The following is a 57,671-nucleotide window of genomic DNA, read 5'->3' as shown; positions in this document are numbered from 1 at the left end:
AGCCTCTTCCACCTAAGCTTCCGGATGGCAGACAACGCGCCTTCCCCACGGCCGAAGGCTTCGGTGCCGGCTCTCTCGGCGGGCGAGGGGGCAAAGTGCTCTATGTCGTCAACACCGATGAGTCAGGCCCGGGTTCCCTGCGCGCGTGCATCGAAGCCTCAGGACCGCGCGTCTGTGTCTTCCGAACGGGCGGCACCATCGTTCTGCGCGAGAGGTCCTTGGTCGTTCGAAATCCATTTCTGACGATAGCCGGAGAGACCGCGCCAGGTGGTGGCATCGCGATCCGCAACGGCGACAAGCAAATTCGCCCTTCAATCGAGATCGTGACAAACGACGTGATCATCAGGCACATTCGCCTTCGCCCCGGCCCACATGCCGTTAGGGCCTGTTGTTCGGGCGGGCTCGGAATGTATTCCGCGGCCGCCAAGGACATCATGCTTGATCATATCTCCGCCAGTTGGGGTTCTGACGAGACTGTCGATTCGGAAGATGCGAGCAAATTTACCTGGCAGTGGGGAATTGCGAGCGAACCGCTGCTGCGGGGCGGACCGGGAAAAAAGAACCGTGCACGCAACATGCTGTTTACGAAGGGTGGAAACATCTCCGTCCACCACTCGCTCTTTGCTTTCGGCCAGTTCAGGAATCCTTTGATAAAGATGAAGATTCCCGGAGCAGTAGCCGACGTCGTGAACAATGTTTTTTTCTCGCCAAAGTGGCAGTACGTCCTCAGTTTCGGCGATGAATGGGGCCATATTCGTGCCAACGTGGTCGGCAACTACAAGATCGCTGGAGAGAACCTTCGAAACGACCATATGGTCCATCTCTTCGATGAGCGCGGCGGCGGCCACGCGATCTATGTGAAGGACAACTACGACGAACCCTATCGCACGCAGCCCGGGCAGGATGACAGCTTGGTTCTGACCGAAAGGCAAAGAGGGTCTGTTTCGCCACAGGCGTTCAACGCAGAGGCAGTCCGAGCTTCCGGGCCTGAAATCGCTTACGACGACGTTCTGGCACACGCCGGTGCCACAAAGCCGCAACGGGACGCGATCGATCGCCGTATCGTCGAGGACGTCAAGAACCGCCGTGGGCGTTTGCTCGCGAACGATCCCAACGACGTTGGCGGTTGGCCGGAGCTCGATGCCGGTATTCCATATCAGGACAGCGACATGGACGGCATTTCAGATGACTGGGAGGTTGCCAACGGCACCGACCCGAAAAATGCCGACGACGCGAAATCCGACCAGGATGGTGACGGTTGGACCAATCTCGAGGGTTTCCTCCACTTCATGGCCGGCGATACCGCTGACGCTGCCAGCCACGAGTGACGGAGATTGTTTAAGCGACGTTCGACGGGCGGGTGATCGAAGGTCTCGCCGAGGGAGCGGTCAAAGTGTTTACCTCCGCGTCCGGCCGTTCTTGCAGTGCCCCTTTGCCGCGATCGCGATGCCAGCGTCCAGCCGGAATGCGCTTGGACGTTATGACGAAGCCACCATAGTGGTGGCGCCGATGGATCTCGGGGTTGACCTGATTGATCACGGTGCCGATCAAATGCGCATGGTTCATCCTGAGTTGGGCAGCTGCTTCCAATAGCTGCTCTTCCGTCGTTTTCCCCCAATTGGCAAGGAGGACCACGCCGTCGACAAAGGGCGCCAGCCAAGTTGCATCGCCCGACGCGAGCACCGGGGGAGCGTGCAGCACGATGAAGTCATACCCGCTTTGCTTCAGGTCCATAATGAGTTCACAGAGCCTGTCAGAGTCCAGCGATCTGAACGGCTCCGTCATGACATGCGTCGCGTCGATGAAGCCAAAGCCGGGCAAGTTCGGGATGGACTGCACGATCTCCGTCAAAGCGGCGCGATTTCGGAGATAGCGTTCGATCAGTTCCGGCGAACGTTCCATGTTCTTCAGATAAGATATGTTGTGACGGTTGAAATCCAGGTTCACGAAGGCCGTGGGACGACCATCTGCCGCCGCGGCCGTTGCAATCCCCCAAGCCGTTGAAGCGTTGGCGACGTCGTGGAGGCAGGATGTCGTCATGACGACTCGGCGTAACTGCCTCGCATCCGAATAGCGGCAGGCCATGTAAACCGCCCGCTCTGCTTCCGCGGACGTAACGTTGCTCCAATCCGGAATACATGAGGAGCGCCTGGCGCCTGGCGCCATCAGATGCTTCGGGACTTTCGGCACATAGCCGAGATTGGGTATCCGCACGAGCTGGGTGGTGCGCTGTCCGCTTCGGACACGGGTATCGGTGGTTTCCAGCAGGAGCGCCAATACGCTGGCGAGCAGCGTGGAACCGGCGAAGGCCGCTGGAATGATGAGGCCCGGTTTGGGGAAAGAGGGTGAATTGGGAAGCTCCGCTGTCGATACGATCCGTGCGCTGGGCTTCAGGGACTCGGCCTCGAGATCGGAGAGAATACGCTGGACCTCGTCTTCGATCATGCTGCGGATGCCGGCTATCTGGGAATCCGCATCGATCATCTGAGGATGATTTTTGCCGTACTTGGCAGCAAGCTCGGCCCTGCTCTGCAGCAGACGGGCCTCTTCGTTGCGCAAGGTTATCAGGAGCGGCTGTGTCATGCTCTGCCGAAGGAAAGCCACCGCACCACCGGTATTGAGTGCGCGTTGCTTGTCCGCGACCCGCTCGTCCTGCTTGAATTCGAGCGACGCCTCGACGTACAGGCTGGCGATCGTATTCGCGATCTGCTGTGCGAGTTTCGGGTTCTGATTGGTTACGATAAGCCTCACCGCCAGGCTCTCGCCGGTCCTGCTCACCTCGAACTGAGACAGCAGCGCGGAGATTGCGTGATCCCGTTGCGTCTTTATATCAGGTATGACGCGCGCGGATGTAGAGGCCCGGCGGACGCCGATGAGGTCCTGGACATATCGCAGGAGACCTTGGTCGCTCGATTTGTCGCCGCCCGGTGCGTAAGGGTTGAAGGTTGGATCATTGACGAGCTCCAACCGGTCCACGATGCGGCCGGCGAATTTTCGCGACTGCAAGACGTCCATCTCGGTTTCCGCAGCCGATCGGTCGCGATCGATGGACGTCAAAGCCGCATCGGTTGCAAACGGACGGACATCCTTTCGCTCCAGCACCACTTCGGAGCTGGCCGTGTAGGATTTAGGGATCGAGAAAGATGCAATTGCGGACAGCAATGTGCAGACGAAAATAATCGAAGCGAGAAACCAGAACCGTCGCTTGACTATGGCCCAGAGATCGAAAAGTCCGACCGTGGCCCCGCCCTGCTGAGCGGCGAAATCGACAGTTTCTCGGTGGTGAGCGCGGGCAGATAGGCTGCCATCGGGAACGAATGTCGTCATGGAAACCTGCAAAATATCAAAAAATTTTCTGTATTCTGTTACATTAGTAAAATGTGTAGTAAGGCGCAATAAATTTAGCTTGGTGCCGCGATAAAATACTGCGGCCGCAGAAATATGTGAACTCTATCGGGCCATGGGCAAGCAGTGGCACAGATGGTTGCTCGAGACGCCCGATTAAAACAAAGGACGTTGTTAAATCTACAATACTCCGGATTTCCCAGCGCGGCCAGCTAAAATCGCGCCGTGGATGTTCTCAAGTGCTGAAAACGCCACCTTTTTCGGCGGGATTTCTAGTGCGGCCGGTCGCGCCGGAGATTGCGCACGCCCGTGTTGCCGCCGTGTTTCACGACGATACGCCAGTTGGAGGTTCAACCACGCCCAGGTGCGGTGCCCCGCAATTGTGTAAGCCCCAGTCCAAAACACAAAAGAACCGGCATGGTCCAGTATCTCGCATACATATGCGGATTGAAGAGAGCGATCACGAGGAAGACCAGGATTGTTGTAATCACCGCCGCTAAGGCACGTTTGTCTCCGCGGACCCTTAGGATCGCGAGGCTCAGCAGCACGCCGACACCGGAAAACAGCAGCCAACCGATAAGGGCGAGCAATCCGCCCTCAACCCAGAGAAGAAGGTAGAGGTTGTGAACCGGAGCGCTTTGAACACTTCTTTCACGGAACTGATCAGCGCCAAGCCCAATGATCTTGATCTGCTCTTCTGAAATTATATGGAGCGCTTCCTCCATCAGTGCTGCTCTCGAAAGGAAGGTTCCCGCTTCGGAGATGTCACCGGAGGAGAGCGCGCCCAGAACGCGCGTCTGAAAGGTCTTGGGCAGCATCTCCTTGCTGCCGAACAGTGCGGCGCCGCCAACGACGATGCTCAAGCCGAGCGCCAGGCGTAACAGCAGCCGAGGCGTCGAGACGAGGGCAATGAAGACTGAGAGGCAAAGCGCCGTCGAAAATAGCCCGCTGTTGGAACTGGTCAGGACGACCGTGACGATGATTATCGCCAGGGCGGGCATGGCAAGATAGGATTTTGCGCGTCCCGTCGACCAGAAGAACAGCAGGATCGGGAGTGTCAGGGCATTCATCGCCGCTGCGAGGTTCGGGTTGCGCAGCACTGTGGCGAGCCGCTTCCCGCCGGTGACAATGCCCTTTCCTTCTCCAGGCACATATCCGACCGTATAAAACGTGATGATACCGTGAATATCGATGAGAATGACGCTGACCAGGAATATGCCCGCGAGCCGATAGGCTTCTCTCTGATCGTCACGGATGAGAATGACCATCAAAATCATGTATGCGAAGAGATATTGCCCCATGACGATCAGCCCGCGCTGAGGGCTGCCGTTAAAGAGGCTGCCGAGCATGATGCCGAGGAAGAGCAGGATGAATGCAACGAGCCAGACGGACGTTGCACCTTCGAGAGGCCTGCTCCTGATGCGGCCGGTGATCAAGAGAAGGAAAAGGCTCAGGCAAAAGAAGAAATCGCTGAACGTGAAGAAGAGCTCGGAAAATCGCAGAGTTGCGTAAGGGGCCAGAAAAACAGCGGTATAAACGACGGCACGTTCGATCGCCGCCAGGTGAAGGTTCGTTCTGCTGGGTTGGCCACCAAAATGTAGCTGGTGTGCCGTTCTCATTCCGGTCTCTGACACGATCGCCTCACGCCGATTATCAATTGCCCCGGTCACGGGCCTGCACTTGCAGAGCGCCGCATTCCGGTTCCACCGATCAGCTTTTCGTAGACCGATGTAATTGCGTGCACGTGGCGCTCGAAACTGAAACGGGAGCGGACCTCGCTACGCGCCGTTTCCACGAGGTGGTCGCGAAGTTCGGAATTGTTGAACAGTGCCAGGCAAGCCTTGGCGAATTCATCCGGGTCGTCTGCGGGAACGAGCATTCCGGTTCTGCCATCTTCGACCACCTCCGGATTCCCACCGGAGTCGGCCGCGATAACCGGTGTGCGGAGCAACATCGCTTCGACGAGTGTTCTTCCGAGAGGTTCATTCACAGCCGTTACCAGCAGGGCATCCAGTCCGGCGATCCAGGCTTCGCCCGGATAACGGAAGCCCATGAAGTGAATGCAATCGCCTACCCCGAGTGCCTCGGCGCGGGATCTCGCCGCTTCGTCCAGCCCATTGAGCGCATCGCCGAAAAACAGGCCAGCAACTTTGGTCTCAGGCGATAGCCGCTTCAAGGCGGCTATCGCTTCAACGAAGAGGATCGGCCGTTTGCGCGCAACCAGCGTTCCGACATAGCCGAGGAGCTTGGTATCGGGCGAACATCCGATCGCGGCCAGCACGTTGTTGCGAGCTTCCACTCGATCGAACCCGTCCATTTTCATGACATCAAAGGGGCTGTGAACGACGCTGCATTTGCCCGCGGCCGAGAAAAATCCCGGCCGGGGCGAGGCGAATTTCGACACGGCAACCAGCCGGTTGGGCAGCCAGGGGGCGACATGGCGCAGACCGAACGACGTTGCGTCGCCCCGATGGTGCCAAAGGTGCTTCGACCCGGCAATTCGCGCAGCAAGACCCCAGATAAGATGCGTGCGGCCATCATTCGTGTGTACGATCGAGGCATTTCTTGCACGCAGAAACTTTACCAGCCCCGGAACCGTGCGCACGACATTGACCACTGCGGCGCCGTTGCGCGGAGCCGCCCGCTGGAGGCGGTTCAGAACGGGAGCCTCGACGAAGCCGATGCCTTCCCGGCGGAACAATTCCGCGACCGGTCCATCGGTATGGTGCAGCACGACCAATGGCACAAAGCGATCCCGGGGGAGATTTCGTATCAGACCAAGCGAGGACATGTGGCTTCCGCCAACGAGGTCCCCGATGAAGGGAAAGCACACGACCGCCTGATGGCCGCCAACGCTTACGCCGGGCGCTTCTGATTGGCGAAGATCAACTGCTGCAGACGATACCATACCGTGGTTCCCAAAAAACTGCTGAGCGCTCGACAGCCGCGGCCGCGCCGGACGTCATTTCTCGAGGCTTCTGTTTCTCAGCCAGCTTGTCAGATCGCGTCCGACAAGAGCGCCGAGTTTTTCCGTTTCAAGTGCGAAGTAATCGGTCATCCGCTCGCGCAGGTCACGGCTGAGCGGTGCGTATTGAAGCTCCCCGGCGATCAGCGAGCGCAGTTTCTTGAAGCCGGTATTCTGCCGGAATGGAGCAGCGACGGGCTTCAAGGGGCGCAGGAGCCGGCGCAGCGTCGGATTGACGACCGGTTCTGATTTGTCCTTCACCTTCTTTGCAAGCGGCTTTAGCGGGACATCGGCTTCAAGCTTGAGGAAGCCGCGGACGCGGGCGACCTGGGCGCCGGCATCGACCTTCAGGTCCTCGTACAGGAGCACCAGAAGCTGCTCCAAAGGGAAGCGGTCGAGATACGCCTGCAGCTGCTGGAAATAGAGGCCGCCATTCAGGAAGCGCCCGCCTGCCCCTTGTCGTGGATCGAGATACTGGGCGATGTCCCGCCCGACTTCGGCGCGGCGATAAAGCATGCAGTAGTCGGAATAGGCCCGGTCGACTGGGTTGCGAAGCTGCGCTATCAGGTGGGCCTGGGGCAGCTTTTCCTTTATTCTTTGTGCCGCCTCCGGCACGTCCATGTAGGAATTGGATTTCTCGCCGCGCAGCCGTCGGTGCTCCTGCGCTGCGAAGTGCTCCAGATACCATTCGTCGCCGCGGTCGTAGTAACGGCTGAAATAGTGCAGTTCGGGATCGGGCATGAATATGCCGGGATCCTGCTGCAGAGATTGCTGAAGCCACGTCGTTGCGCTTTTCGTCGCGCCGATGATCAAAAAATCGATGTCCCGCATTTGCATCTTTGGCCCTTTCGTCTACCGCCACGCAAGGCGATTACACCGAAAACAACAGGTGCGCCGCCGCCTTCCAATGGGCGTGGATCCTGGGGTCAAACACTGCTTCCGAAAATGCTGCGCGAAAGGATGTGCCGTTACGTCTCGGCTATACGAGTAAATGTATCGGTTGATGTTTCCTGGCGAAGCAGCAGAATTTGCGCGAAAAAATCCGGAAAAGCGACCTCAGGTTAAGTGATAATCTGGCAATTTGAAATGAATGAAATCTATCGAGGGAATTTCACAGAAAAACGTCGTGGAGGCAAGATGCTTCTTTGCATTTGGCGATCAAGGCCCTGGCGCCGGGGTGCGACGGTAGCTCAGCATCATCGTTGACAACCAGATCGAAGCCATGACGATATGAGCGACATTCGCTCCCATGGCGCCCATGGTCGGAATGAGAGCGAATGCAGTCGCATGAAAACCGATCGCGGCGATCGTGACGCTGCGCAATATCTCGTTCTCACGTCCCATTGCCAGAAGCGCCGACCGGATGACGGCGCCGCACAGGGTCATCGTGACGGCGATCGACTGCACGATCACGAGTGGGCCGGCGGCCGCGAACTCCGGGCCGGCGGCCCAGGAGAGGAGAGGGCCGATAAGGAGATAGAGGCCGCCGATCAGAAAGAGGCCGCAGGCGAGGAGAAGCGCCTGCATCTGTGCGACTGCCCGATGAAAGGCGCCGAGCGCCTTGGCGGCCCATGCCCGGGCAAGTTCCGGATAAAGGACGGCCTGTACCTGCACCCCGGCCTGCTGCGCGATGCGGCCGATGCGTTTAGCGATGTGATAGAGTCCGGCGGAAGTCGGATCGGCGAGATAGCCGACGAGCAGCGTGTCGAGCTCGTTGGCGCTCGAACGGATGGTGAGCGACAGGTTCGCCGAGATCGCAAACTTCCAAAGCCCCGGAAACCGGGCGGTAATGCCGCGAAGCGGGGCGCTCAGCAGGCCCGAGAGGATACCTTGCCGGCGCAGTTCGGCCAGCGCGAAAAGCACGAGAACGAGGGTGCCGATGATCTGCGCCGACATCCAGATGAGCGTGAATTCGAACAGGCCGGCGCCCGTGGCGACGCCGATGGCGCAAAGAGCCACCCTAAGGACGCTTGTGGCGACCTGGCCGTAGGCGATCGCCATGAAGCGCCCGTAAAGGCGCAAAACGGCCGTCGGCATGCCGGATACCTGGAATGGCAGCACCGTGCAGTAGAGTATGGCAAGGCTCGCTCCGTCCTCCGAGATCCCGAGCCAGGGTGAGGCCAACAGGATGAACAGGACGGCGATCAGCCATCCGGCGAGCGCCGCAGAAACATCGAGCAGCAGCCCGAATTTGAGCAAGGACTGCATTTCTTTGAAGTCATCGGCGTTATCCGAGAGCGAGTGCGCGCCGTATTTGATCAGCGGTTGCCAGGACTGGAAGCTTACGATCCTCTCGACCGCGCGCGTATAGGAGAAACACAGCGCGAGAATGCCATAGCCCGCCGGGCCGAGGGCCCTCGCCGTGAGGGCAAAGCCGATGAGGCCGATCACCGAGCTCAGAATGTTTCCGGTGAGCAGATGCGCAATGCTCTGCAGGCGCTCGAGCAGCGTTCTCTCTCGACTGAGAATTTGTCGCAAGCCGCCGATTTTCTTGAAAAGCTTTTTTCGGAACGCCACTGGAACCGCCTGTGATTTAAAAGACAATGTAATAAGCAAAGGTCATGTGCCAAGCCCACTGTCGCAAACCGCTCCCGGCGGTCGTCCACAAGGACTTCTCGTTGGCTAAATGGATATGTCAGAGGAAGAGCTGGCGAAATCATGCCGACCACTTTGCGAGGCCGCCTTGTGCACGGTGAGCCGATCTTTCCCGCCAACGCTCCTCTAAAAACGCAATAAGTTTATACAACAGTTTGAAATATTAAGCGATTTTCACCATAATACGGGGAGGCTCAAGGATCAAATTCAACAAGAAGGCCGCGATTAGTTAAAAACCTTTGACGTGATAGCGCGTGGAAGAATATAGTCGCCCAATATTTTTTGGTAGCGTTTTCTTTATTCCTTTTTGGAGGCTGTGAGATGGGGATTTCACCGGCCGTTTTCGGAACGATTTTGCCCCGCTTAATGAATGGGGCGTTCCTGCTGCTGATGGTTCTATGGGTGCTCGCCTGTGCGATGATAGGAGCAATGCCGGCTCGAGCCAGTGATTACCGGCTTAACACTGGAGATGTTCTGACCTTCGACTTCCTTGATGATACAGAGTTGCCGGTCACCGCGACCGTTTCGGGCGAAGGCGAAGCGCAATTTCCGCTCATTGGCGCCGTGGGCGTCGTCGGGCTCACGGTGCCGGAGGCGCTGGAGAGGCTTCGCGGCGAGTACCGCAAGCGCGAAATTCTCGTCGATCCGAAGATCTCTCTCGATATATCCACCTTCCGGCCGATCTTCGTTCTCGGAGAAGTCAAGACGCCGGGCTCGTTTCCCTTCTACAGCGGGTTGACGGTCGAGCAGGCCGTCGGTCTGGCGGGAGGCATGCAGGTGGTTGCGGCAAACGCCTCAGACAGGATCATCGCACGGGCGCGTTTGCGCGGGGACATCGAGGGTGCTCGCGCCGAGATCGTGCACGAAGCCATCTATGCCGCGAGGCTCGTGGCGCAATTGAAGTCCTCTGACAAAATCGACCTCGCCGACGTCCCCGAGGTCGCGCGCGACTATGTGACCAGCGTGCCGCTCGATGGTGTCGTCGAGCTCGAAGAAAAGATCCTGAAAGCCGACCTTGCGGCCAACAAGTCGCAGGCGCAGATCCTGACCGAAGGTATCGCTCAGGCCGAGGGTGGAATAGATATTCTGAACCAACTGGTTCTGCAGCAAAAGGACGTGGTGCAGAACAGCAAGGAGGATGTGGACCGTACCGCTACCTTGCGCAAGCGCGGCCTGAATACAGAGAGCGACCTGTCGCGCGCCGAGAACAATGCCTCGGCCGAACAGGCGCAGCTTCTCGAGACTTTCGCCACCCTTGCACGGTCGCGTCAGGAAATGAGTGAATTGAAGCTGCAACTGGCGAAGCTTGCGGCCGACCGGGAGAAGGATATCCTGACCCAACTCCAGGCGCGTGAGATCGCGATCAAAAAGCTGATTTCCCAACAGCACTCCGCCGAAGAACAAATTCTCCTCATGACCGCTGTGGCCGAAGACGAGTCGAAGAAGAAGCAGATTTCCTATACCTACGAGATCCGTCGAAACCCGGTTGGCGGCACGCCGGCCAGCATAAAGGCGTCGCCCTTGACTGAACTCGTTCCTGGCGACGTGCTGACGGTGGCTATTGCCGGAATGTAAGACCTTATTTCAGAACTTTTTGAAGACACGCTCTACGCCATCGTGCGCCAAGGGAATATTGAGTTGAAAACCTTTAGAGAACCTGCGGCTGTCAGCTTGGGCCTGCCTGCCTCCTTGGGATATTATCGTCTCAAGCGTCTCCTCGATTGTCTGCTTGCCGGAACCGTTTTCGTCCTGTGCCTGCCGCTGATGGCGGCAACCGCGGTCGTGGTTTGGGCAACGCTCGGCTTGCCGCTGTTTTTCTCCCAGGCGCGGGCCGGTGTGGAAATGCGCGTCTTCACCGTTGCCAAGTTCCGAACAATGACGGATGCGCGCGCCCCCGACGGTACGCTTCTGCCGGACGATATGCGGCAGACCGCGTCTACCGCGCTGTTGCGGCGGCTGCGCTTCGATGAGTTGCCGCAACTTATTGCGGTCCTTTGCGGCCATATGTCGATGGTGGGCCCGCGCCCTCTTCCCTTGGCGACGGTCGCAGGCTTCGGCGAGCTCGGCCGCATGCGCTGCCGCGTCGCTCCGGGCATGACCGGCTGGGCGCAGGTGAACGGCAACACGCGGCTTTCGGACGACGAGAAGATCGCTCTCGACCTCTGGTACGTTGCTCATGCCAATCTCTGGCTCGATGCGCGAATTCTTCTGCTGACCGTCAAGACGCTGGTAACAGGCGAAAGCGTCCACGCAGGACACCTGCAGGAGGCCAGGGAATTTCTTTCGCGTCGCCTTGGCGCAGAGCCGCCAAAGGCGTGATGCGGTGGATGGGCATGCGCCGAAGGCGCCAGGATTTTCGATGAGGAGGTTTCATGGGTAGCGGACAGGTTTCTTTCGGGCGTACTCTTGTCGTCGCACCGCATCCCGATGACGAGGTGCTGGGCGCAGGCGGTACGATCGCAAGGCTCGCGGCCGAGGGCGAAGAGGTCTTCGTCGCCGTCGTGACGGAGGGAAAGCCCCCGGCCTTCGACCCGGAGGCAACGGCCCGGATCCAGGCCGAAGCAAGGAAAGCGCATGGCGTCCTGGGCGTGAAGGAGACCATATGGCTCCGGCTGCCGGCGGCACAGCTTTCAGAAACGTCGCATGCGACCGTCAATGCCGCCTTGCTCGAGCTTGTCAGCCGGCTGTCGCCGCAAACCGTGTTGCTGCCCTTCGTCGGCGACATGCACATGGACCATCAGTTGACATTCATTTCCGCGCTGGTCGCCTGCCGGCCGCATCAGGCAGAGTTTCCGAAGCTCGTTCTCGCCTACGAGACGCTGTCGGAAACCAACTGGAACGCACCCTATCTGTCTCCGCCCTTCGTGCCGAACGTCTTCGTCGACATCAGCGATCATCTCGAGGCCAAGCTCAACGCGATGGAAATGTTTGCTTCACAGGTCCGCCAGCCGCCGCATGAGCGCTCGATCGCAACGCTCAAAGCGCTGGCGACGTTGCGCGGTGCAACCGTGATGCGGAAAGCAGCGGAAGCCTTCGTGCTGATCCGTCACGTCGTTTAGCCGATACGGCAACACACGGGGATTACTCAGCTTGTTGCGATAGAACCAATCCGAATTGGAGGGACATATGGGACGCTGGCCGGTTTACGATGAGGAGCAAATCGAGGATGTCGTGTCGATCCTTAGATCGGGCGAAGTGAATGCCTGGACGGGCCCGCACGTACGCAACTTCGAGGCTGCCTATGAGCGCTTTCTCGGCGTCAAACATGCGGTGGCGCTCGCCAACGGAACGGTTGCGCTGGACCTCGCGCTGTTTGCCCTTGGGCTCGCGTCCGGTGACGAGGTCATCGTAACGCCGCGCAGTTTCATTGCCTCGGCCTCCACGGTGCCGATGGCGGGCGGCGTCGCTATTTTCGCCGATGTCGATCCGGACAGTCAGAACATCACTGCTGAAAGCATCAGGGCGAAGCTGACACCGAAGACCAGGGGCGTCATCGTCGTGCATTTGGCCGGCTGGCCCTGCGACATGCCTGCCATCATGGCACTTGCCCGCGAGAAGGGTCTTTGGGTTATAGAGGATTGCGCTCAGGCGCACGGGGCCGAAATCGATGGCCGTCCGGTCGGCAGTTTCGGCGACATCGCGGCCTTTTCCTTTTGTCAGGACAAGATCATCACCACCGGAGGCGAGGGTGGGCTCGTGGCGATGAACGATGAGGAACTCTGGAAAAAGGCCTGGAGCCGCAAGGATCACGGCAAGTCATATGACGCCGTTTACAACAGAGAGCACCCGCCCGGTTTCCGCTGGCTGCACGAGTCAATCGGAACCAATTGGCGCATGACGTCGATCCAGGCCGTCATGGGATCGCGTCAATTGCAGCGCCTTGCGGAGTGGCGCAGCATAAGGGCGCACAATGCCGCTATTCTCGCCAGAGCGGCGGAGGAGATCGAAGCCTTGCGCACGCCCCTGCCGCCTCGGGGGACCCAGCATGCCTGGTACCGGTTCTATACCTTCCTCCGACCGGAACGCTTGCGGCCCGACTGGACCCGCGACCGGATCATCGCCGAGATGAATGGTGCCGGCGTGGCATGCTTCAGTGGCAGTTGCTCGGAAATCTACCTGGAAAAGGCCTTCACGGACGCCGGCATGGCACCGCCGCAGAGATTGCCGAATGCGCGGGAACTCGGAGAGACGAGCCTGGCCTTTCTGGTCGACCCCGCGCACGATACGGCGGCAATGGAGAAGGCCGCGCATGTCCTGCGGGAGGTGCTTGCCAGGGCGAGCATTGCCATGCCATCCCGCAAGCGTGGCTAGACTTAGACTCGATCACGTTCATGTCTTTAGGGCGGGTCGGTCTAAAGACATGGACGGTACGATTCGAATAAGTTGAGACGCGGAATGCGCGCGGAAAACCGCATACATGCACGATTCAGACTGCGGGTCACCGCAGTCTGAACGAGGCGGACAGCGAAGGGTTCTGTCGGCCGACCGGAATCGCGGAAACTGGAATGCCCCGGAGCAATCCGGGTGGAACGGTTCGGACGTGCGTGCTGTGGCGTATCAGACGTTCAGTCCGGTATGGCCGACGAGACGTTTGGCGGCCGCCGTGAGATCGACTGCGCACAGGCGTTCGACTTCTGCGACCTGTGCCTCGTCCAGATAGTCCCGGAATCCGCCGGCCTTGCCGCGGCGCATGCGAAGACTTTCCACGTCGCTTCGATCGTAGTCATGTGCCGGAATGCCTTCTACCCGTTCCCTGTCCTGCATGGCCTCGAACCGGCCGGCCGCCACCGCTGACCGCAGTGCCGTTCGATCGATCGGGCAGCCCAGGAAGCCGAGCACCGCTTCGGTTCGTGCTTCCGTATCGGCGGATAGGCCCTCATAGCTCAGGACGAAGTGCGGACGGCTGGATAAACCGGCTGCCCAGCGATTGAGATAATCGATCATAGCGGGCATGCCCTGATCCTGGTCCTTTATGAACTCGGTAATGCTTCCTGCGAAACGGTGCTTGTGCCGGGTCGCATGGAAATAAGCCGAGACGATAACATCGCGCGGGTCCCTTACCATCATGATCACCGGGCGCCGGAGGAACAGACTAGCCCTGTAGTCCAGATGGCTGACAAGGATAGTCGGGATGGTTTTTTTCGTCTCGCGGAAGCGGTAGCCTGGCATTCCCCGCACCGGGTCGAGATCGAAATTCGGCACGATCGAGAACATGTTGTGAAGATCTATCCCTTCGGGCACGCCGGAAACCGCCCCGAGATAATGGGAAAGAACGTACCGGAACCATGTGCGGCCCGATTTCGGATAGGAGATCAGGAAGCAATCGGATTTGGCGGCGTAAGTCGTGAGCCGTACTCGCTTCTCCACTCGACGCCATATCCGCCTGAGAATGCTAGCCATTGTCGTTCCCTCGAAATTGAGATCACCGGCGCGCAAATGACGCGCGGTCAAATTTAGTTTTGAAGCTTTACCGGTGCGATAAAGACTTTCAGAATGAAATCTACTCGCCGTTTCTCAACGGGATTTTTGATGCAAATAGAAAACTCTTTCCGTCGGCAGCGGTCGCGCGTTTAATGCGCTATTGATTCTTGAAAACAATTAAATAAACTTGTCGTGCGGATCGTTCCGCGGCTGGCAATTTCATGCATTCGTTTTAGCAAATTGAATATGAAATGAAAAACACGCACTCTGTCAATGACGTGCTTGCTTAGGGCGTTATGCGCACCCGTAAACATTCCTATCAGTAGTGGTAGAAATTGTGATGGTTGGCATCACGAATGGCGGAATGGAGGCACCAGATGACGTCCCTTGGGCGAAGAGAAATCGTTGCTGCAAAGGCAGCCATCATGCCTGTCGGTGCCACGCGCGGGCCCGCAGGGGAGGGATATTTCGAAATGAGTGAAAATTCGAACTCCCCGGCTGTCGTGGCTGGAAACATGTCCGGGGCCCGTGTGACGATTATCCTGCCGAGCCTTGGGGCCGGCGGCACCGAACATGTGGTAAAGCTGGTCGCCAACCATTGGGCCCAGCTCGGTTGCAAGGTGACGCTGATCACGCTCGAACTGCCTCATGCCAGACCTTACTACGAATTCGATCCGAGGATCGCGATCGAACGTCTCGGTTTGCCGCCGCAGCAAGGCGGGAAGATTCGGGCGGGCCTGCTCGTGCTCAGGAGAATCTACCGCCTGCGCTCTGCAATTCGCCACTCGCAGCCCGATTTCGTCTTGAGCTTCCTGACCCGGACCAATGTACTGACGCTTCTTGCAACGATCGGACTGCCGGTGCCTGTGGTTGTTTCCGAGCGCAATAATCCGGCGCTGCAGCCTTTCGGTGTGTTCTGGAAATGGATTCAGCGCCGTTTGTATCCGCGCGCATTCGGGCTCGTGACTATGACGAGGGGCGCTCTCGACTATTTTCCGCAGAAGATGCGTAGCCGAGGGTGGGTTATCGCCAATGCCGTCGATCTCCCCGGCGAATGGCAGAAGAGACGCGGCAACAATATCCTGACCGCCGTCGGCCGGCTGACGCGACAGAAAGGCTTCGATCTCCTGATCGAGGCCTTTGCGAGGATTGCCTGGAGGCACCCCGAATGGAAGCTCGTCATCTGGGGCGAGGGCGACGACAGGAAATCGCTCGAGGCCCTGCGGGATGCGTTGGATATGACCGACAGGGTGGAGATGCCGGGCGTGACGCAAAGGCCCGGACTGTGGGTTGAGACGGCTGACGTGTTCGTATTGTCGTCGCGCTACGAGGGATGGGGCATCGTTCTGCTCGAGGCCATGGCTGCAGGGCTTCCCGTGGTCTCCTTTGCATGCGAGTGGGGCCCCTCGGACATGGTGGAGCATGGGGAGGATGGACTTCTCGTTCCCAGCAATGACGTGGATGCTCTTGCCGAGGCGCTCTCCAGGGTCCTTGCCGACGGCGAGCTCAGAAGCCGTCTGGCTGCAAATGCAGAGGCGAGCGCCAAGAGATACTTGCCGGATCGCATACTTTCGCAATGGGACGCAGTCGCCTTATCGGCCTTGAAGCACACGGCTCGCGACCATGCCGCAGCGGCTTCGGTCGTCGGAGCCGGCTCGGCTTGAGCTCGGAAAAGCCCCGGAGTGCTGCACCGGAATAGCGTTCACGCCCCCGGCGGCATTGCAGGGTGACGCGTAGGTGTTGATATGCCACTATCGCCGCCGAGTGGACTGGCGATGAGAGGGGCTATCGCATGGGTACAGGTCTGGGGCGTGTCGTAGCAGGCTTTTTTCTCCTGCTGATCTTTGCTTGTGCGACGCCCACGATGGCTCAAGAGCCGGCGACGACGCCACCGGTCAAGGTTCAGCAACTCATGCAGTTGCTGGACGACCCCGAGGTTCGTGGATGGATCGAGACGAAAAAGACCGCTCCGGAGCAAGCCGTCAAGCCATCCCAAGGTTTCGCTGCAAACTGGATCGCCGCCATCAGGGGGCACCTTTCCGGGCTTGTGGCCGCGGCGCCGCGGGTGATGCCCGAATGGCGGGCGGCGCGGGAACGCGTGTCGGGCGACATGCAGCGCCAGGGAAGCTTGCCGGTCATCTGGGCGTTTGCGGTGGTCCTGCTGATCGGTTACGGCGCCGAGTTCCTTCTTCGCTATCTCCTGCGGCGTAGCGCCAGCCGCAACAATGCGCAAGGGACCGGAGGATTCGCGGCTTTCGTTCGCATCGCACCCCTTGTCGCTTTCGCAGTCGCTGCCGTCGCCGCTTTTGTGTTCGCCGATTGGCCGCGTAGCCTTGAGGCGGCGGTCGCGCCGCTCCTGATCGCCTGGATCGTCGCCCGCCTGCTGATTGCCATCGCTTGGGCCGTGTTGTCGCCGGCGATCGGAGGTGCCGCGGCCGCGGACGCAGCAAGGTCGCATGTGTCGCTTGCTCCGCACGTCGCCCGTTACTGGCTCAGAAGGTCCGTGCTGTTCATCTGCACCATCGCGATCCTATGGGCTATCCTCGATATGATGCGGGCGCTTGCCTTCCCCGCAGACGTCCGCGAACTCACCTCCGCGGTCCTGGGGCTTATTGTTCTTGGACTGGCTGTCGATACGGCATGGCGGCGGCCGGTTTCCGAAATGGCCCCCGCGCGCAGCGTTCTGCGCAACGCCTCGATCGTCGGTTTCCTGATCTTGCTCTGGTTTTTCTGGATCGCGGGCATGGAGGTGTTGTTCTGGCTTGGCGTCTATGTCCTCGGTCTGCCGCCATTGCTGCGCTTCGTCAGCGCCGCGACACGGACGATGCTGGATGCCGCCGCCGCGGAGGACTTCCGTGTGCTGCGCAATGTCTTGATCGAACGGGGGGCGAGGCTCGTCATCATAGCTCTCGCCGCCGTGTGGCTAGCCATGACCTTCCGCATAAGCGGCGCGCAGATGATGCAGGACGACGCCTTCAATCGCATTTTCCGCGGCGTGCTGGCGGGTATAGTGATACTGCTCGCGGCCGATCTCATCTGGCAGTTGGCCAAGGAATCCATCAACGTGCGCATCGCGCGCGCCAGCCTGACGGTGGAGGACCCGGGCGAGCTCGCACGCAACACGCGCCTGCGCACGCTGCTGCCGATTTTGCGCAATTTCCTCGCGGCCTTCATCGCAGTCGTTGCCGGTATGATGGTGCTGTCGGGTCTCGGCGTCGAGGTCGGTCCACTGATCGCCGGCGCTGGCGTTTTCGGGGTTGCCATCGGCTTCGGTTCCCAAACGCTCGTCAAGGACGTCATCAGCGGCATCTTCTACATGATGGACGATGCCTTTCGTGTAGGCGAATATATCCAGAGCGGCAGCTACAAAGGGACAGTGGAATCCTTCAGTATCCGTTCGGTCAAATTGCGGCATCACCGGGGGCCGGTGTTTACCGTGCCCTTTGGCTCGCTCGGCGCGGTGCAGAACATGAGTCGCGACTGGGTCATCGACAAGTTCCTGATCAATGTTTCCTACGATGCGGACGTTGCCAAGGTGAAGAAGGTGGTGAAAGGGGTCGGGGCCACATTGCTCGAGGACCCCGAGCTGGCGCCGATGATCATCGAAACAGTAAAGATGAAGGGTGTCGAGCAATTCGGCGATTACGGCATATCCCTGAGCTTCGCCATGAAGACCAAGCCGGGACACCAGACGCAAGTCCGCCGTCGTGCGCAGGCGATGATCAAGGACGCCTTCAAGAACAATGGCATCCAGTTCGCCTCGCCGACTGTTCAGGTCGCCGGCGACGACGCGCAATCCGGGCCTGCGGCGGCGGCCGCGACGCGTGATGCGATCGCCAAAAAGAATGCGGCCCTGGCTCAGGGTGGGGAGGAAGCGGCGGAATAGCGGCCGCGGTGATCGTTGTAATCCTCTACGCCTGCGAAGCCGGATGTGGCAGGCTTCTGTTGACATCGGGACGGGCTGCGGGATAGCTCGGCCGAATGAAGATCGCCTTTCACGCGCCGCTGAAATCGCCTGATCATCCTGTCCCTTCCGGCGACAGGCAGATGGCGCGCATGCTGATCGAAGCGCTCCGGCTGGCCGGGCACGATGTCGCCGTCGTCTCTCAGTTGCGCAGCTTCTTGCGTGAAGCCTCGCACTCGGCATTTTCAGCCTTGCGCGACGAATCCCAACGGGAAATCGACCGGATTAGGCGGCTTTGGCGGTCGGAAGGTCCGCCCGACGTGTGGTTTTGCTACCACCCTTACTATAAGGCTCCGGATCTCATCGGTCCTTCACTCTCGACGGAGTTCTCGATTCCCTACGTGACCGCTGAAAGTTCCTATTCGTATCGGCGCAACATCGGCGCCTGGAAGCTTGCACAGGATGAGGTTGCCGCGGGTGCACGGCGGGCCGCGGTCAACGTCTGTTTCACCCAGCGCGATCGGCACGGCCTCGATGAGGCGATACCCGGAGCGCGCACGGCGCTGCTCGCCCCTTTCATCGATGTGTCGCCGTTTCGGGACCTGCGAAGGACGAAACAAGGCGAGACCCGTCTGCTTGCGGTTGCGATGATGCGAGCCGGCGACAAGATGGATAGCTTCCGCATGCTTGCCCGCTCCCTCGCTCTCGTCGCGGACCTGCCTTGGAAGCTGACGGTCATAGGCGACGGTCCCGCCCGCGCCGAGGTGTTGGAGACCTTCGCGGCCTTTCCCTCAGAGCGGCTGGAGTGGCTGGGCGAAAAAGCGCCGCAGGCGGTTCCCGCGCTTCTTGCCGCCGGCGATCTTTATATTTGGCCGGGCTGCGGAGAGGCCTACGGATTGGCCTATCTGGAGGCGCAGGCTGCAGGCCTCCCGGTCGTTGCGCAACGCACGGCCGGTGTGCCTGAGGTCGTCAGAGACGGCGAAACGGGATGTCTGACGACGCCCGGCAACATCGAGCCCTTCGCCGCGGCGGTTCGGCAATTGCTGGTGGACGAAGCCTCGCGCAAGCAGATGGCCGAGCGCGCGCGGCAATTCGTTTTCGAGCAGCGCTCGCTTCCCGCCGCCGCCGCGCGTCTCTCTGGCATATTCGCCGAGTTTGTGGAGTGTGCGAAATGAAGATGGGATCCGCCTGGCAAAGGTGCGTGGACAGGCTCGACGCGCTGCAGGATGGAGGCGAATGTATCGACTTCTGGCTGCGGGACGACGATGCCGTGGAACCGTCTCCCGCCCTTGACCGGTTGCTTGATCTCACCGGCCGCTTCTCGGTACCTGTGACCCTGGCCGTCATACCGGCAAGTACCGACGAGCGCCTTTCGCGATCTCTCTCCAGTCGCATGCATATCGATGTCGCCGTCCACGGATGGTCGCATCGAAACCATGCCCCGGCCATTGAAAAACGGCAGGAGCTGGGTGCTCACAGACCGCGGGAGACCGTTGCTGCCGACCTGCGCGCCGGATGGGCCCGTCTGTCCGCGCTTTATCCGGCCGCTTTGGCGCCCCTGCTTGTTCCGCCCTGGAACCGGATCGATCCTGGGCTGGTCTCCGAATTGCAAGATATCGGTTTCGAAGCGCTTTCAGTTTTCGGACCGGAGGATGGCGAGAAGTGCGCCGCGTTCCGGGATACCGGGCTACAGCTCATAAATACCCATGTGGACGTGATGGACTGGCACGGCACCCGCGGCTGTCGTCCGCATGGCGATATCCTCCGCGACATCGATCGCCGGCTGGATGAGGTCGAAAACAGCGGCAGGTCGGTGGGTATTCTCACCCATCATCTCGTTCACGACGAGAGCGTGTGGGAGTTCCTTTCAAAGCTTTTCGAGATCACCACCTCGCACCCGGCCTGCCGCTGGCGCAGGATCACCGAGCTTATAGATCGATGACCTGGCGGTCGCAGGCAGCGAAGGCGCCGGGGAAGAAAGCCTGAACTTCCTGCTCCATGGCAGCGAGTGCCGCGTCGGTGCGCGACGGGTCATGGTGGAACATGGCGAGGCGGGCGACGCCGGCAGCCTTCGCGAGCAATGATCCGTGCATTCCCGTCGAGTGTCCGTAGCCGCGAAAGGCAGACATTTCGCTCTCCAGATAGGTGCAGTCATAGATCATGAGATCGGCTCCGGCGATGAAATCGAGGAGTACGGGGTCAAGGATGCCGGGTTCGTGTTCGGTGTCGTAGATGAGTGCGACCGCACGTCCACCCCATTCGACACGGTAACCGATGCATCCGCCGGGATGCACGAGGCTCATGGTGCGGATGGAAACGTCCTTTCGCAGGGACAACGTTTCACCCGGGCGGAAATCGACGGTGTCGAGGCTCGCCTGGCAGATGCCCGTACCAACGGGGAACCATGGCGGTCTCATGAACTCGTTGATCATCTCCGCCGTGGTCATCTTGCCATGGAGGTGGCCAGACCAGAAGCGGACGGCCGAACTGCAGCGATAGATCGGCTTGAAATAAGGCAGGCCGATGATGTGATCGTAATGGGTGTGGGTGAAGAAGACGTCGAAGGCGGACACGCCTTCGGACATGAGCGACAGCCCGGCTTCGCGCAAGCCTGATCCCGCATCGAAGATCATCACCTCTTTGCCGCAGCGGATTTCGATGCAGGGCGTGTTTCCTCCGTAGTGAAGGAATTGCTCGCCGGATACCGGCAAGCTGCCTCTAACGCCCCAGAATTTCACTCGAAAAGTATCGTCCTGCATTCCGTTCCGGCTTTATCCTGCCCTACCGTAGCACATTGCCCGGGCCTGGTGATTAGACAAGCACAAATCATAAGGGTCCTGCAATGCCATTGGCTGCGTCACGCACGCTTTGCCTGGTTCAAAGAGAAAACTATTCTTTGTCATGAAGGTGCTTTATCCATCAGACGGGGTGAATTATCTGGTGAATTTCGAGTTTTGAAACGACGACAAACGTCAGATTCGGGAGTTTGGCTACATGGTGCAGCCGGCCGACAGGGAATTTTACGCGAACCTTCCGCTTTTCGAGGCGTTCGAAGGTGTCGCAGACGAGGCCAATTACCGGCCCCTGCCCGAAGGCTGGTGGCTTGCCGTTGCCGACATCGTGGATTCGACGGGAGCCATCGCGGAAGGGCGATACAAGAGCGTGAACATGGCCGGCGCGAGCGTCATCTCCGCGCTCATGAATGCGCTTGACGAGAAAAATCTCGCCTTCGTTTTCGGTGGCGACGGTGCGCTCGCCGTCGTGCCCGGCGGGCTGGCGGCAAAGGCAAAACACGCGCTCGCTGCGGCGAAAACATGGGTTGCGGAAGAGCTTGGACTGGAGCTTCGCGCTGCGATCGTCCCGGTCTCGGACGTGCGCGCCAATGGCTTCGACATGCGCGTTGCGCGCTTCAAGGCGAGCGAGGTGGTCTCCTATGCCATGTTCTCCGGCGGCGGCGCCAGCTGGGCGGAAGCTGAAATGAAGGCAGGCCGCTATCAGATTGCGGCCGCCCCGACCGGCACACGGCCCGACCTGACCGGATTGTCCTGCCGCTGGAACCCGATCGTCTCACATCACGGGGCGATCGTATCCATCATCGCAGTGCCGGGAGAGCGCGGCATCGGACCTGAATTCCAGGATTTGATCGGCGACATCGTGGAACTGGCCGAAGGGGAGGAGAGGGGTGGGCACCCCGTACCGGAAAACGGTCCCGAGCCCCATCTGTCGGTGCGCGGCATCACGGTGGAATCGCGCGCCGTCGCGCCGAGAGGCCGCCGCTCAATGGCCTGGTTCTTCGTCGCCGCGCAGAGCCTTGCTCTCTTTCTCTGCTTCAGGCTCGGCATCAATTTCGGCCCCTTCGACGTCAAGCGATATGCGCGCGACCTTGCCAGCAATTCGGACTTCCGCAAGTTTGATGACGCTCTGAAGATGACGATCGACGTCAGTCTCGATCGGCTACGCAGAATCGAGGAGCGGCTGAAGCAAGGGGTCGCGGCGGGCATATGCCGCTACGGACTGCACCGGCAGGATGCGGCACTGATGACGTGTATCGTTCCGACGCCGATGAGCCGCGACCACATGCACTTCATCGACGGGGCGGCCGGCGGGTACGCGGTGGCCGCCCGGAACCTGAAGGCCACCCTTGCCGGCAACGTTTCACAGGCGGGAAGCCTACCTTCGATGATCAAGCCTTGACGATGTGCCCGGCGGCAAGGCCCCGACGTGCAAAGACATTGCGCGTATCTACGATCAGCGGCGACCAGCCGGCAAGCCCGGTATAATCGACGGCGTCATGATCGGTCGCAATCAGAACAGCGTCGAAGCTGCGTACCGTCGCTTCGTCGAAGACGACCGAACGTCGGCCCTTCAAGGCCATATATTCGCGCGTGGCGGGAATCTCTTCCACATGCGGGTCATAGAAGGCGGCCTTCCCGCCGCGCTCCTCGATGAGTTCTATCAGCTTAAGGGAGGGGCTTTCGCGAATGTCCGGCACGTTTTTCTTGTAGGCGAGCCCGACGACGAGGACGCTCGAGCGGCTGAGCGCCTTGCCCTCTCGCTTGTCGAGCGCCTCTGCCAGCCTGGCGACGACATGGCGAGGCATTGCCGAATTGATTTCACCCGCGAGTTCTATGAAGCGCGTAGGCAGCTCGTATTCCCTGGACTTCCAGGTCAGATAAAAGGGGTCGATGGGAATGCAATGGCCGCCAAGCCCGGGCCCCGGATAGAAGGGCATATAGCCGAACGGCTTCGTCTTCGCCGCTTCGATGACCTCCCAGATGTCGATACCCATCGCGTCGTAGACGATCTTGAGTTCGTTGACGAGCGCGATATTGACGGCCCGGAAGATGTTCTCGGTCAGCTTCACGGCCTCCGCCGTGGCGTTTGACGAGACCGGAACCACTGTCGTGACCACGGCGGCGTAGAATCGTTCCATCAGCGCTGCGGCCAGCGGTCCGTCTCCCGCCACGACCTTTGGGATGCTGGTCGTCTTGAACGAGCGGTTACCCGGGTCTTCCCGCTCGGGCGAGAAGCCGATGAAAAAATCCGTGCCTGATCTGAGCCCCGTTTCCTCCAGGATCGAGCGAACGATGCCGTCGGTGGTACCGGGATAGGTGGTGGACTCCAGCACGACGAGTTGACCCGGCCGCAGGCTCGCCGCGATCGAGCGCGAGGTGTTTTCGACGAAGGAGAGGTCGGGGTCGCGGTGCCTGGTAAGCGGCGTCGGCACGCAGATGATGATCACATCGCAAAGGCCGAGGTCAGAAAAATCGGTGGTGGAGCGGAATCGTCCAGCTTCGGATTCGCGGGCAAGCGCCTCGTCCTCGACCGCCTCGATATACGAACGGCCGGCATCCAGCGCGACGATCTTGCCAGGATCGACGTCGAAACCGGTGACCTGGAAGCCGGAGCGTGCAGTTGCGACGGCGAGCGGCAGGCCGACATAGCCGAGCCCGATTACGCCGACGCGGGCGGTGCGGCGAGAGATCGATTCGAGCAGCCTGTCATGGTGCGGGGATGTCGAGATTGGCTTCCAGTTCTGTTGCCGGTGGTGCGGTTCCGGCGGTCCGGCCGCGGGGACCATTACCGTTTGTTGGCGGGAAAGACATCGCAAGTCAAGCGCCGCTCGTTTGCCGGCGGAGCCCGCGCGCTTCCTTCCCCGCGTCGTCTTGTCCGCTCGGGCGACCACACGGTCGTGAGGGACCCCGGCAGTTTTGAGGGTGCAATGCCAAGGGCGGTTGCGTGTACGATCCGGCGACGATCAAAAATCGCTCGTGGTCACTGGAAATTGTACTCGGCCGTGAATATCTGCAGGAGCGCAGCGGTGACCCGATCGCTGTATGACGACCGCGGGAGGCGGCGGGAGCTTTCTTTCACCGACGGGTGCCGGATTCGGTTTTTTGCCGCGAGCGAGCGATCGCTGCTTTGCGGCCTGCGCCGATGGCAACCGTTGCCGCGACATGAGGATTATGGCATGAGCCCGAACAACGACAACGTTTCCGAAATCCTCCTGGACAAGGTCGCTGACTGGCTCATGCGAACTTCGCTCAGTGACGAGACACTGGAAACCATTGTGCGTGGTTTCTGCGAGCGACTGGCGGCGGCTGGCCTGCCGCTCATGCGTGTCCATCTGTCCTTTTCCATGCTCCATCCGCTTTATGACGCCCTTGGCTTTACGTGGTGGCGGGGTCGAGGTGTCGAGGTGAGCGGCCTTCGTCACGAGGAATTGGCGCTCAACCCCGAGCGGTTCCTCCACAGCCCGTATTATTATCTGCTCAGCAACAATCTCGACCATGTCAGGCGCCGAATCGATCCGGCCCTACCGTCGGAGTTCCCCATTTTCGACGAGCTGAAGGAGCAGGGAGCGACCGATTACATTGCCTTCATGCAACCGCTCGGGGCCGAATCCGAACATGGCATGGTCGGCTCGTGGACGACGGACCGCCAGGGCGGTTTCAGCGACGACGTCATCGCGGCCCTGCTGAGGCTTCAGAACCATCTGGCGATCGCCGCCAAGGTCGCCGTGCTCGGCAAACTCGCCGACAACATGCTGACCACCTATCTTGGCGCCAATGCGGGGCGCCGCGTGATGAGTGGCCAGGTCCGGCGAGGCGATGGAGAAACGGTACGCGCGGTTCTGGTCATGGCGGATATGCGTCAGTCGACGATGCTCGCGGAAAAAGAGGGAAGGCAGGCTTATATCGAGTCGTTGAACGGCTTCTTCGACGCGATCGCCACCCCCTTCAATCGCAACGGCGGACAGATTCTGAGCTTCGTCGGAGACGGTTTCATCGGCGTCTATCCCTGTGGGCGGCACAAGGAGCCCTCCGAGATGGCCAGCCGGGAAGCCTTCACCGCCGTGGGGGCGGCAACCGCTCGCATGGCGGCGCTCAACGCGGAGCGCAAGACGCAAGGCCGTGATGCGATCGGCTACGGCATTGCGCTTCATGTCGGTAATGTCATGTTCGGCAATGTGGGCCTGCGCGACCGGCTGACATTCTCGGTTTTCGGCTCTGCCGTCAACGAAGTGCAGCGCCTGCAGAGCCTGACGAAGAAATACGACCACAGCGTCGTCGCGAGCGAAGCCTTCGTGAACTATTGCGGCGGGGAATGGCAAACGCTGGGGCAGGAAAAATTAAGGGGCGTTCGCCAGAAGTTCACGGTTCTCTATCCGCGGGATACCGCTCTCGCCGCAATCGCACAGGAGCGGGCATACGATGCAACCGAGGATGGACTTTCCGAGGCGGAACATGTCATGTTGCTCTACCGCAACAAGAAGCGGCTGCCTGCGCCGCGTGGTCTGATCGACAAGATGCTTCAATGAGGGGATCGATGTTTCGTATAGCTCTGCTTGCGGCGGCACTTGCCGTGCCGGGTTTCACCTACGCTCAATCCGCGGACGAGACGCCAGCCTATGAACAGAAGTTGTTCGACGGTTTCGAGGGCAGGGATTTTGCGCCTGAAGGCGGGCTCTACTACCGCGATAATTTTGAGCAAAGCGCGGGCTCTTATGAGTTCCAGAGCGCCGTCAAGCGCACTGGTGAGGGGGGCTTGAAGCTTAGCATCGCGCCCAAATGCCCCACCGATCACGACGGCTGCAGCGAGCGGGCGGAGATCTGGGAAAAGACGGAGCTGCGCGTCCCCTACGACAAGGGTGTCTGGTACGGTTTCTCGGTGAAGTTCGCCGATCCGGTTCCGAGCGACGATCACCGCTACCTCATCGCGCAATGGAAGCGTGAAATCGATCCCGGCGCCGATGGCGACTTCAGCCCCTTCCTGGCGTTGCGCATGGACTTGGGTAAGCTCTTCGCAACGATCGAAACCAACTATCTGCCGCCGGTTTCGACCGGTCAGGCGAACGTAGCAGCACGCTGCGGCTCGGGCGAGGTGCCGGTCTGGGTCCGCCCCGAGCTCAACCAGATGCGTATGCTGGTGGCGACCGACGGCAACTGGGAGCCGGAAGACGGCAGCCTCTTCAACGCATGCACGAACGGGGTCACCATCACCAATCATGGCAATCCCTTGCCGGATCCGGAGTCCGGCTGGATCGATTTCGTCGTCTTTACCAAGCCTGGCCCCGACGGATCGGGCCATATAGAGCTCTTTGCCAACGGCCAGCCGATCATCACCGTCAAGGGCCATATCGGCCACGCGGACAAGGGCCTCGGCGAAAACCAGTACTTCAAGTTCGGACCCTATCGTGCGGCTCACACGACCGACTGGACCCTTTATTACGACGACTTCCGGCGCTCGCTTCGTTGCGAGGACGTCCTGACGAACGGCAACTGCCCGTTCTCTTGATACGTGCCGCCCAACCAGGCAGCAGTTTCGAGTGAAATGTACATTCGGCCTGCGCGTTGCGGTGAGTTCGACCGGACACAATGCATTTCAGGCCGCCATCTGGCGCTTCGCGAACCTTTCCGGCGGCGTGCTGGACAGCCCGTTTAACCTACGCTACTGTTTTTGAGTGGTAAAAGGTTACAGCTTCATGCGTCCGGCGGGGCGAGCAGATGTCGCTGTAAGCCGCTGCATGTTTCTTTTGATCGACTGCGATCAAGGGGCAGGGAAATATGGGGCAATCAGGGGCTAATGTGACCTCGCGCTTTTAAGACGCGCGGCGCTGTGGGAAGTGGCTGCATGATTTTATTCTGGGGGCGGCCCCAATTGGGATCGTGCAGGAGGGGTATCGAGGGAAGCGTGCTGCGATGACGTCAGGAGCGGACCTGCTGCGAGTTGAGGGTCTGCGGATCACATTCTCAGTGCTGGGCGGCGGGGTCGAAGCCGTCCGCGGAGCGAGTTTCAGAATTCTGCCCGGACGGGTGACCGCGCTCGTCGGTGAATCCGGGTCCGGCAAGTCGGCGATCAGCCAGGCGATCATGGGCATCCTGCCGAGCGTAGCAAGCGTCACGGGCCGGGTGGTGTTCAACGATCCGACCGGGAACAAGCCCGTCGACCTTCTTTCGCTGGACAGCGGCGGGCGCGAAATCCAAGATATCCGCGGCGCGCGCATCAGCAAGATCTTTCAGGAGCCGATGACATCTCTGTCGCCGCTCCACACGATCGGTAACCAGATATCCGAAGTGCTGAAGATTCATACGGATATCGACAAGGCTGGCCGCCGGGAGCGGACGGAGCAACTGCTCGGCTATGTCGGCTTTTCCGACCCGAAGCGGGCATATGACATGTACCCGTTCGAACTCTCAGGCGGCATGCGTCAGCGCGCGATGATTGCCATGGCGCTGATCTGCAGTCCGGCGCTGCTCATCGCGGATGAACCGACGACTGCGCTCGATGTTACGGTTCAGGCGCAGATATTACAGCTCCTGCGCGGGCTTCAAAGCAAGCTCAACATGGCCATGCTTTTGATCACCCACGATCTTGGTGTCGTAGCCAACATGGCCGACGAGGTGGTCGTTATCTATCATGGCGAGATCGTCGAAGCAGGGCCCGTGGATGCAATCTTCCGCAATCCCCAGCATCCTTATCTCAAGGGTTTAATGGCGGCCGTGCCGCACTTCGACATGAAACCCGGCGAACGGCTCAAAGCTCTGCGCGAGGTGCCGGTCCAGGCCGGCGCGATTATCGGCGATCGCGATGTCAGGAAAGCGGGAGGGCCAAATGTGCTCGTTTCCGTCCGCAACCTGTCGAAGACGTTCTCCACGCGCAGTTCAGGCTGGTTCGGCAGCGGCTCCGCTTTTCGGCACCGTGCAGTGGACAATGTCAGCTTCGACATTCGCCGCGGTGAATGCCTTGGGCTTGTCGGTGAAAGCGGATGTGGCAAGACCACTATAAGCAAGATCCTGATGCGAGCCGTAACGCCGGATAAGGGAACGATCACGTTCGACGATGGTGAGGGCGCGCTCGACGTCCTGAAGCTCGATGGCGCGGAACTCAAGGCGCTGCGCGCGAAGATCCAGATGGTCTTCCAAGACCCTGTTTCTTCGCTTTCGCCGCGCATGACGGTCAAGAACATCCTCAGCGAGCCGCTGGAAATTCATGGCCGCGGAACGCCGAAATCGCGCGTCGAAACCGTTCGCTCGCTCCTGCAGGCGGTAGGCCTCGACCAACGCTTCATCAATCGTTATCCCCACAGCTTCTCCGGCGGCCAAAGGCAGCGAATCGGCATCGCCCGGGCACTGGCGCTCGTGCCGCAGCTGTTGATCTGCGACGAACCCGTTTCCGCGCTCGATGTTTCGGTACAGGCCCAGATCCTCAATCTTCTCAAGGATCTGCAAAAAGAACTCGGCCTTACGATGCTGTTCATCTCGCACAATCTCGCGGTCGTCGACTACATGGCCGACCGGATCGCCGTCATGTATGCGGGCCGGATCGTGGAGCTGGCACCGCGTGAAGTCCTGATGAGCGACCCGATCCACCCCTATACCAAATCGCTCCTCGCTGCCGTTCCCTATCCTGATCTCGATCGGAAGCTCGATTTTGATTTGCTTCAGGTGAGCGGCGGGTCGGACCAGCAGCGCTGGGGCGTGCAGTTCGCCGATGGTGGCGATGACGAGGCTCTTGTTCCCGCCGATCTCGGCGGCGGCCATTTTGTCCTTGCCCGCAAATCGGTGGATGCCAGGGAGTTACGCCCATGATCACCCGCAGAACCGCGCTCGGCCTTCTCGCAACGGCGGCCTTTCCTAAAACCTTGCTTGCGGCTGCAGGCGGGGCCGACCCGCTCGCTGCCCTCGTTCAGGAGGGCAAACTTCCCCCGGTCGGCGAAAGGCTGCCGAAGACGCCGCGGGTGATCAATGTCGCGGGGATGGGCCGCAAAGCCGGGCGGCACGGCGGCACCATCCGCAGCCTGATCGGCAGTGCGAAGGACATTCGCCTGATGACGATCTATGGCTATGCACGCCTGGTCGGGTACGACGAGGAACTGAACCTACAGCCTGACGTTCTCGAAAGCTACGAAACGGTCGAGGACCGGATTTTCACCTTCCACCTGCGCGAGGGCCATAGGTGGTCCGATGGCACGCCGCTGACCGCCGAGGACTTCCGTTACTGCTTCGAAGACGTTCTGCTCAACGAGGACCTTTCCCCGGCAGGCCTGCCGACCTCGATGGTGATGGATGGTCAAGCGCCCAAGTTCGAAATCGTCGACGAACGGACGGTCCGCTATTCCTGGCCGATGCCAAATCCGGTCTTCCTGCAGGAACTCGCCGCGCCGCAGCCGCTGATCGTGGCGATGCCTTCGGCCTATCTCAAGCAGTTCCACAAAAAATATCAGGAAGAGGACAAGCTGAAGACCTTACTGAAAGAACAGCGGGTCAAGAGGTGGAGCCAGCTCCACATGCGCATGGCACGGTCCTACCGGCCGGAGAACCCGGACCTGCCCACCCTCGACCCCTGGCGCAACACGACGCCGTTGCCTGCCGAACAGTTCGTCTTCGAGCGCAATCCCTATTACCACCGGGTGGACGAAAACGGCCTGCAGCTGCCTTACATCGACCGGTTCGTTCTCAGCGTGAGCTCGTCCGCGCTTATCCCGGCAAAGACCGGCACGGGCGAGAGCGACCTGCAGGCAAATGGGATCGATTTCGTCGACTATACCTATCTTAAGGATGCGGAGAAGCGGTATCCGGTCGAGGTGAAGCTCTGGAAGAAGACCTCGGGATCGCGCCTGGCATTGCTGCCGAACCTCAACTGTGCCGACCCGGTGTGGCGGGCGTTGCTAAGAGACGGGCGCGTCCGTCGGGCTCTGTCGCTCGCAATCGACCGGCGCGAGATCAACATGGCCGCCTTCTACGGGCTGACGAAGGAGAGCGCCGATACTGTGCTGCCGGAAAGCCCTCTCTTCCGTCCCGAATTCGCAAGTGCCTGGATCGCACATGACCCGGAGCAGGCGAACACCCTGCTCGACGCCGCAGGGCTGGCCAAACGCGGCAGCGACGGGATCCGTATTCTTCCCGACGGCCGAAAGGCGCAGATCGTCGTCGAGACGGCCGGCGAGAGCACACTCGATACGGACGTGCTGCAGCTGATCACCGACTATTGGCGTGAAGTCGGCATTTCGCTCTTCATCCGTACCTCTCAGCGCGATACCTTCCGCAGCCGTGCGGTTGGGGGCGAGATCATCATGTCGATATGGTTCGGTATCGACAACGGCGTGCCGACGGCCGACATGAGTCCTCACCAGCTCGCGCCGACAGCGGACGACCAGCTGCAATGGCCCGTCTGGGGCTTGAACTATATCTCGCACGGCGAAATGGGAGAAACGCCAGACCTTCCGGCCGTGGTCGAACTTCTGGAGCTGCTCAAGCGCTGGAGGCATTCGGCCGACGATGCCGAGCGGGCGGACATCTGGAGAAAGATGCTGTCCATCTATACGGACCAGGTGTTCTCGATCGGGCTGGTCAACAGTTCCCTGCAGCCTATCCTCGTGACCAAGAAGCTGCGCAATTTCCCGGAAGAGGGCCTTTGGGGTTTCGACCCGACAAGCTATTTCGGCGCCTACAAGCCCGACACCTTCTGGCTGGAACAGGACGACTGAGATGCTGCGATACATATTATGGCGCATTGCGGTCATGGTCCCGACGCTCCTCATTATTTCCGCGCTTGTCTTCGCCATCATCGAGCTGCCGCCGGGCGATTATTTCGAGAGCTACATCGCCGAGATCAGGGCGCAGGGCGAAGGCGTCAACATGGAGCAGATTGAGGCGCTGCGGAAGCAATATGGCTTCGACCAGCCGCCGCTCCTGCGTTACGTCCACTGGGTGGCGGGAATGCTCCAGGGCGATTTCGGTTACTCCTTCGAGTACGAACTGCCTGTGAGTGACGTCGTCGGCGACCGCCTGTGGCTCACGGTCCTCGTCTCCTTCGTCACCATCATCTTCACCTGGGTCATCGCCTTCCCGATCGGCCTCTATGCCGCCACGCACCAATATAGCTGGGGCGATTACGGCCTGTCGCTCGTCGGGCTCATCGGCATCGCGATCCCGAATTTCATGCTGGCCCTGGTCCTCATGTATTTCGCCAACATCTGGTTTGGGACTTCGATCGGCCACCTGATGGACCAAAAATATCTTTCCGAACCGATGAGCTGGGCGAAGGCGAAGTCGATCCTGGAGCATATCTGGATTCCGGTCATCATCGTCGGCGCGGCCGGTACCGCCGGCATGATCCGGCGCTTGCGTGCCAATCTTCTTGATGAGCTTCAGAAGCAATATGTCGTTACCGCCCGCGCCAAGGGGCTTTCACCGACGCGGACCCTGCTGAAATATCCGCTGCGCATGGCGCTCAACTTCTTCATTTCCGATATCGGCTCGATCCTGCCGGCAATCATCTCGGGTGCGGAGATCACGGCGATCGTGCTGTCGCTCGAAACGACCGGACCAATGCTGATCAAGGCGCTGCAGAGCCAGGACATGTATCTTGCCGGGTCGTTCCTGATGTTCCTCGCTTTCCTAACAGTGATCGGCGTGTTGGTTTCCGATCTGGCGCTTGCCGTCCTCGATCCCCGAATCCGTCTCCAAGGCAGGAGCACAAAGTGACGTCACCGATCCCGGCGCCCGGCGAGCCCCTTCCGCATTACGTTTCGACTGCGCCCTTCGATCCCTATTCCGTCGAGGTGATGACCGAAGAGCAGGTGCGGGTAAATCAGGCATCGCAGTTGCGCCTTATGTGGTGGAAATTCAAGCGCCACAAGATTGCGCTCGCTTCCGGCATCTTCCTGGCAGCGCTTTATGGAATGATCCTGATCTGCGAGTTCCTGGCGCCCTACGATCTGCACACACGCAATGTCGATTTCATCTATGCGCCGCCGCAGAGCGTCCACTTCTTTCACGAGGGCGAATTCGTCGGCCCCTTCGTCTACGGACGGACGATGAAGCTGGACATGGATACGCTGAAGCGCAACTACACCGACGATATGTCGGATGTCGAGCCGATCCGGTTCTTCTGCCGCGGTGACGACTATCGATTCTGGGGATTGTTCGAAAGCAATCTGCATCTGGTCTGCCCGGCCGAAGGAGGGCAGCTTTTCCTTCTGGGTACGGACCGGCTTGGCCGCGACGTGCTGTCCCGCATTATCTACGGCGCGCGGATCTCGTTGACGATCGGGCTTCTCGGCATCACCGTCAGCTTCGTTCTCGGTATTGTGATCGGCGGGCTTGCCGGATATCACGGGGGCGTCTTCGACCTCCTGGTTCAAAGATTGATCGAGGTCCTCCAGTCGATCCCCAGCATCCCGCTCTGGCTTTCGCTGGCGGCCATCATGCCGGCGACCTGGAGCCCGCTCCTCATTTATCTGGGCATAACCGTCATTCTCGGCCTTCTCGACTGGACCGGCCTTGCACGCGCCGTGCGCTCGAAGCTGCTGTCGCTCAGGGAAGAGGATTACGTCCTTGCCGCGCAATTGATGGGCGCGAAAAGCGGCCGCATCATCGGGCGCCATCTCGTTCCGGGCTTCATGTCCCATCTCATCGCAACTGCAACGATCTCGATACCCGGAATGATCCTCGGCGAAACGGCACTGAGTTTCCTCGGACTCGGCCTGCGCCCTCCGATAACCAGCTGGGGCATTCTGCTCACGGAAGCAAAGAGCGTCAGCGTCATCGCCTTTTATCCGTGGCTGCTTTTCCCCACCATCCCGGTCATTCTTGTGATATTGGCGTTCAACTTCCTGGGAGACGGGTTGCGTGACGCCGCCGATCCCTACAAATAACGCCGGTATCGCTGTTGGCCGCAAGCGATCGCTGCAATAGACTTCGACGTTTCTATCTTTGAGCGAAAGGCTTTTCGTATGACACGGCGCTTCGAGGATGCCCGCATCCTCATGTACAGCCACGATACCTTCGGACTCGGCCATCTCAGACGTTGCCGCGCAATCGCCCATGCCCTGGTGGAAGACTATAGCGGACTGCAGGTCCTCATAATCTCCGGTGCGACCATCGCCGGCGCCTTCGATTACCGCGCGCGCGTCGACTTCGTGAAGATCCCTAGCGTCATAAAGCTCAGAAATGGCGAATATACCTCGCTCGACCGCCATATCGAGTTGCACGAAACGCTGAAGATGCGGCAGTCGATCATCCGCTCGACCGCGGAGACCTTTCGGCCGGATATTTTCATCGTAGATAAGGAGCCGATGGGGCTGCGCGGCGAGGTCGAGGACACACTGGCCTATCTGAAGACCCACGGCACCAGGCTCGTTCTGGGCCTGCGTGAAATCATGGATGCGCCGCACCTCCTCGAAGAGGAATGGAAACGGCGCGATACGATGCGGAAAATCGAGAAGTTCTACGATTCGGTCTGGGTCTACGGCCCGCCGGACTTTTACGACCCGCTGGTCGGGCTCGAAGTGCCCTCAGCGGTGCGCGACCGCATGAACTTTGTCGGCTTCCTGCAGAGAAGCGTCCCCCAGGACGCCGTGCCCGGCCATAAACCGGAAGGCGACTACATTCTGGTCACGACCGGCGGTGGCGGCGACGGAGCGGACCTCATCCACGACGTGATCCACGCCTATCAGGAAGATCCCGAACTCAAGCATAACGCCCTCGTCGTCCTCGGCCCCTATATGCCGGCAAAGCAGCGCAACAAGCTAATCAAGAAGGGAAGCAAGATCCCTTTCATCAAGATCATCGAGTTCGACAACCGTATGGAGGAGTTGATCGCCGGCGCCAGGGGTGTCGTATCGATGGGCGGCTACAACACCTATTGCGAGATACTGTCCTTCGACAAGCCGGCTCTGATCGTGCCGCGCCTGCAGCCTCGCGAAGAACAGTTGATCCGCGCCCAGCGCGCCTCCGCGCTCGGGCTCATCGACATGCTGCTTCCTCAGGAAGCGGAAGAACCTTTACGTTTTGCCGCGGCGCTCAAGGCACTGCCGCAGCGTCCGCCGCCATCGCTCCGCGCCAAGGGTTTGAGGCTGGAAGGCCTCGTGCACATATCCGACATCGTCGGCGAATGGCTCGACCATCGGTCGAAAGAGCATTTGGCCGTCGTGAAAAGATCGAACTGAAGACACGTGTCCCCGAAACCGAAGATCGCCGTCGTGCTGAAGGGTTATCCGCGCCTTTCGGAAACGTTCATCGCACAGGAATTGCTGGGCCTTGAAAGAGCGGGGCATGAACTCGTTCTCATCGCCCTGCGCCGCCCGACCGATGGGAAGCGCCACCCCGTCCATGATGAAATTCGAGCGCCCGTCCATTACCTTCCGGAATATCTGCACGAGGAGCCGTGGCGCGTCCTTCGCGCCCTAGCGAGGGCCGTGGCGAAACGCTCCTTCTGGCGGATGCTCCGCCCGTTCTTCAGGGATCTCGCGCGCGACAGATCGCGCAACCGTTTCCGTCGCCTCGGCCAGGCTCTGGTGCTCGCCGCCGAATGGCCGGACGATGCCAGCTGGTTGCATGCTCATTTCATACATACGCCGGCATCGGTGACAAGCTATGCCAGCATGATCTCCGGCATACCCTGGACTTGTTCCGCGCATGCCAAGGACATCTGGACTTCGCAGGATTGGGAGCTTTCCGACAAGCTCGGCCGCGCGCGCTGGACGGTGACCTGCACGCGAAGCGGCTATGAGCACCTGCGGGACCTGTCGAGCGACAAGACCCGGGTCCATCTGAGTTATCACGGCCTCGATCTCGATCGGTTCCCGTCCTTCGACGGTGAGCATTCCCGGCGCGATGGCAGTGTTCCGGACGACCCGGTGCGCATCGTGAGCGTCGGACGCGCCGTCTCGAAAAAGGGATATGACATTCTCTTGAAGGCGCTGTCGCTGCTGCCTGCGGACCTCAGCTGGCGCTTCGATCATATCGGTGCGGGCGAGCTCACCGGCAAGCTCCAGGTGCTTGCCGGTGAACTCGGCCTCGAAGATCGCATAGGATGGCACGGCGCATTGGATCAAAAGGAGGTTCTGAGCCGCTACCGAGAGGCCGACATCTTCGCGCTCGCCTCTCGGGTCGCGGCGAATGGTGACCGAGACGGCCTGCCGAATGTTCTCGTAGAGGCATCGAGTCAGCGCCTTGCCTGTATCTCGACCGCGGTCTCCGGAATACCCGAACTTATCGATGACGGTCATAATGGTATGCTGGTGCCGCCGGAAAGTCCGACGGCACTTGCCGCGGCAATGGAGCGACTGATCCGCGATCCGGATCTTCGCCGGCGACTTGGTGACGCCGCGGAACGGCGCGTGCGTGCCGATTTCGACCACCATTCGAGCGTCGGTCAGTTGATCGGGCTCTTCGAAAGCGAATGGAGAAGAAGCCCTTGAGCAGCCCCCGCGTCCTTTTCTATGTCCAGCACCTTCTCGGTATAGGGCATCTGGCGCGCGCCAGCCGTATAGCCGAAGCCCTCATCGGGCGGGATTTCGACGTTACGATGGTGACCGGCGGTACGCCGGTACCGGGCTTCCCAGGGGATGGCGTGAAGGTCATCGCTCTGCCGCCGGTGACGGCAGGCGACAGGGGCTTTTCGGGGCTCGTCGACGGCGAGGGCCGGGCGGTCACGGCGGCTTTCCAGGAACATCGCCGGGATCTGCTGCTCGAGACCTACCGCCGTGTCGTGCCTGAAGTCGTCATCATAGAGGCCTTCCCCTTCGGGCGCCGGCAGATGCGGTTCGAGCTGCTGCCGCTGCTCGCCGAGATTGCCTCGAGTGACCGGCCGCCGCTCGTCGCGACGTCGCTGCGCGACATTCTGCAGGAGAGGCTCAAACCAGGGAGAGCCGAGGAAACCGTCGAAATCGTTAAGAACCATTTCGACCTCGTACTCGTGCATGGCGATCCCGGATTCGCGCGCATCGAGGAGACGTTTCCCCTTGCGGGCGAAATCAGCGGCAAGGTGGTATACACCGGCCTCGTAGCGCCGCCGCGGCCGACTGGAGTGCCCGAGAGATTTGACGTCGTTGTTTCGGCGGGTGGAGGAGCCGTCGGCAGCGCGCTGATTGGCGCGGCACTTGCGGCTGCCAAGCTTTTGCCGAATGCACTTCGCTGGTGCCTTGTGACCGGCCCGAACCTGCCGCAGGCGGATTTCGACGCATTCGCGGCTGCGGCACCGCCGGGGGTAAGCCTCTTTAGGTTCCGGCGGGATTTCGGGAGCCTGCTTGCCGGTGCCCGCCTTTCCATCTCTCAAGCGGGCTACAACACAGTGTGCGACATTTTGCGTGCCGGGTGCGCTTGCCTGCTCGTTCCCTTTACCGCGGGCGGTGAAACCGAACAGCGTATGCGGGCCGCACGGCTCGAAGAGCTGGACCTTGCCGGCGTTCTGCCGGAGGAGGGCATCACGCCCGAGCTGCTGGCCGCGAAGGTCGGCGCGATGCTTGCCCGCCCGAAACCGGCCATCCCGCCGCTGGACCTCGACGGAGCCGCCGGAACGGTGAGGACCATCGAAGAGCGGCTTCCGGGCAGGCGGTCTTCAAAGGTTTAGAGCACTTCTCCCCGCCATCAAATGGCGAGACGATCTCGGTAGCGGGAAGCGCCGTTCGCGCCCTGGTCAGACAGCCCCGATCAGCATGAAGCGCCTGTATTTTTTCATCGGCAGCGTCCCTGCGAATTGGACATGGGCAAGGCGCGCCTGCGCCTGAAATTCTTCGAGCGAGTTGACGCAGCTGATATGGGTTGGCTCGCTGAAATAGTCGTTCGATTGCAGGAGGACGCGCGTGCCGGGCGGCAGAAGGTCCAGCCAGCTCCGCAGGTCGGCGATGTGCTCGCAGCTCGTGTTGATCAGCAGGTCGGCATTCAGAGCGCGATAGTCGAGCGCGTGCATATCTGCCGTCATTGCAACGAATCTGTCGCCGAAGGCTGCATTGAGCGTCTGCGCGACAGGCTCGACTGCGGGGTCGATGTCGCAGCTCACGGCAGTCTCGATGTCGAAGCGCGGATCTTCAAGCATCATCGCCGGCAGAATGCCATACCAGCCGCCGAGCACGACGACCCGGCGACAGGACGCGCCGATGGTCGCGAAAAGCGTATCGCGGGCCCACATCTTGCAGCCGACCTGCTTGTGATTGAAGGCATTGGCAATTTTTGCTTCCGGATGCTTTGCGATGACCCTCCCAATGCCGGCAACAAGCCGGCTGCCGGAATAGGCGGCCAGCCCCCGGGCAAGGTCATAGGCGTTTTCGCGCCAATCTTCGGGACGGTGGGGGGAGGAGTGGCTGGCATGCATCATGCGGCTGTTGTAAGCTCACGGTCAGTTGAGCGCAAGGCGCAGGTGCCGTGGGTGAGGCAGCGGCATCAAGCTTGCTGCCGCGCCCGGATTGCTGGTCTCGGTCTTTCAGGATAGATATGCTGGAATTCGAAGTTCTGCAGCAATTCTTGTCCGCCTGTTGGGACGCGGTACTGTAGTCTGGTCTTTGGGCATGGGGTACCGTTTCGCTTTCATGCCGGCCGTTTACGGTTTCGTGGAGGTGTCGCAAGCCTATTGAAGATCAGGCGGACCAGTACCAAGTGCGGCGGGAGTCCGCCGGCGACATAACCGTGCGATCCCATATTTCAGATAGGTCTCTTTACCGGCACATGGAACCTTTTCTTTCCCGCTACATCTGGACACACACCCGCAAGCAGCAGCTCTGGATCCTGCTGGTCGTGGCGTTGTCGATGGTTCCCTATTTCCTGTCCTTCGATCTGCCGAAGCAGATCGTCAACGGACCGATTCAGGGCGCAGGCTTCGACGGTCCCGAGGCGACGCAACCCTTCCTGGCGATTTCCTTCGATCTGCCGTTCTTCGGAGAGGTCAATCTCTTTTCGGGTTTCGATCTCGGCAGGGAAGGGATGCTGCTGGCCCTCAGCCTGGTGTTCCTGCTGCTCGTCATCATCAACGGGTTGTTTAAGTTTTATATCAACACCTATAAGGGCCGGCTCGGCGAACGGCTTCTGCGGCGCATTCGCTTTGAACTTGTCGACCGCGTCCTTCGCTTTCCGCCCGGCTATCTCAAGCGCGTGAAGCCGGCCGAAATCTCGACCATGATCAAGGACGAGGTGGAGCCGATGGGCGGCTTTACCGGCGACGCCTTCGTACAGCCGGCGCTGCTCGGCGGGCAGGCTCTGACGGCGCTGATCTTCATCCTCCTCCAAAGCTTCTGGCTAGGCATCATCGCCGCCGTCATCGTCGCCGTTCAGGCGATCATCATCCCGCGCATGCGCCGGCGGCTTCTGGTCCTGGGCCGCGAGCGCCAGCTCACGGCCCGCGAGCTTTCGGGCCGGGTCAGCGAGATCGTCGACGGCATAGGCACGATCCGCGCCCACGACACGTCGAATTATGAACGCGCCGATATTGCCGCGCGCCTCGGCCGCATATTCCAGATCCGCTACGACCTCTATCAATGGAAGTTTCTGGTCAAATTTCTGAACAATTTCCTGGCGCAGGTGACGCCGTTCCTCTTCTATTCGATCGGCGGCTATTTCGCGCTGCAGGGCCGGCTCGACATCGGCCAGCTCGTCGCGGTCATCGGAGCCTACAAGGACCTGCCGGGTCCGCTCAAGGAATTGATCGATTGGGACCAGGCCCGCCAGGACGTACAGGTCAAATATGCACAAGTCGTCGAGCAGTTCAGCGTCGAACCGCTGATCGATCCCAAAGTGCAGGCGATCTCCGTCAATCCCGCAGCGCCGCTCACCGGTGCGCTGGCGGCCGTCAATCTTTCGGTTGCCGACGATGGCGGCTCGAAAGTGGTGGAGCATATATCCCTGCAGATCCAACCGGGGGAAGCGGTCGCGATCACCGGCGGCACGTCCGGGGGCGGCGAGGCGCTTGCTGAGGCTTTCGGCCGGCTGACCTGGCCCGCAACCGGCCGGATCGTTATCGGCGACGCCGATATTCACGATTTGCCTGAAGCGGTCGTCGGCCGGCGAATCTCCTACGCTTCCTCCGACGTCTTTGCCTTCCAGGGCAGCCTCGGCGACAACCTGCTCTATGGGCTGAAGCACGCCCCGCTGACGGAGGTGGCCTATGAGGGCGACAGGGAGGTCCACCGAAAATGGGAGCTTGTGGAGGCAAAACTAGCAGGCAATCCGCATTACGACCTGAACAGCGACTGGATTGACTACCAGGCGGCGGGTGCGACCGGGCCAGACGACCTTTTCACCAAGATCAGGGCCGTGCTGGACGTTGTCCAGCTGAGTAACGACGTCCTTGCCCTGGCTGTCCGTTCGACGATCGATCCGAGCGAGCACGAAGCCTTCGCCGGCGAAATCGTGGCGATGCGCAGTGCGCTCCGGCAGCGGCTCGAGGCTGAGAAGCTCAGTGACCTCGTCGTGTTCTTCGAACCCGGTTCCTACAATGTCGAGGCGACCGTGGGGGAGAACCTGCTCTTTGGCACGGTCACTGACAGCAACCGCTGGGAGATGGCACTTGAAGAACATCCCTTCTTCAAGACCGTGCTGAAGCGGGCCGGCCTGCACGAGACCTTCTACGGGATGGGGCTCGAAATCGCTGAAAACGTCGTGGAACTGTTCCGTGACTTGCCGCCCGACCATCCTTTCTTCCAACAGCTCACCTTCATGACTGCGGAGGAAATTCCCGCCTACGAGGCGCTTCTACAGAAGGTGAGGGGGAAACCCCTCGAGGAAGTGTCGGAAGACGATGCCATCAGGATCATCCGCCTTTGCTTCGGCTATATCGAGCCGCGGCATCGTTTCGGTCTGCTGACGGAAGATCTCATGCAGAAGATCGTCGAAGCGCGGCGCGAGTTCAGCGACGGCCTACCGGCCGATCTCGTCGGAATAATCGAGCACTATCAGCCGGACCGCTACATGGCGTCGTCCAGCATCCTGGACAACGTGCTCTTCGGCCGCATCGGACACAAGCACACCGACGGGTCCGAGCGGATACGCGCGATCGTGCGCGACCTTTTCGAGTCGCTCGGGCTTCACAACAAGGTGCTCGTCTTCGGGCTGGATTTCGACGTCGGTGCCGGTGGCAAGCGCCTGACGTCCGGCCAGCGCCAGAAGCTAAATCTCGCACGCGCCCTGATCCGCGTTTCGGACTTCTACATCTTCAATCAGCCGCTCCTGGCGCTCGACCAGCGCACGCAGGACCAGATCACCCGGAAGGCCTTTGCGTTCCTGAGAGATGGCGAGCGCAAGCCTGCGATTTTATGGGTTCTGGCCAACCAGGACCTGACGGAACTCTTCGACCGCGTCGCGCATTTCGAAAACGGACGGTTGGTGCGCGACGAACCGGTGGAAACGCGCTCAACAGACAGCGACTACAAGGAACTGGCATCTTGATGTAATATTGCTGTCAGAAGGCAGGCATATTTTCCCGCCGGCATGGGTTAGAGCCTGTTTGCACCAACCGCGACGCATTCGGAGACACGGACTGTTATGCTCCTAAAAGATGAAGTGGAAATGCTGCGCCGGATAACGCTGTTTTCCGGACTACCGCCTGCGAAGCTCAAGCTTCTGGCATTCACCTCCGACCGGGTGATGTACAGCGCGGGAGAAGATCTGTTCAACCAGGGGGATATCGGCGACGCGGCTTATGTGATCCTGTCGGGCAATGCGGATGTGCTCGTGTCGACGCCGAACGGACAGCTGAAAGTGGCCGAAGTGGAGCAGAATTCGATCGTCGGGGAAATCGCCATTCTGTGCAACACGCCGCGCACGGCAACTGTCAAAACGACCACCGCGCTCGAAGCGCTGCGCATCCGGAAGGACGATTTTTTGAAGCTGCTGGCTGATTTCCCGGAAATGGCAGTCGAGATCATGCGGGTTCTGGCCGACCGACTCAGCCAGACGACATCCGAATTGACGGAAGCCCGCAGCCGCGTGCAAAGGGCCGAGGCCTGAACGTTTCAATCCTCTCTCATCCCCCACTCACCGAACCGGACACCGCTGCCGTCTGGAATTGCTCGCAAGCTCATTCCCTCCAGCGGGAACGGTGCTCTCGTTCTTTTTTGTCGCCTTTCGTCACGCGAGCCGGTTTCCACTTCGTCCGGAAATGCTTTAGAGAAGCGCGATGCGAGCGATAACTTATTTCAAGAGAACAGTATATTTCCCCGAAAAACCGGAAAAGGCGCGTTTCTTTCGCCGGCTGCAGGCCGGTCAGTGGGAACCATGCACCTTCCGCAACATCGCGCGCTTCGTCGATGAGAGGACGACCTATATCGATGTCGGCGGCTGGATCGGAGTGACGCCCTTTTGGGCGGCACAGACCGCCAACAATGTCATTGTCGTCGAACCGGACCCGGTTTGTTTCGGCATTCTCACCGAGATGAAAAATGGAAACACCGGAGAGGTCGCACTCGTCAACGCGGCGCTTTCGCAGGACGAATGCCTCGTTCTGCATTCCGTGGGCGGAGGCTTCGGAAGCTCGGAAACATCGGCGCTCATAGCTGACGATACCGGCATGTCGATCGAGGCAAAAACGATCACAATCCCCGAGCTTCAGGCGATGGCGAGGACCGATCGGCTCTGCTTCAAGATCGACATAGAAGGTTACGAGTATAAGGTGCTCGACCAGTTACGCGCGATAGACCGCAGGAAGACCGCGGGCGTGCTGCTCGCCGTGCATCCCCAGATCCTGGCTGCTTCACTCTCAGGACCTGCGGTTCTGCGCTTGATCAGGACTGCGGCCGCGACCTTACGCCTCATAAGAAGCTTGCGTGGCTTTCGATTGGAGAACCCGTCGGCGCTTTGGACTGCGATCCGCAAATCCGTCTCCAAAGGCGAACTGAGGGGCTTTGACCTGCTCTTCGTCGCGCGTTGAGAAGACGCATCGGTTAAAAGCGCCTCCGCAAAAGCAGCCGGCAGCCTGGCATGAGGGCTTTACCGTCTGTCGCGAAATGGTCGATCGGGTATGCAGCGCCCGACCCTGGCTAATCTGGAGCCGGTCAACCGACCGCTTGGACATCGGTTTGTGCGAAGTCATTCCCTTATAGAACAGGGTAAGCCGGCTCTTCGCGCCAGCGCATACGAGAGACAGTCAGCAAAATTCGAGGCAGCAGGGTTCCGGCCTTTGCCGAAGACAAGCCAGGCCTGTGTGGCGATGTCCACCCAGTTCGGAGTCGATCGGCACAATGTCGATCCGGCTTTATACAGCCAAAGATCGAGGTCGTTGACCGACCGCTCATCGCGACGCGTGACCAGCACCATTCTGGCCTCAAACAGGCAGGTGGCCGGCAGCAGGCGGATTTTTGCCCGCGACAGGCAAACCATCCCTGATGAGGTGGAACGGCCCGCTCCGACAGCATCAAAGTGCTAACGTGGTCGTTGTTGCAAACGCCACAAGGAGGGACCGTTCCGTGAAAGAAGTTACCACTATCGGGCTGGACTTGGCCAAATAGTTTTTTCAGGTATATGGCGCTGACGCCGAAGGCACGCCGCTATTCAATCGAAAGCTGCGCCGCGGAGAGGTTCTGCGATTCTTCGCAAAACTTCCGCCATGCCGCGTCGGAATGGAAGCTTGCGGTAGCGCGCATCATTGGGCTCGTGAGATAGAGGCTTTTGGTCACGACGTTCGCCTGATACCCGCGCAATATGTGAAGCCATTCGTCAAACGCGGAAAGACCGATGCGGCCGATGCTGAGGCAATCAGCGAAGCTGTGACGCGCAAAACCATGCGCTTCGTGCCGATCAAATCGGCTGAGCAACAGGCATCTGTCATGGTTTTCCGTACTCGTGCTCTGCTCGTGCGCCAGAGGACCCAAGCGATCAATGCCTTGCGCGCTCATATGGGCGAGTTGGGCATCATCGCTACAGTCGGGATCGCTAACGTGAAGCCGCTGGCAGCAATCGTCCGAGATGAAGTGACGAACGCTTGCCGCCCGCTGCCCGCTTCGCTCTTGAGGAGATTGTCGATCAGATCGATCTTTGGCCGCGCGGATCGAAAAGCTTGAGCGCGAGATCGTGTCCATTGCGAAGCAAGACGAGGATATGCGCCGCCTCGCCACTATCCCTGGCGTCGGTGCGATCACCGCAATGGCGATAAAGGCCTTCATTCCGGATCCGGCTGGCTTCAAGTCTGCCCGTCACTTTGCAGCCTGGATTGGGCTGACACCAAAATCGCATTCGACTGGCGGGAAGCAACGTCTCGGCCGCATCTCAAAAATGGGCAACTCGCAATTACGATCACTTTTAGTAGTCGGAGCTGCATCGATCCTTCGTCATGTTCGAAGCGACGACAGAACACGATCTTGGTCGCGGGAGCTGATGGCACGACGGCCGTATAAGGTCGTTTCCGTTGCACTCGCCAACAAGACGGCGCGGATGATCTGGGCTCTCTTGGTCAGAGGAGGAACATATCGGGGTCCTACAAGATTGGCGACGGAGAGCGTTCTCGAATGAGACGCAAAACCGCGCTCAACAGCTGACCGGCAGAGGCCGGCAGGTCGAGGTGCATAAAAGTCGATGAACTAACGGGACAACACCCCGAAGTAGGCCAGGCCGAAACCCGCGACGTGCATTACAGCACGCACCCCTGATAAAGCCACTTGCTTCGCGAACCTCATCGAGGCCAGCGGTCATGGGCCGCGCGAAAAGGCCGGACATATGACCGCACCGTTCCGGTATGGTGAAATCGAAGAAAATGCATCTTGCACCGCGGGCCGTTCCACATATGCCGGTTGGTTTTTCAGGCTCCGAACAAAAAGGATTCGACAGATACGATCAGCTAATATACCGCTGCTTAATCGATTAATCATCCGATGTGGCGGAAACCAGGCCTTGGCACGTTCCGGACCCAAATTGACGAGGATAGCCAATACACTCGGCGTCTCCGCGGCGACGGTCTCCAACGCGCTTTCCGGCAAAGGACGGGTTTCGGCGGAACTTACTGATAGAATCCGGTCGATCGCTGCCGAACTCGGCTACGTGCCGAGCCAGGCGGGGAGGGCGCTGAGGACGGGCAGGAGCGGCGTCATCGGGCTGGTTCTGCCGGATATCAGCAATCCTCTCTTTCCCCAGATCGCGCAGGCGATCGAGTTTGCGGCTTCTTCGGCAGGCTATGGTGTTCTGATTGCCGATTCGCGCGGTGACATCGCCATCCAGACGAGGGCGATCGAACGGCTGATAGAACGCGGCGTCGACGGTATGGTCATCGTGCCAAGGCGCGGCACCCGCATCGCCGATGTCGGCTGCCCGGTTGCGGTCGTGGACACCCCGTCCACGCCTGGCAATACGGTGGCCGCGGACCATTGGGACGGCGGAAGGCAGATAGCCGATCACCTCGTGCGCCTCGGCCACAGACATTTGCTGATCATCGGCAACAATCCAGCCTCGAACGTGCAGAACGACCGTGTCGGCGGGCTTCGCTCCGCCCTGCGGGAAGACGTGTGCGCGGAGACCCTATGGATCGAGCGGCTGGAAGAGGTGAATGGCAAGGGCTGTTCGCTCGGCCTTGCTGCGAAGGTAGCGGAGGGGGTAACCGCCTTTGCCGCGGTTTCGGACCTGCATGCCCTGCGCGCGCTCACGGAACTGCAGCGTGCCGGCATCCATGTTCCGGAGCAGGCAAGCGTCACCGGCTTCGACGACCTCATCTGGTCGCCGGTGGTGACGCCCGCTTTGACCACGGTCCGTATGGACATGGCGCGCATTGCCGCGATCGCGGTCGAGGCTCTGGTTCAGGCGATCGGCGCCGAGGAGCCGGAACACTCGTCCGTCGGAGCGCCGGTTAGCGCGCCAGTATCGAAAGTGCCCATGCAGCTCGTCGTCCGGCAATCCACCGCGACGCCGCCCACCACCGCGACGCCACCATTTGTCACTCAAGGAGAACAGCCATGAAGAACATTATGCTCGCCTCGAGCGCGCTCCTCTTGATCGGCACCACAGCCGCATCCGCTCAGGAAAAAACCCTCACCATCTCCGTCTATGGCTTTGCCCAGGACGCGTTCAAGGAGCTGGTCTATGATCCCTTCGAAGCCAAGTGCGGCTGCAATCTCGTGGTCGAAACCGGCAATAGCGTCGAACGGCTTGCTAAGATGGAGGCCAACAAGGCTAATCCGGTCGTCGATATGGCGGTCGTTTCCATGGCCGATGCGCTTTCCGCTACCCGGTCCGGTCTGATCGAGAAGATCGACACCTCGAAGCTCAGCAATTTCGATAAGCTTTACGACATCGCCAAGGATCCGAACGGCGACGGGATGAGCGTCGGCTATACCTTCTACGCCACTTCGATCGTCTACCGCTCCGACAAGGTGGAAATCACCTCCTGGGCCGATCTGCTCGGCGACAAGCTCGCCGGTCATGTGGCTCTCCCGAATGTTACGACCAATCAGGGTCCGCCGACGCTTTACATGATCGGCGAAGCGCTTGGCCAAAACACGCCGGACCTCAAGGCCGCAATCGCCGCTGTCGGCGAGAAGAAAGACGATATCGTCACCTTCTACGTGAAATCCTCGCAACTCGTTCAGCTGATGCAGCAGGAGGAAATCTGGGCGGCACCGATTGGACGCTTCTCCTGGGAGGGCTTTACCAAGATGGACCTGCCGATCAAGTGGGCGACCCCGAAGGAAGGCCAGACCGGCGGCATGAACGTCATGGTTCTGGCCAAGGATTCGAAGAACCAGGATCTGGCGTTGCAGTTCATGGACTTCTGGCTCTCGACTGAGATCCAGACGGCGCTCGCCGAAAAGCTGGTCGACAGCCCGGCCAACAAGGAGGTGAAGGTTTCGCCTGAAATCGCCGAGAATCTTACCTATGGCGAAGAAACGGTCAGGAACCTGAAGCTCATCCCATCTGCGGTGGCGCTCGACAATCGAGAAGCGTGGCTCTCCGAGTGGAACGCCAAGGTCGGGCAGTAAGAAGAGCTGCTTTCTTCGCGCGCGACGCCTGACCAAGGCGGCGTCGCGTTGCGCATCCAACGGCGGCAGTGCCGCGGAAAGGTCTAGAAATGTTCCACAGCCGGGCCGAGGCGCTGGCGCTTGCCTTGCCGGCGGCCGTATTCGCCGCCGTCGTCTTTCTGGCGCCGGTTGTCATCCTGCTTGCCGAGGGCTTTCGCAACGCCGAAGGCTGGTCCGTTGCCGCCTATACCGGCTTTCTGTCCGATCCGCTCAACCGGACGGTATTCCTGCGTACACTGAGGCTCGGCGCAACGGTGACCGTGGTCGCAGCCGTTATCGGCTATGCCGCCGCCTTCGCCATCGTCAACCTGCCGCCCACAGCCAAGGGGCGGATGATCGGCCTTGTCGTGCTGCCGCTGATGATATCGCCGGTTGCCCGCACCTATGCCTGGATCGTCATCCTGGGGCGGACCGGAATCGTCAATCAGGCCTTGACGAGCGTCGGACTGACGGACGAACCCATACGCTTCCTGTTCACGGAGACGGCAGTCTTCGTCGGGCTTCTGCAGCTTTTCCTGCCGCTGATGATCCTGGCGCTGATCAGCGCACTCGAAAACATGCCGAAGGATGCCATTCCCGCTGCACGGGTGCTCGGCGCCAATTGGTTCCAGGTCTTCTGGAAGGTCATTCTGCCGCTGACGAAGGAAGGTCTGGTCATCGGCGGCACGCTCGTCTTCACCGGCTCCCTGACTGCCTACATCACCCCGGCGATTCTTGGAGGCTCCAAGGTGCTGATGCTGGAGACGCTGCTTTTTCAACGGGTGACCGTTGCCAACGATTTCGTATCCGCAAGCGTCATCGCCTTCATCCTGATCGTCATGAGCTTCGCAGCCAACCTTCTCTTGAAGCGGCTCGCGACCGCGAGGAGCAAACGATGAATTCCCGTCTCTTCCCGGTAGTGGTGCTTTTTCTCGTCACCGCTTTCCTGATCGGCCCCTTCTTCATCATCGTCGCTGCATCCGTGTCGGGAGGCGAGACCCTGGCCTTCCCACCGCAGGGCCTGTCACTGAAATGGGTCGCGAAGGTCTTCCAGGTCGAGAGTTTCCGCGAGAGCTTCGCGATGTCGATGCTGCTCGCCATCGGCGGAACAGGCGCCGCTCTTGTCCTCGGCATCCCGGCATCCTATGCGCTTTCGCGTTATCGGCTGCCTTTCGGTGAAACGATCCGCACGGTTGTCGCCTTGCCGATTATCGTGCCCGGCATCATCGTCGGCCTGGCGCTGCTGCGCTATCTCGTCGTGCCGTTCAGGTTCAACATCACGCTGGCGCTTTTCCTCGCTCATACGGCGCTCGTATTGCCTTATGCGGTGCGTGTCGTATCCGCGAGCCTCAACAATCTGCGCTCCGATATCGAGGAGGCCGCCGTGCTGCTCGGCTCGTCGCGTGCCGGCGCCTTCTTCCGGGTGGTGATGCCGAACATCCGCAGCGGCATTCTCGCCGCCTTCATTCTCGGCTTCGTCACCAGCTTCAACCAGGTGCCTGTTTCGCTTTTCCTTTCCGGGCCCGGCGTCCGCACGCTGCCGATCGACATGCTCTCCTATATGGAGATCACCTATGACCCGTCGGTCGCAGCGCTGTCGGCGCTGCTCGCCTTCATGTCCATCGGCATCGTATTTATCGCCGAGCGTTTCCTAGGATTTTCGCGCTATGTCTAATACCGCCTTCCTCAGCCTCGAAAAACTGACGCTCGCCTATGGCGATACCGTCGCGGTGAAGGATCTCGACCTGTCGATACGGCAAGGTGAGCTGGTTGCATTCCTCGGACCTTCGGGCTGCGGCAAGACCACCACGATGCGTTCCATCGCCGGCCTGCTGAGGCCGCAGTCTGGCCGCATAAGCCTCGATGGCGCCGACATTACCCGCGTCGCCGCGAACAAGCGGTCCGTCGGGCTGGTCTTCCAGTCCTATGCGCTGTTTCCGCATCTTACCGTCTTCGAGAATGTGGCCTTCGGTCTGCGGCTGAAGGGCCTTTCCGGAACGGAGCTCGAATCGCGCGTCGATGCCGGGCTGAAATCCGTAGGGCTGACGAGCTTCGCTGCCCGCAAACCGGCCGAGCTTTCCGGCGGCCAGCAGCAGCGTGTGGCCCTTGCCCGCTCGATGGTGATGGAGCCGAAGGTGCTTCTGCTCGACGAGCCGCTCTCTAATCTCGACGCGCGCCTGAGGCTCGAAATGCGGGCGGAACTGCAACGGGTTCAGAAGGAAACTGGGGTCACGATGATCTTCGTCACCCATGATCAGGGTGAAGCGCTGTCGCTTGCCGACCGCATCGTCGTGATGCTGAACGGTGCGATCGAGCAGATCGGTACCCCCGAGGACATCTATAACCGCCCGGCCTCGGCCTTCGTGGCCGATTTCGTCGGCTTCGAGAACATCTTCGCAATCGAGAACGGCAGATTGCGTGCCGGAAACGGCCCGATCGAGCTTGCCATGCCCTTGCCGCATGATGCGGCGGGGCTTGCCTGGCGTCCGCGCATGGTGACCCTGGGGTCCGGGCCGTTCCAGGGTACCGTGCGTGGAGCCGCTTTCTCCGGCAGCACCCGGGAATATCTGCTCGACACGCCGCTCGGTGCTCTCAAGGCGGAAGTCGATGCGGCCGCGCCGGCGCATTCTGCCGGCACGACGCTCGCCTTCGATCTGCCGGTCGAGAAGGCCGCGAAGCTGGAAAGGTTTAATTGATCCGCCATGGGCATCTGGATCGACACGGATATGGGTTTCGACGACATAGCCGCGATGCTCGTCGTTCTTCACGCCGATGAGACGATCGACGGGGTGTCGCTCGTTTTTGGCAATGTTCCGCTCCAGCAGGTGAAGTGCAATGCGGCTGGCGCGGCGCAGGCCTTCGGCTGGAGCTTTCCGATCCATCAGGGACGAGCGCTTCCCGTTCTCGGCGAGCTTGAAACGGCCGAGCGCATCCTTGGGCAGACAGGCTTGCCGACGGCGGGACTGGGCCTTCCAGAAGCACCGCCCTTGCCGGAAAGCGACGCCTTTCTTGCGCTCTGCCGCTGGTTGGAGGGGGGCGATGGCCCGCGCCATATCCTCGCGCTGGGTCCGCTTACCAATATCGCTGCGCTGACTCTCGCGCGCCCTGAGCTGGCCGCGCGCATCACCGACCTCACCTGGATGGGCGGCGGCGTTTCCAGCGGCAACCATACGGCATCCGCCGAATTCAACGCCTTCGCCGATCCGGAGGCGCTTGCGATCGTGCTTGCCCATGGCCTGCCACTGAGGATGGTGGACCTCGACCTCTGCCGGAAAGTCGTAGCCTATCCTGATGATGTGGAGTCGATACGCACGGCCGGTGGCACAAACGCCACGCTGCTTGCCGATCTTTTTGCCGGCTATATTTCGATCGGCACGAGCCGTGGACGGGCGGGCATGGCGATCTACGACCCCTGTTCAGCCGTCGCACTGGTAGACGAAAATGCCATATCCTTTCAACCCGCACGTATCGATGTCGAGCTTGCCGGTTCGCTCACGCGCGGCAGGACCGTGGTCGAGACCCGGGCGAGCCACACAAGCTTCAACGCTCGATACGCGGTGGAGGTCGACGCCGGGCGCGCCCGCCGATGCCTGCTCGGGGCGCTTTCGAAGGAAGCCGCCAAATGAATGCCATGCAAGAACGAAACGATCTGAACGACGCCGGCTTGCGCGCGCGCGCTGTTGCCGCGGCACGCGGTGATGCGGGTTTCGACGTGCTCGTGGCCGGCGGCACGGTGGTGGATGTCGTGACAGGCGAATGCCGCGCCGCAGATATCGGCATCGTCGGCGCAATGATCGCGAGCGTCCATGCACCCGGCTCACGCAGGGACGCGGGCACGGTCATCGAAGCCGCCGGAGCTTACCTTTCGCCAGGTCTCATCGATACGCATATGCATGTGGAAAGCTCGATGGTGACTCCGGCGGTCTACGCTTCCGCCGTGGTGCCGCGCGGCGTAACGACTGTCGTCTGGGACCCGCATGAGTTCGGCAATGTCAGCGGGCTTGACGGCGTGCAATGGGCGGTGGATGCGACGCGCGGCCTGCCGCTGCGTGCCGCCGTCCTGGCACCCTCCTGTGTCCCTTCGGCGCCGCGTCTGGAGCTAGCCGGTGCGGATTTCGACGCCGCCGCCATCGCCGAAATGCTGTCCTGGCCGGAGATCGGCGGCATCGCCGAGGTCATGAACATGCGCGGCATCATCGACGGCGATCCACGCATGAGTGCGATCGTCGAGGCGGGATTGAAATCCGGAAAACCGGTAAACGGCCATGCGCGCGGCCTGGTGGACGCCGATCTGCAGGCCTTTGTAACCGCCGGCGTCAGCTCCGATCACGAACTCGTCTCGGGCGAGGATCTGATTGCGAAGCTTCGCGCCGGCTTGAGCATTGAGCTGCGCGGCTCGCATGATCATCTTCTGCCCGATTTCGTGAGAGTGCTCGATGCTCTCGGGCATCTGCCGCAGACGGTCACGCTCTGCACGGATGACGTATTTCCGGACGATCTTCACCGCGATGGTGGCCTTGACGATGTTGTCCGGCGCCTCGTGCGCTACGGGCTCAAGGCCGAGTGGGCGCTGCAGGCGGCCACCCTCAACGCCGCCCGGCGGCTGGGCAGGGCCGATCTCGGCATGATCGCGCCGGGCCGCCGCGCCGACATCGTCCTCTTCGAGGATCTCAGGGATTTCCGCGCCCTGCATGTACTCGCAAACGGCAGACTTGTGGCGAGCGGCGGCACCATGCTGCAGGCGGCAGCCGTGGCCGATGTCTCGCCCTTATGCGGCACGATGAAGATCGAGCGGCTGAAAGAGGACGACTTCCGCATTCCTGCCTGTGGCGGTACGGCTCGCGTCGCCACGGTAAATCGGCCGCGCTTCACGCAATGGGGCGAGGTGACGGCGGTGGTTTCCAACGGTTATGTGGTACCGCCGGAAGGCACGACGCTGATCGCCGTCGCCCACCGGCATGGTCGGGCCGACAGCCGTCCACGCGTGGGGCTGCTTGAAGGCTGGGGCGCCTGGCGCGGCGCCTTCGCGACCACCGTCTCGCATGACAGCCACAATCTCACGGTCTTCGGCGGCAATCCGCGCGACATGATGGTCGCTGCCAATGCGGTGATCGAAGCAGGCGGTGGAATGGCGGTGGTTTCCGAGGGCAGGGTCGAGGCGCTGCTGCCGCTGCCGCTCTGCGGCCTCGTCTCTGATGCACCGCTCGCCGACGTCGCGGCGGGCTTCGCCGCCATTCGCGAGGCCGCCGGCCGGATCGTCGAGTGGCAGCCTCCCTATCTCGTGTTCAAGGCCTGTTTCGGAGCGACGCTTGCCTGCAATGCCGGACCGCACCAGACGGATCGTGGAATTGCCGACGTTCTAACGGGCAGGCTGCTGGAAAGCCCCGTCCTGGAGACGTTCTAACCCAAGAAAACAGCGGCGGCTGGTATAGGGGGTTGGCTCTTCGCGTATGTCCTCCAGCCACCATCCGTCGCTGCGCAGCCGGCGCGGCAGGGAAAGTGGCGACAGATCGGTCGTGCGGTGTATTTTTCTCATCGAGAAGGAGTGACGCGCAAAATTGCAGATCCTGTGCAGTCCACGAGGAGAGATTCAGGAGAAGGAAGGGAATTTTAACGGCAGGCGCATTTTCAGGCTGGTGCGAGTTCCCGTGCAAGTGGAGTGGAGTATTTGCTCGGGCGGCGCGTGTCGCAGCCCATGGCATACGCCAGGCCGGCCGAGCAAGCAGGCCGTTTGCTCTCAAAAAAAGTTACCTCTGGTTGATCGCGACTTGCTACCTTGCCGTGTCTTCGAAGACCGCATAGCTTTTGGCTTTGGCCAGAAACTGTGTTGGGGTTCACATGCGCCTTGTTCCGCTGCTGCTTGCATTGCTTACTACCACCCCCGCCGTTACGAGCGCCATGCTCGAAATAGCGCGCGAACAATAGCTTCGCCTTTGCGATGCTTTTTGCAGGCGGGATCAAAGCGGAAAACCGCACACACCTTTCACCATCCCGCTCTGGCTGACGCTCGTCAGGCTTTCAGTTCCTGCTCCACGAGCGCGGTCCAAAAGGCGGCGCCGGGGCCGATCGCCTCGTCGTTGAAATCGTAGGCGCTGTTGTGATGAAGCGCGCCATCCACGGCAGGGCCGTTGCCGAGCCAGACATAGCAGCCCGGCGCTTCCAGCGCGAAGAAGGCGAAGTCGTCGCCAGCAGTCGAGGGCGGAAAACTTGTCAGTGTTTTCTCGCCGAAAACCGACCGGGCGGCCGAAAGTGCCCGCGCCGTCGCATCCGGGTCGTTGACAACGGGAGGAATGCGCCGCTCGAAGCGATAATCGGCTTCGATGCCGTACATCGCCGCGGTTCCCTGCGCCAACCGGCCGATCTCTTCCTCCAATTGGTCGCGCACATGCGGTGTGTAAGCGCGCGCCGTACCGCCGATCTCGACCGTATCCGGAATGACGTTCAGGGCTTTCGGATCGCCGGCTTGCAGCGAGCAGGCGCTGACGACGGCCGGCTGCAGCGGATCGACGACGCGGCCGACAATCGTCTGCACGGAAGCGAGAAACGTGCCCGCCGCCGTGATCGGATCGCGGCCGAGATGCGGCTTGGCGCCGTGCGTTCCAATGCCGCGAAAGGCCAGGCGCCAGCTGTCCGAGGAAGCAAGCTGCGGTCCGGGAACGACGGCCATCGTGTCGACCGCAAGGCCCGGCATGTTATGCAGCCCGTAAACGGCATCGCAGGGGAATAGTTCGAAGAGGCCGTCTTCGACCATGCGCCTCGCCCCGCCGCGGCCTTCTTCGGCGGGCTGGAAGATGAAATGGACGGTGCCGGAAAAATTGCGCGTGGCCGCGAGGTGGCGTACCGCGCCGAGCAGCATTGCGGTATGGCCGTCATGGCCGCAGGCGTGCATTTTTGCGGCCACCGTCGACTTATAGGGCCGATCGGCAAGCTCCGGCATCGCAAGTGCGTCCATGTCCGCGCGAAGCCCGATCGTGCGCGTGCCGTTGCCGACCTGCAGCGTGCCGACGACGCCGGTCGTGCCGAGACCGCGATGGACCCGGAGACCCGCCTCTTCAAGAAGCTTGGCCACCAGGTCGCTCGTCCGCACCTCCTCGAAGCCGAGTTCCGGATGTGCGTGCACATCACGGCGAAGCGCGGTGAGAAAGGTGAGGTCGTCGATGATCCCGAGGGGCACGCGCATTGGCAGGTATTCCTTGAACCTTTGAAAGGGCGTGAATTCCCCAGCTTGCCAGCGGGATTTCGTCCTTTCGGTTTGATCGAAGCGGCAAACGGTATAGATCAAAAATACCGGGATCAGAACTCTTTACGCGCGCCGAATGGACACCAGGCATGACGGAAACGAACAGAATGGAGCCGCACGAGTTCTGGCAGGAACTCTTTCCACCCGCGACCTTTTCCGGACATGGCCGCTTCAGGACCTCTTTCCCGGCCAACCTTGCCGATGGGCGCCAGATACTCCTGCCGATCCGGCCGCTTTCCGACGGCAAACACGCCTTGGCCTCGCTGATCGTCAATCAGGCGAGTTTCGAAGTGCAGGATGCGCTCGCCGAGGAACTGGCGGCTCGGCTTTCCGCTTTCGAGCCGGAAATCGTCGCAGGACTTCCGACGCTCGGATTGACGCTTGCCGCAGCCGTTGCCCGCAAGCTCGGTCACAAGCGTTATGTACCTCTCGGAACGTCGCGAAAATTCTGGTACGTCGAAGACCTTTCGGTGCCGCTGTCGTCGATCACAACGCCGGGCCAGAAAAAGCGGCTCTATGCGGACCCGCGCATGCTGCCGCTCTTGAGAAACCGCCGGGTCGTCCTGATCGATGACGTGATATCGAGCGGCGCCTCTATCGTCGCTGGCCTGTCACTCATGGCGTCGTGCGGGGTCGAGCCGGTCGCCATAGGTGCCGCCATGCTGCAATCGGAGCGGTGGCGCCAGCCGCTCTTCGACCTGTCCGCGCAATGGCCCGCCCGGACTGTCGGCGTCTTCGCAACCCCGATGCTTGTCCGGGCGGAAGATGGCACATGGACGGCGGCGGAATGACGCGTGGCGAGCAAACTGTGTGCTGCTTCAGCCCGCATTCCACGCCTGAACTCATGGTGAGCTAGGCACGCGGCCGGACCTGATAGAACAGCCTCGGCGTCGCTTCGGACTTGCCGAAGGCATAGACATCATAGGAAGCGTTCGGGCTGTCTCCCATGCCGATGGAGCCCTGTGGCATGCCCGGGACCGCAAGCCCTGCAATCGCAGGCCGCTCGTCCATAAGCTTCCCGATGGCTTCGGGCGGCACATGGCCTTCTATGACGTAGCCCTCGATGACTGCAGTATGACAGGCCTCCAGATCCGCCGGAACGGCGAAGCGGCGCTTGATCGCCGCCATGTCTGCTTCGTTGTGCACGTCGACTGCGTAGGCCGCTCGCCTCATCGCCTCGGCCCAGCTCTCGCAGCAGCCGCACAACGGGTCCTTGTAGATCCGCATGTGGCCCTTGCCTGCGATTGCGCAGCGCGTGCCGGTCGTCAACGCAACAAAGCCCATCAGAGCGGTCAGGGATTCTCTGCGGGAAAGGGGCATGGCGCACTCCCAGTAGGGCCGCAAACCGTGTTTGATCGTCCAGCATAATGCGGATTGAGCGGGCGTTAAACCGCGAATCCGAGCGACTGAAGCTTTTAAAGTCCCTTTCTTATGCACTGGAAAACTTGAAAGTCTTTCGTTCCCGCCGTCGAAATCGACGGCTAGCGAACATGCGCGTGAAGACGCACAATCCATATGCTTGCGATGGCGATCCATCCGGCGAGGCCCATGGCCTGGATCAAGCCGCCTGAAAAATGATAGGCGCGCGATCAAAATGCAATGCCGGGCTCTTGGAGGAGCATAACACCCGGCTCTGTCGTTCGGCTGCGTCGAGATGACGTCTGCCAAGGGAGGAAAAATGTTTGAACGACTTTTCAAGCTCAAGGAGCACGGCACGACCGTCCGAACGGAAGTAATCGCCGGTGTCACGACGTTCCTTACAATGTCCTACATCATCTTCGTCAACCCGGACATCCTGTCGACCACGGGCATGGACCGCAACGCGATCTTTGTCGCAACCTGTCTTGCGGCCGCTCTCGGATCCGCCGTCATGGCGCTGGTTGCCAACTGGCCGATCGGCATGGCGCCGGGCATGGGCCTCAACGCCTTTTTCGCATTCACGGTCGTCGCGGCCCTGGGCTTCACCTGGCAGCAGGCGCTCGGCGCCGTGTTCATCTCCGGTATTATCTTCCTGCTTCTGACTGTTACCGGTGTCCGAAGCTGGCTGATTGCGGGCATACCGCACTCGCTGCGAAGCGCGATCGCAACGGGTATCGGCCTGTTCCTGGGTATAATCGCGTTGAAGAACGCCGGCATCGTCGTCGACAACCCGGCGACTCTGGTCGGCCTCGGCGATCTGAAGCAGACCGGGCCGCTGCTCGCAATTCTCGGCTTCTTCGTCATCGCCGTTCTCGACGCACTCAATGTTCGCGGGTCGATCCTCATCGGCATACTGGTGGTAACGGTACTCTCGATGTTTCTCGGCGTATCGGAGTTCCAGGGCGTGGTGTCCGTACCGCCGAGCATTGCGCCGACCTTCCTGCAGCTCGACATAGTCGGCGCTTTACATGGCGGCCTCGTCCACGTCATCCTCGTCTTCGTGCTCGTCGAGGTCTTCGACGCGACCGGCACGCTGATCGGTGTCGCCAAGAGGGCAAAACTGGTGGAAGAGGGTAAGCCCAGCCGTCTCGGGCGCGCCCTGCTCGCCGATAGCTCGGCAATCGTCGCCGGTTCACTGATGGGCACCAGCAGCACGACCGCCTATGTCGAAAGCGCTTCGGGCGTGCAGGCGGGCGGACGCACCGGTCTCACGGCGCTGACCATCTCGGTGCTCTTCCTTGCAGCACTCTTCATTTCGCCGCTCGCGGCCGCCGTTCCGACTTATGCAACCGCGCCCGCACTGCTTTACGTTGCCGGCCTGATGATGCGCGAACTGACGGAAATCGAGTGGGACGATCTGACGGAGGCGGCACCGGCTGCGCTCACGGCCATCGCCATGCCCTTTACCTATTCGATCGCCAACGGTCTCGCATTCGGCTTCGTAAGCTATGTCGTCCTGAAGGTCTGCACCGGCAAGTGGAACGTCATTCATCCGGCGACCCAGCTAGTCGCTGCCCTCTTCGTCGTCCGCTTCGCGTTTTTCGCCGAGTGACATAGCTGCAGGGGTCGGAGAGGGTGGCGACCGGCGGGGCCCCTTCCGACCCCGCTACGGATTTTGACGAGCCGACAAACCTCTGGCGTTCTTACCGGGCTTAAATACATGCTCCTCGACCTCGCGGCGTGCGACCGAGTTGGACTTGAGTAACCCATCACGCTAGGTTACCTGCGCTTATGGTCACGCAGCTTTGGATAGTGGCCGGATAGCGCGTGAGACAGAGCCGCGTGCTGCATCGGTGCGCTATGACAAGCGAAGCGGCCGCATCGTTGTGGCGTTGACCAATGGCTGCACGTTCGCCTTCCCGCCACGTCTGGCACAGGGACTGGAAGAGGCGAGCAGCGACCAGCTCGCCGCAGTCGAGATCCTTGGGCATGGCTATGGCCTGCATTGGGGGGATTGGACGTCGATCTCTCGATTCCGGGTCTTCTATCCGGCATATTCGGCACCAAAGCTTAGATGGCGCGGCGGGCAGGGCAGGCGACATCGCCGGCGAAGGCAGCAGCCGCGTGTGCCAATGGTGCCAAGGGCGGCCGGCCGCGCAAATCGGCCCGTGGCTAGTTAGAGCCGGATGGAAGGGAATACGGTTTCCGCCCGCATTCCGTCTAAGCTTCGTGGAGGAACCGCCCGGATGTTCATCATATTCGCAGGTTTGCCCGGCACGGGGAAAAGCACCATTGCGCAGACTTGCGCTGGCCGGCTCGGAGCGACCTATCTGCGGATAGACTCCATTGAACAGGCCATTCGATCCTCCGGCATTTTGGGCCCGCAATTGGATGTCGGGCCGGCAGGCTACATGGCCGCCTATCGTGTCGCCGCTGACAATCTTCAGTTGGGACATACTGTGATTGCGGACTCGGTCAATCCGCTCCGCATTACACGCGAGGCCTTCCGAGGGATCGCGGAGAAGGCGCAGGCCGGCTTCCTGGAGGTAGAGGTGGTTTGCTCCGACAAAAGCATGCACCAGCAACGGGTGGAAAGCCGGCATTCCACCGTCAATGGTCTGGTGTTGCCCACCTGGGAAGAGGTGGAAACACGACACTACGAGTCCTGGGAAGGCCCGCGCCTGGAGCTCGACTCGGCTCGTTTTTCGGTCGCCCAATGTGTGGAAAGGATAGTCGAGGCTGCGAGGCTGCGCCCGCCGCGATAATGCACGGCGCGCATCCGACCAGCCTTGGTTCCATTCGTTTAGAAAGGCCTGTTGAGATTCATCTTGAGTTTATGAAGGCTGCTGTGCGGTGGATGATAGCGTTGGAGCTCTGGTTTGTCGGCGCGTATGGCGATGCGCTAGAATTCCCTTGAGTGCCGGCTGCGCGGCCTGGGAAACGGATCGCAGGGCCGCGGTCGTTCTTCTTCCCTCATTTTCTGTGCTCGTCACAGAAATCCAGCAGCGCCGCGTCTGCGGCGCGGGAAGAGTTCTTTCAGCCCAAGGACTTGGTCTGGCTGGCAACTGTGTTTGTCAGGTGGTTCGTCGGAAGGTTGTTTTGTCCCTGATGATGGCGCTTTGCGATGGCGAGCAATTTGCGGGCAAGCGCA

The 57,671-nt window shown here is 60.7% G+C and carries 43 protein-coding genes and 2 pseudogenes (1 of these 45 running past the window's edge); 34 read left to right on the top strand and 11 right to left on the bottom strand.

Going from position 1 to position 57,671, the window contains the following annotated elements:
• Positions 1–1,328: the 3' portion of a thrombospondin type 3 repeat-containing protein gene (locus FB009_RS27975; protein ID WP_024312230.1), read on the top strand. Its footprint begins 136 nt before the window's first position; only the last 1,328 of its 1,464 coding nucleotides appear in the window; its start codon lies beyond the left edge, outside the window; its stop codon occupies positions 1,326–1,328.
• Positions 1,329–1,338: 10 nt separating this feature from the next.
• On the opposite strand, the gene FB009_RS27970 is transcribed toward FB009_RS27975, so the two are convergent.
• The 5 genes from FB009_RS27970 to FB009_RS27950 all read right to left on the bottom strand — a co-directional run bounded on the left by FB009_RS27970 (position 1,339) and on the right by FB009_RS27950 (position 8,827).
• Positions 1,339–3,327 carry a polysaccharide biosynthesis tyrosine autokinase gene (locus FB009_RS27970; RefSeq protein WP_018011466.1) on the bottom strand — a complete coding sequence of 663 codons (1,989 nt, stop codon included), beginning with the start codon at positions 3,325–3,327 and terminating at the stop codon, positions 1,339–1,341.
• Between the two features lie 368 nt (positions 3,328–3,695).
• The gene (locus tag FB009_RS27965) at positions 3,696–4,979 is read right to left on the bottom strand and encodes an O-antigen ligase family protein (RefSeq protein WP_024312229.1); all 1,284 of its coding nucleotides are present in this window, start codon (positions 4,977–4,979) and stop codon (positions 3,696–3,698) included.
• Between the two features lie 32 nt (positions 4,980–5,011).
• Positions 5,012–6,253, bottom strand: a complete 1,242-nt coding sequence (locus FB009_RS27960) for a glycosyltransferase family 4 protein (protein ID WP_024312228.1) — start codon at positions 6,251–6,253, stop codon at positions 5,012–5,014.
• A 54-nt stretch (positions 6,254–6,307) separates the two neighbouring features.
• Positions 6,308–7,147, bottom strand: a complete 840-nt coding sequence (locus tag FB009_RS27955; RefSeq protein ID WP_012061509.1) for a sulfotransferase family protein — start codon at positions 7,145–7,147, stop codon at positions 6,308–6,310.
• Between the two features lie 321 nt (positions 7,148–7,468).
• On the bottom strand, positions 7,469–8,827 hold the full coding sequence (locus FB009_RS27950; RefSeq protein ID WP_012061510.1) for a lipopolysaccharide biosynthesis protein: 1,359 nt from the start codon (positions 8,825–8,827) through the stop codon (positions 7,469–7,471).
• Between the two features lie 399 nt (positions 8,828–9,226).
• Here FB009_RS27950 and FB009_RS27945 point away from each other — a divergent pair, with 399 nt between their 5' ends.
• From FB009_RS27945 to FB009_RS27930, 4 genes are all read left to right on the top strand, one after another.
• Complete coding sequence (locus FB009_RS27945; RefSeq protein WP_012061511.1) at positions 9,227–10,480, top strand: polysaccharide biosynthesis/export family protein; 1,254 nt, start codon at positions 9,227–9,229, stop codon at positions 10,478–10,480.
• A gap of 63 nt (positions 10,481–10,543) precedes the next feature.
• Positions 10,544–11,224: a sugar transferase gene (locus tag FB009_RS27940; protein WP_012061512.1), complete on the top strand. Its 681-nt coding sequence runs from the start codon at positions 10,544–10,546 to the stop codon at positions 11,222–11,224.
• Between the two features lie 53 nt (positions 11,225–11,277).
• Positions 11,278–11,964, top strand: coding sequence for a PIG-L deacetylase family protein (locus FB009_RS27935; RefSeq protein ID WP_012061513.1), 687 nt, complete (start codon positions 11,278–11,280; stop codon positions 11,962–11,964).
• A 67-nt stretch (positions 11,965–12,031) separates the two neighbouring features.
• A complete protein-coding gene (locus tag FB009_RS27930; RefSeq protein WP_012061514.1) occupies positions 12,032–13,216 on the top strand; it encodes a DegT/DnrJ/EryC1/StrS aminotransferase family protein in 1,185 nt (394 codons plus the stop codon).
• Between the two features lie 246 nt (positions 13,217–13,462).
• Here the strand turns inward: FB009_RS27930 and FB009_RS27925 are convergent, their stop codons facing one another.
• Entirely contained in the window at positions 13,463–14,305 is an 843-nt protein-coding gene (locus FB009_RS27925) for a sulfotransferase domain-containing protein (protein WP_012061515.1), read from the bottom strand.
• A 494-nt stretch (positions 14,306–14,799) separates the two neighbouring features.
• Here FB009_RS27925 and FB009_RS27920 point away from each other — a divergent pair, with 494 nt between their 5' ends.
• The 4 genes from FB009_RS27920 to FB009_RS27905 all read left to right on the top strand — a co-directional run bounded on the left by FB009_RS27920 (position 14,800) and on the right by FB009_RS27905 (position 20,172).
• Entirely contained in the window at positions 14,800–15,990 is a 1,191-nt protein-coding gene (locus tag FB009_RS27920) for a glycosyltransferase family 4 protein (RefSeq protein WP_024312226.1), read from the top strand.
• Positions 15,991–16,118: 128 nt separating this feature from the next.
• Positions 16,119–18,212, top strand: a complete 2,094-nt coding sequence (locus FB009_RS27915) for a mechanosensitive ion channel family protein (RefSeq protein ID WP_024312225.1) — start codon at positions 16,119–16,121, stop codon at positions 18,210–18,212.
• A 95-nt stretch (positions 18,213–18,307) separates the two neighbouring features.
• The gene (locus FB009_RS27910) at positions 18,308–19,405 is read left to right on the top strand and encodes a glycosyltransferase family 4 protein (RefSeq protein WP_018011458.1); all 1,098 of its coding nucleotides are present in this window, start codon (positions 18,308–18,310) and stop codon (positions 19,403–19,405) included.
• On the top strand, positions 19,402–20,172 hold the full coding sequence (locus tag FB009_RS27905; RefSeq protein WP_018011457.1) for a polysaccharide deacetylase family protein: 771 nt from the start codon (positions 19,402–19,404) through the stop codon (positions 20,170–20,172). Before FB009_RS27910 ends, FB009_RS27905 begins: the two co-directional genes overlap by 4 nt.
• On the opposite strand, the gene FB009_RS27900 is transcribed toward FB009_RS27905, so the two are convergent.
• On the bottom strand, positions 20,159–20,989 hold the full coding sequence (locus tag FB009_RS27900) for an MBL fold metallo-hydrolase (protein ID WP_018011456.1): 831 nt from the start codon (positions 20,987–20,989) through the stop codon (positions 20,159–20,161). The genes FB009_RS27905 and FB009_RS27900 overlap by 14 nt on opposite strands.
• Positions 20,990–21,224: 235 nt before the next feature.
• Between FB009_RS27900 and FB009_RS27895 the strand changes: the two genes are divergently transcribed.
• Positions 21,225–22,424: a DUF3095 domain-containing protein gene (locus FB009_RS27895; RefSeq protein WP_024312224.1), complete on the top strand. Its 1,200-nt coding sequence runs from the start codon at positions 21,225–21,227 to the stop codon at positions 22,422–22,424.
• Here FB009_RS27895 and FB009_RS27890 read toward each other — a convergent pair.
• On the bottom strand, positions 22,414–23,811 hold the full coding sequence (locus tag FB009_RS27890; RefSeq protein WP_145162462.1) for a nucleotide sugar dehydrogenase: 1,398 nt from the start codon (positions 23,809–23,811) through the stop codon (positions 22,414–22,416). The two genes, FB009_RS27895 and FB009_RS27890, sit on opposite strands and share 11 nt — an antisense overlap.
• Before the next feature lie 390 nt (positions 23,812–24,201).
• On the opposite strand from FB009_RS27890, the gene FB009_RS27885 reads away from it, so the two are divergent.
• The 9 genes from FB009_RS27885 to FB009_RS27845 all read left to right on the top strand — a co-directional run bounded on the left by FB009_RS27885 (position 24,202) and on the right by FB009_RS27845 (position 36,590).
• Positions 24,202–25,551 carry an adenylate/guanylate cyclase domain-containing protein gene (locus tag FB009_RS27885; RefSeq protein ID WP_024312222.1) on the top strand — a complete coding sequence of 450 codons (1,350 nt, stop codon included), beginning with the start codon at positions 24,202–24,204 and terminating at the stop codon, positions 25,549–25,551.
• Positions 25,552–25,559: 8 nt separating this feature from the next.
• Positions 25,560–26,528: a polysaccharide lyase gene (locus FB009_RS27880; RefSeq protein ID WP_024312221.1), complete on the top strand. Its 969-nt coding sequence runs from the start codon at positions 25,560–25,562 to the stop codon at positions 26,526–26,528.
• 404 nt (positions 26,529–26,932) lie between these two features.
• The gene (locus FB009_RS27875) at positions 26,933–28,822 is read left to right on the top strand and encodes an ABC transporter ATP-binding protein (RefSeq protein WP_024312220.1); all 1,890 of its coding nucleotides are present in this window, start codon (positions 26,933–26,935) and stop codon (positions 28,820–28,822) included.
• Positions 28,819–30,720 carry an ABC transporter substrate-binding protein gene (locus tag FB009_RS27870; protein WP_024312219.1) on the top strand — a complete coding sequence of 634 codons (1,902 nt, stop codon included), beginning with the start codon at positions 28,819–28,821 and terminating at the stop codon, positions 30,718–30,720. The genes FB009_RS27875 and FB009_RS27870 overlap by 4 nt, the downstream gene beginning before the upstream one ends.
• Position 30,721: 1 nt before the next feature.
• On the top strand, positions 30,722–31,720 hold the full coding sequence (locus FB009_RS27865; protein ID WP_018209808.1) for an ABC transporter permease: 999 nt from the start codon (positions 30,722–30,724) through the stop codon (positions 31,718–31,720).
• Positions 31,717–32,892, top strand: coding sequence for an ABC transporter permease (locus FB009_RS27860; RefSeq protein ID WP_024312218.1), 1,176 nt, complete (start codon positions 31,717–31,719; stop codon positions 32,890–32,892). Before FB009_RS27865 ends, FB009_RS27860 begins: the two co-directional genes overlap by 4 nt.
• A 78-nt stretch (positions 32,893–32,970) precedes the next feature.
• Positions 32,971–34,185, top strand: coding sequence for a glycosyltransferase family protein (locus tag FB009_RS27855; protein WP_018011449.1), 1,215 nt, complete (start codon positions 32,971–32,973; stop codon positions 34,183–34,185).
• 6 nt (positions 34,186–34,191) lie between these two features.
• Positions 34,192–35,439: a glycosyltransferase gene (locus tag FB009_RS27850; protein ID WP_024312217.1), complete on the top strand. Its 1,248-nt coding sequence runs from the start codon at positions 34,192–34,194 to the stop codon at positions 35,437–35,439.
• Entirely contained in the window at positions 35,421–36,590 is a 1,170-nt protein-coding gene (locus FB009_RS27845; RefSeq protein WP_024312216.1) for a glycosyltransferase family protein, read from the top strand. The genes FB009_RS27850 and FB009_RS27845 overlap by 19 nt, the downstream gene beginning before the upstream one ends.
• Before the next feature lie 66 nt (positions 36,591–36,656).
• Here FB009_RS27845 and FB009_RS27840 read toward each other — a convergent pair whose 3' ends face one another.
• Positions 36,657–37,334 (bottom strand): hypothetical protein, encoded by a 678-nt coding sequence (locus tag FB009_RS27840; RefSeq protein WP_024312215.1) that lies wholly within the window; start codon positions 37,332–37,334, stop codon positions 36,657–36,659.
• 347 nt (positions 37,335–37,681) lie between these two features.
• On the opposite strand from FB009_RS27840, the gene FB009_RS27835 reads away from it, so the two are divergent.
• The 11 genes and pseudogenes from FB009_RS27835 (at position 37,682) to FB009_RS27785 (ending at position 51,325) form a co-directional block, all read left to right on the top strand.
• Positions 37,682–40,393, top strand: a complete 2,712-nt coding sequence (locus tag FB009_RS27835; RefSeq protein ID WP_024312214.1) for an ABC transporter ATP-binding protein — start codon at positions 37,682–37,684, stop codon at positions 40,391–40,393.
• 96 nt (positions 40,394–40,489) lie between these two features.
• Positions 40,490–40,954, top strand: a complete 465-nt coding sequence (locus FB009_RS27830) for a cyclic nucleotide-binding domain-containing protein (RefSeq protein ID WP_012061534.1) — start codon at positions 40,490–40,492, stop codon at positions 40,952–40,954.
• 169 nt (positions 40,955–41,123) lie between these two features.
• Positions 41,124–41,873, top strand: coding sequence for an FkbM family methyltransferase (locus FB009_RS27825; protein ID WP_024312213.1), 750 nt, complete (start codon positions 41,124–41,126; stop codon positions 41,871–41,873).
• Positions 41,874–42,408: 535 nt separating this feature from the next.
• Positions 42,409–43,450 (top strand): annotated as a pseudogene (locus FB009_RS27820) (IS110 family RNA-guided transposase).
• A 378-nt stretch (positions 43,451–43,828) separates the two neighbouring features.
• A complete protein-coding gene (locus FB009_RS27815; protein WP_024325354.1) occupies positions 43,829–44,884 on the top strand; it encodes a LacI family DNA-binding transcriptional regulator in 1,056 nt (351 codons plus the stop codon).
• Positions 44,881–45,903 carry an ABC transporter substrate-binding protein gene (locus tag FB009_RS27810; protein WP_024325353.1) on the top strand — a complete coding sequence of 341 codons (1,023 nt, stop codon included), beginning with the start codon at positions 44,881–44,883 and terminating at the stop codon, positions 45,901–45,903. Before FB009_RS27815 ends, FB009_RS27810 begins: the two co-directional genes overlap by 4 nt.
• Before the next feature lie 89 nt (positions 45,904–45,992).
• Complete coding sequence (locus tag FB009_RS27805; RefSeq protein WP_024312210.1) at positions 45,993–46,820, top strand: ABC transporter permease; 828 nt, start codon at positions 45,993–45,995, stop codon at positions 46,818–46,820.
• Positions 46,817–47,596: an ABC transporter permease gene (locus FB009_RS27800; protein ID WP_101799061.1), complete on the top strand. Its 780-nt coding sequence runs from the start codon at positions 46,817–46,819 to the stop codon at positions 47,594–47,596. The genes FB009_RS27805 and FB009_RS27800 overlap by 4 nt, the downstream gene beginning before the upstream one ends.
• Positions 47,589–48,617 carry an ABC transporter ATP-binding protein gene (locus FB009_RS27795; protein WP_024312209.1) on the top strand — a complete coding sequence of 343 codons (1,029 nt, stop codon included), beginning with the start codon at positions 47,589–47,591 and terminating at the stop codon, positions 48,615–48,617. The genes FB009_RS27800 and FB009_RS27795 overlap by 8 nt, the downstream gene beginning before the upstream one ends.
• Positions 48,618–48,623: 6 nt before the next feature.
• Entirely contained in the window at positions 48,624–49,547 is a 924-nt protein-coding gene (locus tag FB009_RS27790; RefSeq protein ID WP_024325352.1) for a nucleoside hydrolase, read from the top strand.
• Complete coding sequence (locus tag FB009_RS27785) at positions 49,544–51,325, top strand: adenine deaminase (RefSeq protein ID WP_127580974.1); 1,782 nt, start codon at positions 49,544–49,546, stop codon at positions 51,323–51,325. The genes FB009_RS27790 and FB009_RS27785 overlap by 4 nt, the downstream gene beginning before the upstream one ends.
• 606 nt (positions 51,326–51,931) lie before the next feature.
• Here FB009_RS27785 and FB009_RS27780 read toward each other — a convergent pair.
• Positions 51,932–53,101: a M20 aminoacylase family protein gene (locus FB009_RS27780; RefSeq protein WP_101799062.1), complete on the bottom strand. Its 1,170-nt coding sequence runs from the start codon at positions 53,099–53,101 to the stop codon at positions 51,932–51,934.
• Between the two features lie 149 nt (positions 53,102–53,250).
• Between FB009_RS27780 and FB009_RS27775 the strand changes: the two genes are divergently transcribed.
• Positions 53,251–53,952 carry a phosphoribosyltransferase gene (locus tag FB009_RS27775; protein ID WP_012061545.1) on the top strand — a complete coding sequence of 234 codons (702 nt, stop codon included), beginning with the start codon at positions 53,251–53,253 and terminating at the stop codon, positions 53,950–53,952.
• 61 nt (positions 53,953–54,013) lie between these two features.
• Here the strand turns inward: FB009_RS27775 and FB009_RS27770 are convergent, their stop codons facing one another.
• Entirely contained in the window at positions 54,014–54,481 is a 468-nt protein-coding gene (locus FB009_RS27770; protein WP_024325350.1) for a DUF411 domain-containing protein, read from the bottom strand.
• Positions 54,482–54,839: 358 nt separating this feature from the next.
• On the opposite strand from FB009_RS27770, the gene FB009_RS27765 reads away from it, so the two are divergent.
• The 3 genes and pseudogenes from FB009_RS27765 to FB009_RS27755 all read left to right on the top strand — a co-directional run bounded on the left by FB009_RS27765 (position 54,840) and on the right by FB009_RS27755 (position 57,285).
• The gene (locus FB009_RS27765; protein WP_018209789.1) at positions 54,840–56,132 is read left to right on the top strand and encodes an NCS2 family permease; all 1,293 of its coding nucleotides are present in this window, start codon (positions 54,840–54,842) and stop codon (positions 56,130–56,132) included.
• A 193-nt stretch (positions 56,133–56,325) separates the two neighbouring features.
• Positions 56,326–56,696 (top strand): annotated as a pseudogene (locus tag FB009_RS27760) (DUF2442 domain-containing protein).
• 70 nt (positions 56,697–56,766) lie between these two features.
• Positions 56,767–57,285, top strand: a complete 519-nt coding sequence (locus tag FB009_RS27755) for an AAA family ATPase (RefSeq protein WP_024312205.1) — start codon at positions 56,767–56,769, stop codon at positions 57,283–57,285.
• Positions 57,286–57,671: the final 386 nt, after the last annotated feature.

The organism is Sinorhizobium medicae (assembly GCF_007827695.1).
GTDB lineage: Bacteria > Pseudomonadota > Alphaproteobacteria > Rhizobiales > Rhizobiaceae > Sinorhizobium > Sinorhizobium medicae.
The sequence above is the reverse complement of the archived record's forward strand: the minus strand, read 5'-3'. Positions and strand labels throughout refer to the sequence as shown.

Coding starts and splice junctions, on each gene's coding strand:
- FB009_RS27970 (WP_018011466.1), bottom strand. CDS start 3,327: ATGACGACATTCGTTCCCGATGGCAGCCTATCTGCCCGCGCTCACCAC.
- FB009_RS27960 (WP_024312228.1), bottom strand. CDS start 6,253: ATGGTATCGTCTGCAGCAGTTGATCTTCGCCAATCAGAAGCGCCCGGC.
- FB009_RS27955 (WP_012061509.1), bottom strand. CDS start 7,147: ATGCAAATGCGGGACATCGATTTTTTGATCATCGGCGCGACGAAAAGC.
- FB009_RS27945 (WP_012061511.1), top strand. CDS start 9,227: ATGGGGATTTCACCGGCCGTTTTCGGAACGATTTTGCCCCGCTTAATG.
- FB009_RS27935 (WP_012061513.1), top strand. CDS start 11,278: ATGGGTAGCGGACAGGTTTCTTTCGGGCGTACTCTTGTCGTCGCACCG.
- FB009_RS27930 (WP_012061514.1), top strand. CDS start 12,032: ATGGGACGCTGGCCGGTTTACGATGAGGAGCAAATCGAGGATGTCGTG.
- FB009_RS27925 (WP_012061515.1), bottom strand. CDS start 14,305: ATGGCTAGCATTCTCAGGCGGATATGGCGTCGAGTGGAGAAGCGAGTA.
- FB009_RS27920 (WP_024312226.1), top strand. CDS start 14,800: ATGAGTGAAAATTCGAACTCCCCGGCTGTCGTGGCTGGAAACATGTCC.
- FB009_RS27915 (WP_024312225.1), top strand. CDS start 16,119: ATGGGTACAGGTCTGGGGCGTGTCGTAGCAGGCTTTTTTCTCCTGCTG.
- FB009_RS27910 (WP_018011458.1), top strand. CDS start 18,308: ATGAAGATCGCCTTTCACGCGCCGCTGAAATCGCCTGATCATCCTGTC.
- FB009_RS27905 (WP_018011457.1), top strand. CDS start 19,402: ATGAAGATGGGATCCGCCTGGCAAAGGTGCGTGGACAGGCTCGACGCG.
- FB009_RS27900 (WP_018011456.1), bottom strand. CDS start 20,989: ATGCAGGACGATACTTTTCGAGTGAAATTCTGGGGCGTTAGAGGCAGC.
- FB009_RS27895 (WP_024312224.1), top strand. CDS start 21,225: ATGGTGCAGCCGGCCGACAGGGAATTTTACGCGAACCTTCCGCTTTTC.
- FB009_RS27890 (WP_145162462.1), bottom strand. CDS start 23,811: ATGGTCCCCGCGGCCGGACCGCCGGAACCGCACCACCGGCAACAGAAC.
- FB009_RS27885 (WP_024312222.1), top strand. CDS start 24,202: ATGAGCCCGAACAACGACAACGTTTCCGAAATCCTCCTGGACAAGGTC.
- FB009_RS27880 (WP_024312221.1), top strand. CDS start 25,560: ATGTTTCGTATAGCTCTGCTTGCGGCGGCACTTGCCGTGCCGGGTTTC.
- FB009_RS27875 (WP_024312220.1), top strand. CDS start 26,933: ATGACGTCAGGAGCGGACCTGCTGCGAGTTGAGGGTCTGCGGATCACA.
- FB009_RS27870 (WP_024312219.1), top strand. CDS start 28,819: ATGATCACCCGCAGAACCGCGCTCGGCCTTCTCGCAACGGCGGCCTTT.
- FB009_RS27865 (WP_018209808.1), top strand. CDS start 30,722: ATGCTGCGATACATATTATGGCGCATTGCGGTCATGGTCCCGACGCTC.
- FB009_RS27855 (WP_018011449.1), top strand. CDS start 32,971: ATGACACGGCGCTTCGAGGATGCCCGCATCCTCATGTACAGCCACGAT.
- FB009_RS27845 (WP_024312216.1), top strand. CDS start 35,421: ATGGAGAAGAAGCCCTTGAGCAGCCCCCGCGTCCTTTTCTATGTCCAG.
- FB009_RS27840 (WP_024312215.1), bottom strand. CDS start 37,334: ATGATGCATGCCAGCCACTCCTCCCCCCACCGTCCCGAAGATTGGCGC.
- FB009_RS27835 (WP_024312214.1), top strand. CDS start 37,682: ATGGAACCTTTTCTTTCCCGCTACATCTGGACACACACCCGCAAGCAG.
- FB009_RS27830 (WP_012061534.1), top strand. CDS start 40,490: ATGCTCCTAAAAGATGAAGTGGAAATGCTGCGCCGGATAACGCTGTTT.
- FB009_RS27825 (WP_024312213.1), top strand. CDS start 41,124: ATGCGAGCGATAACTTATTTCAAGAGAACAGTATATTTCCCCGAAAAA.
- FB009_RS27810 (WP_024325353.1), top strand. CDS start 44,881: ATGAAGAACATTATGCTCGCCTCGAGCGCGCTCCTCTTGATCGGCACC.
- FB009_RS27805 (WP_024312210.1), top strand. CDS start 45,993: ATGTTCCACAGCCGGGCCGAGGCGCTGGCGCTTGCCTTGCCGGCGGCC.
- FB009_RS27800 (WP_101799061.1), top strand. CDS start 46,817: ATGAATTCCCGTCTCTTCCCGGTAGTGGTGCTTTTTCTCGTCACCGCT.
- FB009_RS27795 (WP_024312209.1), top strand. CDS start 47,589: ATGTCTAATACCGCCTTCCTCAGCCTCGAAAAACTGACGCTCGCCTAT.
- FB009_RS27790 (WP_024325352.1), top strand. CDS start 48,624: ATGGGCATCTGGATCGACACGGATATGGGTTTCGACGACATAGCCGCG.
- FB009_RS27785 (WP_127580974.1), top strand. CDS start 49,544: ATGAATGCCATGCAAGAACGAAACGATCTGAACGACGCCGGCTTGCGC.
- FB009_RS27780 (WP_101799062.1), bottom strand. CDS start 53,101: ATGCGCGTGCCCCTCGGGATCATCGACGACCTCACCTTTCTCACCGCG.
- FB009_RS27775 (WP_012061545.1), top strand. CDS start 53,251: ATGACGGAAACGAACAGAATGGAGCCGCACGAGTTCTGGCAGGAACTC.
- FB009_RS27770 (WP_024325350.1), bottom strand. CDS start 54,481: ATGCCCCTTTCCCGCAGAGAATCCCTGACCGCTCTGATGGGCTTTGTT.
- FB009_RS27765 (WP_018209789.1), top strand. CDS start 54,840: ATGTTTGAACGACTTTTCAAGCTCAAGGAGCACGGCACGACCGTCCGA.
- FB009_RS27755 (WP_024312205.1), top strand. CDS start 56,767: ATGTTCATCATATTCGCAGGTTTGCCCGGCACGGGGAAAAGCACCATT.